Below are 57,671 nucleotides of genomic sequence, written 5' to 3' on the forward strand. Positions count from 1 at the left end.
CTCCATTAACAAAAGTAAAACTGGTCGGGATGTTTAAATTTTGGGCGAATATGGTAAACTTGTCCGCTTTTCCATCGCCATTGGTATCTTCACATATTTTTATCCTATCGTCCCCTGAGCCTTTATCGTCCCTTACCGTATTGGGATAGTCTACGGTCTCTATTACCCATAGCCTTCCACGTTCATCCCAATTCATAGCTATAGGGTTAATAATGTTGGGTTCCGAAGCAAACAGTTCCAACTTAAACCCTGAAGGCACCTGAATTAATTTTGCCGATTCTTCCGGAGTTAAGGGCAATTGATATTTTGGTGCCGGATCCCTTTTCTCGTAATTGGGAATATTGGCCATTTCCTTGTATTCCAAGGTTGGGATGTCTTTGGCAAATTCTTCCCAGTTCTTTTTTACCTGGTCGCCTATTGCCCAAAGAATACCTTCCTTGATCAGATTTTGAAATTCGGGCTTGTTCCAGGTCCTTTCATCATGGCCGTAGGCCGTGTAGAATACCTTGCCCTTACCAAATTGCTTTACCCATGTCCAGGGTTCATGATGCTCCCCTTCTACCCTTTCCATCAATACAGTTATATCATTGGCCAATTTATCATGGACATAGGTTTCGTCCCATGTGGAAAATTCCTCAAACTTTTGCATGATAGGGTGTGTCTTATCAATAATTTTAGCCGTGAAAGTATCCGTTCCATGGGTCTTAAACTGTCCCCCCACCATTTCAACATATTCTTCGGACTCATTAAAACAAAAACTGGCACAATGAATCGGCAAAAATGCATGGCCGGCCGCCACATATTCCATTAAGGCCTTTTCCTGTTCGGGATACCTGCTCTCGTGATTGGCATATAGTATTACTCCGTCATAAAGCGCAAGATTTTCTGGGTTAAGGTCTTCCACTTCCTCGGTATAGGTGATGTTTATACCACTTTGGGTCAGGGCAGAAGCCAAAATGGGCATATATGCCCGTGAATTATGGTGCTCCTGGGCATGGCCCAAAAACAACATCTCTATACGTCTGGGTTGATCGTCCTTCTTTTTCTTCCCGGAAGGATCGCAACCCAACAAGGTGGTAACTACAATAAGCAAACAAACAATATTAGTCTGTAGGGTTTTCATGATATAGTTGAATTTGTGTTTAACAATTATAGCTATTTATAAAGAATAAAGAATACTCAATGTTATCTACAGTTGACTGTATTATATCATTGATTATTATTTTTATATATATTTATGGATAAATAATGCCAATCCTGTAAATATAGACCCATGATCGGATACTATATTTCCAAAAAATAAAAACCATTACAATAAGTGAAATCCGCATTACAAAAATCGCCCATTCCCAACTCCCACGCCTTTGTTGCCAAATTATTGCGTCAGCCCAATTTTGACCCTATTTGGCATTTCCATCCGGAATACCAACTATTTATGGTGTTAAAAGGTAGTGGCACCCGATTTATAGGAGACCATGTAAAGCACTATAAGGAAGGGGACATCACCCTTACAGGACCCAATTTGCCCCATATGTGGAGGAGCGACACCGAAGGCTACGCTGTTGAGGAAATTTTATGGTCCGAGGGGATCGTAGTTTATTTTCATGACGATTTTATTGGTCAGAGCCTCTTACAAAAGGAAGAAATGATCAAACTAAGGCAATTGTTCCAAAAAAGTTTGAGGGGACTGGATGTTTCCGGAAAAACTGCGGATAGCATACGTACCATGATCCACAACCTCTTGCACCTTGAGGGGATGGAAAGTGTTCTGGAGCTGTTCAAAATTCTGAACTGCCTTGCCAATACCACGGAAAGCACAATACTAGCCAGTCCCGGCTATACCAATTCCTTAAAGGAAGGTGACACCGAAAGAATGAATATGGTACACGCCTATGTTATGAAGAATTTCAAGGACAAAATAGAATTGGGCACGGTAGCCTCCTTGGCCAATATGACCCCTACCTCCTTTAGCAGATACTTTAAGGTACATGCCAACAAAACATTTTCCGAATTTTTAAGTGAAATTAGAATTGGTTATGCCTGCAAACTACTGATCGAAAATAAAATGAATATTGGCCAGGCCTGCTACGAAAGCGGCTTTCACACCCTTTCCAATTTCAACAAACAGTTCAAGGCCATAACCAATAGAACCCCGCTTTCCTACAAAAAGGAATATAGCCCCTGAACAAACAGCAAGCATACTCCTGGCCCATATTTTTTGGATCGATAATTACTTTAATTAAATACGTAGTTTTGCACTTATGGTAAGAAACATTCAGCTCAGGACCACTTTATTGGAAGAATCGGCCGAAGATATCCTTAGAAAGAAGGCTTCGGAATATTTGGGTATCCCCATTGGGGAAATTTCCAAGGTAGACGTAGTCCGGAAATCCATAGATGCCCGTAAACCTACCATATATTTCAATTATAAGGTTTCGGTTTATTTCAATGAACCTCCTCCAAAGACCAAAGAATACGGTTTTGGTTATAAAGACGTATCCAAAGCTAAAAAAATACATATTATAGGATTTGGACCTGCAGGGATGTATGCTGCGCTGCGCTGTATTGAATTGGGATATAGGCCCATTGTCCTGGAAAGGGGTAAAAATGTTAAAGATCGTAGGCGCGACCTAAAGGCCATTAACAGGGACCATTTGGTAAACGAAGACTCCAATTATTGCTTTGGGGAAGGAGGTGCAGGTACTTATTCCGATGGCAAATTGTACACCCGAAGCTTAAAAAGAGGGGATGTAAGGCGAATCTTTGAAAATTTGGTATTCCACGGTGCTACCGAGCAAATACTCATAGATGCCCACCCGCACATAGGTACCAACAAATTACCCAAACTAGTACAGAACATTAGGGAAACTATTCTGAAATTTGGTGGTGAAGTACATTTTCGGACCAAGGTGGTGGATATTGCCATTATCAATAACGCCATTAAGGCCATTGTTCTGCAGGATGGTTCCGAAATGCAAGTGGAAAGGGTTATTTTGGCAACGGGCCACTCGGCCAGGGATATCTATTACCTCCTGAACAGCAAAAAAATTGCCTTACAGGCCAAATCATTTGCCATGGGGGTCCGGGTAGAACACCCCCAACATATTATAGATAGTATACAGTACCACTGCAAAGGGCAACGGAACCAATTACTCCCTGCAGCCTCCTATAGTCTGGTAGAGCAAGTGAAGGATAGGGGCGTATACTCCTTCTGTATGTGCCCGGGCGGCTTTATAGTTCCTGCGGCGACCGCCCCGGGAGAAGTAGTCGTCAACGGTATGTCTCCTTCCAAAAGAAACAATCTATTTGCCAATTCCGGCATGGTAGTTGAAATAAATGCAGATCTCGATCTTCAAAAATACGGACACCATGGGGCATTGAAGGGCTTGGAATATCAAAAAGATCTGGAGCGATTGGCCTTTACCTCAGGTGGGCGTACACAAACAGCACCCGCACAGCGACTTACCGACTTTGTGGAAGGAAAACTTTCCAACGACCTTAATTCCACTTCCTATCAGCCGGGATTGAAATCCGCTCCCTTGCATTCACTTTTGCCAAAATTGATCGGCAGCAGGTTACGTTTGGGCTTTGCGGCATTTGGAGAAAAAATGAAGGGCTACTACACTTCGGAAGCCAATGTGGTAGGAGTGGAATCAAGAACCTCCTCCCCCGTAAACATCCCCAGAAATGAAAATTTGGAACATCCGGAAATAAAGGGCCTGTTTCCCTGCGGGGAAGGTGGTGGTTATGCCGGTGGTATTGTATCGGCGGCCATGGACGGGGAACGGTGTGCGGAAGCCGCTGTTGTTGGATTATAAGCTCTATTTTTTGATTTAAACGGTTTATCCAAACTAATCCACTACCTTTGCCGCTTATTTTACACACTACATGACATTCAAAGAATTAGGTATTATAGAGCCTATCCTAAAGGCCCTGACGGCAGAAGGCTATACAAATCCAACCCCTATACAGGAAAAATCCATACCCATATTGCTAAAAGGAAAGGATTTATTGGGTTGCGCACAAACTGGAACCGGTAAAACAGCGGCATTTTCCATACCCATTATACAACAATTGGTGATGGACAGGGAGACTGATCAACAACAACGAAAAATTAGAACCTTGGTGATCACCCCTACAAGGGAGCTTGCCATACAGATTGGAGAAAATTTTACCTCGTATTCCCGATTTACAGGAATAAAAAACACCGTTATTTATGGTGGCATCAAACAGGGAAGGCAAACAGATGCCCTTAGAAAAGGGGTGGATGTACTAATTGCCACACCAGGAAGGTTATTGGACCTTATGAACCAGGGCTTTATCTCCTTAAGGGATATTAAATATGCCGTATTGGATGAGGCCGATCAAATGTTGGACATGGGCTTTATCCACGATATTAAAAAGATAATAGCCAAGCTACCGGAAAATAGACAATCCCTTTTCTTTTCCGCTACCATGCCACCGGCAATAGTAGAGCTTTCAAAGAAAATATTGGGAGATTTTGAACGCGTTACCATAAAACCCCAACAGGCCACTGCGGAAAAAGTTGAACAGGGCGTTTATTTTGTTACCAAAAAAAACAAGCCCAACCTCCTTATCCATCTACTGGAAAAGGATCCCAACGATTCCGCCCTTGTTTTTTCACGTACCAAGCACGGTGCCAATAAAATAGTAAAACAACTGGCCAAAGCAGATATTAAGGCCGATGCCATTCACGGCAATAAATCCCAGAATGCCCGCCAAAAAGCTCTCGGCGATTTTAAGGACGGGGAATTAAAGGTCCTTATCGCAACCGACATTGCTGCCAGGGGAATAGATGTTGAGGAACTTTCCTTGGTTATCAATTATGACCTGCCCAACGTTCCTGAAACTTATGTACATCGTATAGGTAGAACAGGCAGGGCAAGTGCAAGTGGGATCGCGCTATCCTTTTGTGATGCTGAGGAGCGACCCTACCTTAAGGATATCCAAAAATTAATAAATCAGCAGGTTCCGGTGATTACAGACCACCCTTATGTGGATGATGGATCGGAAGAGATACCCTTGGAAGAGAAGAAACATCACAATAACAGGCAAAAACAAAAATCTGGGCACTCCAATCCCAGGGGCGGCAGAACCAACAACCGCAGCAGAAATAATAGATCTAAAAGGGATTAGTAAGTATTTAAAAATTCAGATATTTATCCTTTAAAAGGAAATATACTTAAAGTGTAAATCACTTCATCAAATGAAACTTTCATGTGACCATAGAACAACATTAAATTTAAACAGATGAAAAATATACTTACCACCATTCTAATAGGCTTGGCCCTCTTTGTAAATCCGGACGCCTCATATACCCAATCTACCAATCTTATCAGTTTTAACATAAGATACGACAATACCTCCGATACGATCAATAATTGGAATAAGCGCAAGGCTTCCTTGGCTTCGCTAATTCAACACTATGATGCCGATATCATAGGTATTCAGGAAGGCCTCCACCATCAGGTGGATTATTTGAACAAAACCCTCAATGGCTATTCCTATGTGGGAGTGGGCCGGGACGATGGACAACAAAAAGGAGAGTACTCCGCCATTTTCTACAACAATGCCAATTTTAAGGTAGTAAAAACGAATACCTTCTGGTTATCCGAAACCCCGGAAACAGTATCGGTTGGCTGGGATGCCTCTATGGAGAGAATCTGCACCTATGCCCTGTTCGAAAATACGAAGACCAAAAAACAATTTTGGGTCTTTAACACCCATTTTGATCACAGGGGAATGCAGGCCAGGGTAAATTCTGCCGAACTCATTTATAAAAAAATTAAGGAAATAAACACCACCGACCTTCCGGTAATCCTAATGGGCGATTTTAATCTGACCCCTGACACCGCACCTATTCTATATTTAAAAAAGTACTTAACAGACGCCAAGGGAATTTCGAAAAAAAAGTTCTACGGACCCATAGGTACTTTTAACGGTTTTGAACAGGACAGAATTTTGGAAAATAGGATAGACTATATTTTTGTAAATAAAATAGAGGTTCTTTCCTATACCCACATTGACGACAGAATGCCCAATAACATGCATATCTCGGACCATTTGCCCGTTCTGATGATGATAAAGGATTAAGTTGGGTGAGCGTATTTGAGCACTGAACAGCGTATAAAACAAATACGCCTGCCCATTGTAGAAACAAAAATCTGGATGAAGTATTTAAAATTTTCATAGACAATTTATCAAAAAGATGAATCTGGATAAAGAAAAGCAACTTGCTGCCAAAGAGGCCGTAAAATATGTTAAAAGCGGAATGACCGTTGGTTTGGGCACAGGCTCCACGGCAGCCCACATGGTGAGGGAATTGGGCCTATTAGTAGAAAATGGATTAAAAATAGTTGGGGTACCTTCCTCCGAAAATACCAATAAATTGACAACGGAATTAGGGATACCCCTTACTACATTGGATAAAACCAATGGCATCGATATCTATATTGATGGTGCCGATGAGTTTGACCCCTATATGCAGCTTATAAAAGGCGGCGGCGGCGCCCTCTTGAGAGAAAAAATACTTACTTATAATTCAGATCTGGTCATTATCATTGCCGATTCCCAAAAAGAAGTAAAAAGGCTGGGCAATTTTAAACTACCCGTGGAAACCATTCCTTTGGCTACCATAAAAATTGCAAATAAGCTCCAAGAAATGGGGCTACTGCCAAAATTAAGGATAAAGGATGGTAAAAATTTTGTCACCGATGAGGGCAACTATATTTTAGATCTCGACATTAAACATATTTCCAACATCCCCTTACTGGAAAGCAGGCTTAAACAAATTCCGGGTATTGTGGAAACAGGGCTATTTTTAGATATGGCAGACATTATAATTATTGGAAAGGACGAGACTACAGTTACTTTAAAAAAATAGAAGGACCTGGGCAATAATATAGAACCCTATTCCGCACAGGCAGGATCGTATAGTAATGTAAATACCTGAAATATCTTCCGTATTATATGGTATGTAGGTGTAATCCAGTATTATCATTAATAAGAACCATAGGTCCCTGACCTGATCGTAAATGGTATTATTCCTGATTGCACAAGGTATCGAATCCAATAATAAACTACCTTTAAGAAAACCGACCAAAATTAAAATCAATGCCAGCCAAGATCACCCGAATAGAATCTATTGATATATTAAGAGGTTCGGTCATGGTTATCATGGCATTGGACCATGTTAGGGATTATTTTAACTACGGCTCTTTTTTTATTGACCCGACCGATCTGGAAACCACTACTCCAATTCTATTTTTTACACGCTTTATAACCCATTATTGTGCCCCAGTATTTGTGTTTCTTGCCGGGACTTCTGCTTTCCTTTACGGAAGAAACAAAACAAAATCCCAGCTCTCCAAATTTTTGCTTAGCAGAGGGATTTGGTTAATTTTTATGGAAGTGGTGGTCAACAACCTAATATGGACCTTTGACCTAACCTATAGTTTTCCCATACTGCAAGTTATCTGGGCCATTGGCTTTAGTATGATATGTTTATCATTTCTTATTTATTTACCAAAAAAAATAATTCTTGCTATTGGTTCGATTATTATTTTGGGACATAATCTTTTGGATAACATTGTAATGCAGGGGAACAGTTTCCACTCCATACTTTGGTATCTTTTGCACCAGAGTCAAGCATTGGTAGTAGCACCCGATAAAATGATATTGTTTCATTACCCTGTTATCCCCTGGATAGGCTTAATGGCACTGGGATATTGTTTGGGACAACTGTACCTACCTGATTTTGATGCAACCCTAAGACGAAAATGGTTATTGGGTATGGGTCTGGGAGCCGTGGGACTGTTCTTTCTCTTAAGATGGATAAATGTCTACGGGGATTTGGTGCCTTGGATGGTACAGGACACTAAGACCAAAACAATTTTATCCTTTCTAAATGTAACCAAGTACCCGCCTTCATTGGTATTCGTCCTTATCACCATAGGCCCGGCCCTCATTTTCCTATTTGCCATTGAAAACGTTAAAAATTCAATTTCCAATTTCTTTATGGTTTTTGGCAGGGTTCCCTTCTTCTACTACTTTATCCATGTATTGGTAATCCATGTCGCAGCTATTGCCGGAATTCTAATTTTTGGCGGCAATTGGAAAGACATGATATTGACCGCCGACATATTTATGAATGAAAAACTGGCTACTTATGGATATGCCCTATGGATCGTTTATTTGGTATGGATAGGAATAGTAATTGCCCTGTATCCTTTGTGCAAAAAATATATGATATATAAAGCCAATAATAGGGATAAATGGTGGCTCAGCTATTTATGAACTTGGCCTAACACCAACCCATTTAACCATTTGGCAATTGCCAACCGTTGTGGTAATGGGCATTTATCAAAGCATTTGAAGCCTCATCCGAAAATTTACCGGCAGCATTATCCCAATAGATTCTGTTGCCCGTTTTAAAGGCTATATTGCCCATATGGCAAACCAAAGCTGCATCATACCCCACTTTTAATGGTGCCTTTAATTTTGAACCATCCCTGGATTTAACCGCTTCTATGAAATTCACGGTATGGTTATCCAGTCCGTTACCTTGGTTTTTTTGTAACGGTATACTTTGCATCTTATCCTTTTCGGCTATAACCTCCCAACCATTCCGATCCAAAACAAGGGTTCCGTTATTACCGATAAACGAAATGCCATGATTACGTCCGTAATTACCATTATCTATGCCGGTAGCGTGCTCCCATAAAATGGAAAAACCATCATACTCATAAACGGTCTGCAAAGTATCCGGTGTTTCCGATGCGTCATTGGGATAGGCAAACTTACCTCCCAGGGCCATTACCGATTTTGGAGTGTTGGCCTTCATTCCATATAGCGCATAATCCATTAAGTGCACGCCCCAATCTGTCATTAATCCCCCGGCATAATCCCAATACCATCTAAAATTAAAATGAAACCTGTTGGCATTGAACGGTTTTTGGGGAGCGGGACCCAACCACATGCCATAATCCACTCCGGCAGGGGCAGCAGTATCGTCCAAAACAGGGATAGACCCCATCCAACCCTGATAGGCCCAGGCTTTCGCCAAGCGGATTTCCCCCAATTTTCCGGAATGGACAAATTCTATAGCATCCACAAAATGGGGCTGACTCCTTTGCCACTGCCCTATTTGTACCATACTATTACTTGCCTGAACGGAATTTAGCATAAGGTTGCATTCCTCAATGGAATTGGCCAAAGGTTTTTCACAATACACATCCTTGCCCGCTTTAACCGCATCGGAAAGTTGCAGACAATGCCAATGATCCGGAGTACCAATAATGACCACATCTACATCCCTATCTTCCAATAATTTTCTATAATCCTTGTATAACTTCGGCTTTTTTATTCCTGCCTTTTCCAAATCGGCCGTTCTCTTTTTTAAAACACTATCATCCACATCGCACAGGGCCACAATTTGGGTTTCGCTCATTTTAAGCATGGAAGTCAAATCGCTAAAGCCCATACCGTTACAACCTATTAGCCCTATACCAATTTTATCGTTTGGACTTATATATCCGCGCATAGCGGCCAATAGCTCCATTGGAAATAAAAATGCCGCTCCGGTTCCCATGGCCAACTGGGAACTCTTTTTTATAAATTTTCTTCTGTTCTGAAACATAGGATTATAGATTAAATAAGTCCTTAATGTACAAAATTATTATAATTAACTCATTTTGACTTTTTCAAATTGGCTAAAAATAGCTAATTTTCACTTCAATAAAAAAAGTCAAGATAAGTTCAATAAAAAAGCACCAACTTGGGGTTGGTGCTTTTTTATTAGGTCAGGGAAAAATTATTTTTTTTCAGGTGCATTTACTTTTTTACTCATCTCCATCGATATGGCAGTACGGTCAAACTTTATTTTCCCGGCCATGGTTTCTATCACACAAGAAAAATCATTATCGTTTAAATCGACTATTTTTCCGTGCATCCCGCTCTTGGTAACCACTTTATCTCCCCTTTTTAATTCTTCGGTAAATTTCTTCTCTTGTTTTTGACGTTTTCTTTGTGGTGCGATCATAAAAAAATAGACCACTACAAACATTAATATCAGTGGAAGATATGGATATTGTTCTAACATAATTTCATGTACTTATTTTACAGGACCTACGGGGCCCGCTCCTTTTGGTGTTACAAATGCCTTTATTCTAAGTGTTTCGGTTCCTTTACTGGTATTGGCGGTAACAGTTATGTTCTTAGTGACCTGATTTTGTCCCGAACCGTTAAATTTTACCAACAGTTCCCCTTTTTCACCAGGTGCTATCGGAGTGTTTTTTGGATATTCCGGGATGGTACAACCACAGCTGCTCTTGGCATCGGTAATGATCAATGGGGCATCACCTGTATTGGTAAATGTAAAAATAGTTTCCTGGGGGGTATTTTGATCTATCGATCCAAAATCGTGCTCTGTTTTATCGAATTCCATAACGGGAAGACTTTTTGCGGCGGCATCCCTCTCGGCTGCAACTTCTACATTGGAGGCTTCAATTTTACTGGAGGCCTTTTCCTTACAGGAAGAGAAGGCAAGAACAGCAATGAAGCTTAAGGTCAAAAATACTCTTTTCATAGATTTATTATTTTTAATTAAGGAGTCGGATACAATTCGCCATTTCTCATTTTGGTAGACTCAAAGAATTACTATGGCCCATTGAATCCTATTTAATTATAGTTTGCGTAAAATTAAGGAATATTTGTTTATAACAAACCCCTACCTACTTTTTTTAGCTTGCCTTCCTCCTTATATTCCCTCACCAGCTTGTCCAATATCCCATTTATAAAGATGCTGCTCTTGGGGGTGGAGTATTCCTTGGCAATTTCCAAAAACTCGTTTATAGTGACCCTTTCCGGTATGGATGGGAAATTGAGTAGTTCGCAAATGGCCATTTTTAAGAGGATGGCATCGATATCAGCAATTCGATCCTTATCCCAATTGGGCGTTTTGCCTTCAATTTCCATTTCCAATTTGGAATTGTTCAACAAAGTTTTTGTAAGAAGTCTATTGGCATATACCATATCGTCATCATCTTTAAAAAGAGGCGGTAAAAAGTAAGATGGGACAGTATTTTCCTTAACTTTTTTAAACTGCTTTAAAAGAAAGGTATTTACAATGGGTATATCATCTACCCAAGTTAATTTGTCATCCTCAAAATAATCGTAAATCTTTTCGTTGGGCGCAATTATATCCCTGAACAAATCGATGACAAGCCTTTTGTCCTCCTCATAGTTGGTCTCGGCATTGGACATATATTTGGCATATATATCGCTTTCCATAACCTCCTTGTAAATTATCTTGATGTACTCCTCGTTCAAATACCAGTTGTTCAGTTTTCTTTTGGACAATTCATCCTTTAACAACTTGTTTCCGGCAATTTGTTGCAAAAGCTTATTGCCTAGAAATTTTTCCTTATTGGGATAGGAATCCGTGTTGTTCTTTAGATATTTTTTAGAGGATAGGCTTATCTGATTCTCCGCCCTTTCATGTAACTCAATGAAAAGACTCAGCATTAACAGGTAAAGTGTGTACATGTTCTCTATGCTTACTTTTAAAAATTTCTCCTGTTTTTCAAGGGAATCATCCTTCGATTGCGTCAATGCATAAATACATTGCATAACTTTAACCCTAATGTGCCTTCTTGTAAGCATTTTTAAAGAACTTTAGTAAAATAAATAAATTCGGGTACAAAAATAGGATTATATTTTATAATCCTAACTACCTTAAAGGGTATTATCTTATGTGTTTTATAACATTTGGTTTAGATCCAAAAAACTATCTTTGCCAAATTGTAATCCAAATTCCTGCAATTTCTGTTTCATATCCAATGAAAGAACTTCAACATCTAAATAAATATTTTAGGAAATACCGATTTAAGCTCCTTGTTGGCATATTGATTACCATGATAGCCCGTATCTTTCAATTGGTCATGCCTTCTTATGTAAAAAAATCCATTGAAGTGGTTGAAGGCTTTATCGGTAACGATATTCTAAAGGCCGAAGCTAAAGAAATGCTATTTGAGTATATTTTGATAATAGTTGGAGCAGCACTGTTGTCCGGGTTTTTTACATTTCTGATGAGGCAGACGATTATTAATGTTTCCCGGTACATTGAGTATGATTTAAAGAATGAGGTATTTGATCATTATCAACTATTGAGCCTTAATTTTTACAAAAAAAATAGGACAGGAGATTTAATGAACAGGATAAGCGAAGATGTAAATCAGGTAAGGTTATATGGTGGACCTGCCATTATGTACGGCATTCAAACCCTCACCCTTTTTGTTTGCCTGGTCCCGTTAATGTTTATAAAAGCCCCTGTCCTGGCACTCTATGCATTATTGCCATTACCTATTCTTTCTGTATTGATCTATCAGATCAGTAAAATAATCCACACCCGCAGTACCATCGTACAGGAATTTTTGTCCACCCTATCCACCTTTACCCAAGAGTCCTTTTCAGGAATTTCGGTCATAAAGGCATATGCCCTGGAACCCAAGGTAAATACCGAACTACAAAACCTGGCATTGGAAGGAAAAAATAAAAGTATGGATCTGGCCAAGGTAAATGCCTGGTTCTTCCCACTGATGATCCTATTGATCGGAATCAGCAATATTTTCGTCATCTACGTTGGCGGCAAGCAATATATAGATGGGGAAATAGCGTCGATCGGGATTATTGCCGAGTTTATCCTATATGTAAACATGCTTACCTGGCCGGTAGCCGTTGTAGGTTGGGTTACCTCCATAGTACAGCGGGCGGAGGCCTCCCAAAAGAGGATAAATGAATTTTTAAAGGAAGAACCCAATATAACAAGTACGATTAAGGATAAAACCCCTATAAATGGAAAAATCGAATTTAGGAATGTAACCTTCACCTACGAGGATACCAACATTACCGCCCTGAACAAGATATCCTTCACCATAAACAAGGGGGAAACGGTTGCCATATTGGGAAAAACAGGGTCTGGAAAATCGACTATATTGGATCTAATCGCCCGTCTGTACGATATAGACTCCGGAGAAATTTTGATAGATGATATTCCCATTAAGCAACTAAACCTGCAAAGCCTAAGACAATCCATAGGGGCGGTACCCCAGGATGCTTTCCTTTTTTCCGATACCATTAAGAACAATATCAAGTTTGGAAAGGAAAACTCAACGGATGAGGAAATTATTGCCGTAGCCAAGAAAGCAGTAGTGCATGAAAATATTATGGGCTTTAACAAGCAGTATGAGACTATTTTAGGAGAAAGGGGTATCACCCTGAGTGGGGGACAAAAACAACGGGTTTCCATTGCACGCGCCCTCCTTAAGGACCCTCAGATCTACCTTTTCGACGATTGTCTCTCTGCTGTTGATACCGAAACGGAAGAAGAGATTTTGAACCAACTGAAAAAAGAATCCAAAAACAAGACTACCCTCATCGTAAGCCACAGGGTTTCATCAGCAAAAAATGCGGACAAAATTTTAGTTTTGGAAGATGGGAAATTAATACAGCAAGGCACACATGAAGAATTAAATACTGTAACAGGATACTACAAGGAGCTTTATATGAACCAACTTTCTGAGAAAGAAAAATAGAAAAATGTTGTTATATTAGGTTTTTTTTTCCACTTTTGACAGATAAATACCATGAAATGAGCCATGACATAAATGTTGATACATTCCGATAATTATCGGGACGAAATGTCTAAGGGCGAAACCGAAGGTTCACGAACTCAGTAATGATAGAAAAGATGTGAGTAATTACACCCGCCTGTCCGCCCGTTCCGGTAAGGACGGGAATGAAGAAGTCGGGCAGGTCTGACCGATAAAAAGCAATAAATATAAACAGATGAAAAATTAACTATACACAAGACGAAATGAGCGATAAAGATTTAATGGACCAAGAAGAAATTTATTCAAAAGTTTTAAGAGCAGGAAGAAGAACTTATTTTTTCGATGTTAGAAGCACAAAGGCAGGAGATTATTACCTGACGGTTACCGAAAGCAAGAAGTTTACCCATGATGATGGTTCCTTTCATTATAAAAAACATAAAATATATTTATACAAAGAAGACTTTACCGCCTTTAAGGAGAATTTGGACGAGATGATGGATTATATTATCGATGAAAAAGGTTCAGAAGTTATTTCCGAACGTCACCAAAAAGATTTTAAAAAGGAAGATGCTGAGGAAAATGGATCCATCAGTTCCACAGATAGTTTTACAGACCTAAGTTTTGACGATATTTGATCTTCTTCCCTTCTTAAAAACACAACGGTCCCTTACCATAGGGGCCGTTTTTATTTTACCCACATTAAACTCTTGGGCGATCGTTCAATAAGGGGTATATGAATTGTTCCATAGGGAGTAATTATGAAATTTTAAGTCCGTTGTCCACTTCGTCTTCAGGGCGCAACAATATTACATCGGAACCGTCAACAGCTCCTAAAATTAGACATTCGCTCATAAAGTTTGCAATTTGCTTTTTTGGAAAGTTGACCACTGCAATTACCTGCTTCCCCAAGAGTTCATCTTTGGAATACCTTTGTGTAATTTGGGCCGATGTTTTCCTGACCCCTATCTTCTTTCCAAAATCGACATGTAACTGATAGGCAGGTTTCCTGGCTTCGGGGAAATCCTTAATTTCAATAATGGTGCCTACCCGCATATCTATTTTGGAAAAATCGGTCCAACTAATATTTTCGTTCATCCAACAATTCTATATTTATCAACTATATGGCCTTCTTTAAAATTTCAGGTGCATTAACCTTTTTCAACAATTTTCGTTTTAATGCTACTTAACTAATTCCCGATTCGCTTACAAGTATCTACCCTTTCCTATAACTTTGTACAATATTTATTTTTTAAACCTTACAATCATGGCCAATACACCCAGTAACATGCTTCCCTTGCGAACAATAGCTCCTCCCTTTGAACTGTTGGACACCACTTCGGACCAGCAAAAAAGCTTACAGATCTTAAAAGGGGACAAAGGTACCGTAATAATGTTCATTTGCAACCACTGCCCTTTTGTTAGGCATTTGAATGCTGAAATCGTTAAAACTGCAAAGGAATATCAACCTAAAGATATTTCATTTGTAGCCATTTCCAGCAACGATGTAGAAAACTATCCCCAGGATGCACCGCATTTAATGAAACTGATAAGTAGGGAACAAAAGTATTCCTTTCCTTATCTGTACGATGAAAGCCAAGAGGTGGCCAAATCATATGATGCTGCCTGTACCCCCGACTTCTACTTATTCGATGCCGATTTAAAGCTGGTATATAGAGGGCAGTTTGACAACTCCCGTCCAGGAAACGGCATCCCCGTTACCGGGGAAGACCTAAAAACGGCCATGGATGCCCTTCTTTCCGGAAACGGAATAATAGAAATACAAAAACCGAGTATGGGTTGCAATATTAAGTGGAAAAAATAATTTATAGAAGCAAAAAATAAATTCAAAAGTCGCTTTGAGTTTGTAGTGTTAACAAGCCCTAAAGGAAACCCATTGCCCATCCTATAAATCGTTCCTAAACAGTTATGGGCAATTCCAACCATTACGGTCCAAAACTCCTTTAATATGGGCCAAATGATGATTGCCGTGCCAAGCGTATTTTCCAATATTTTCCATAAGGCTTACCGCTACATCGCCATCGGGATGGATATATACCCTCTCCAAATCTTCCTTGGACAATCCTTTTAAAAGATATACCAATTTTGCGTGTAATGCCTTTATGTAGTGTAAGGAAAGGGTTATCGGCGAATTATTGGCATCAAGTAGGTTGCTCCATTCCTTCTCATCATACGCTTTTATCATAGGCCTATCCTCTGTCAAAGCCCATTTAAACCTGGTATAACTATGATGGTGGCTATCTGCAATATGATGCACTACCTGCCTAACGGTCCAACCCCCAGGTCGATAGGGTGTATTTAGCTGTTCGTCGCCCAGATGAACAACCAAGGCCTCCAAACGGGTAGGCAATGCCTCCAATTCGGAAATCCAATCGGACAGGGTCAGATCACTGACCGTTTTGGTATATACGAAATGGCCAATAGGATATTTTAATTCTTCCAAGGTTCTTTCTTCCATTTTATTATATTTTCCCGAGCATAAAATTAAAGAAGAATTGGGTAATGGGCAATGTGCAGTCATGAAATTCACATTTTAACTTTAAACTTTGAAACCTTGAACTTTAAAGTTGGAGGATAAGTTGGCCGTAAGCGATAAGCCCTAAGCAACAGGCATAAGGCAATGAAATCTATTTTTAACTTGAAACTTTAAACCTAATTAAACTTTGAATTTTTGTTAAATTTTAATACATTTTTAACCTTTTAAAAAAGTGGGTTCCAATATAATCTACTAATTTTATAGGATAAACATTGTTTAATTTAAACACTCAAATATGGCAACAATACGATTGGGCGACATAGCCCCTGATTTTACAGCAGATAGTTCAATGGGAATGATCAATTTATATGATTATTTAGGTGATGGTTGGGGAATTTTATTTTCACATCCGGCAGATTTCACCCCGGTTTGTACAACCGAGTTGGGAACTGCTGCAAAATTTAAAGGTGAGTTCGACAAGAGAAACGTAAAAATGCTGGCACTAAGCGTTGATGGAGTGGCATCCCATGGGGAATGGATCAAAGATATCAACGAGACACAGCATACCACTGTTAATTTTCCCATTATTGCCGACGACGACAAAAAAGTTTCTACCCTGTACGATATGATACACCCAAATGCGAACGACAGTTTGACCGTGCGATCGGTCTATATCATAGCTCCGGACAAAACGGTAAAACTCATAATCACTTATCCTGCATCTACCGGCCGTAATTTTCACGAATTGCTTAGGGTAATAGATTCCTTACAGCTAACCGCTTACCACAAAGTAGCCACGCCCGCAAACTGGGAAAATGGTGATAGGGTCGTTATTAGTCCGGCCATAAACACTGAGGATGCCAAAAAAATATTCACCAAAGGTGTAGAGGAAATCAAGCCATATTTAAGAATGACCCCGCAGCCCAACCTTTAATTTTTTGTTACAGCCAATTGGCCATTATCGTATTATGACTAAAACAGGGGAACTTCAAAAAAATGCACCCGCTTGGAGTTTTTGAAGAAAGAAAATGCATAAAAATTTATCCCAAGAGCATTAAGACACAGTATATTAGGCATTAAACTCCTTTTCCAATATTGAACAGATATCCCAAAAAAATATAACTATCAAAAAATCATGCAGTTAAATTATAAAGCCTTATCTTGTCGGCTAATTTAATTTTTTTAATTTTTTATAATGAATAAAGGAACAGTAAAATTCTTCAATGATTCCAAAGGTTTCGGATTTATCACTGAAGATGGCTCAAGCGAAGATCACTTTGTACACATTTCCGGTTTAATCGATGAGATTCGTGAAGGTGATGTTGTAGAATTTGAATTACAACAAGGTAAAAAAGGATTGAACGCAGTAAATGTAAAAGTGATTTAATAGTTACGGTACAATTTTTTTTAGAAGATAGAGCCCATCCTAACGGATGGGTTTTTTTATTGGACTATGGCTGACGAAAATAATCCCGATAGCTATCGGGAGCAATGAACTTGGCAGGGTTTTTGGAACGGAATGGGATTCCTTGTCAAGGAGTGGATGGTATGTATGCTATAAGCAACACAATGACAAAAATTTGCCTACTGAACTGTTTACTGAACGCTGCCCACTGCCTTTTGCCAACTGTGGATACCCAAAGATTACCGGATAAGCATCGGTAGCAATGAAATTAAAGACCTGGCTGGCAAAGAAGGGCTTTAACCTTTAACCGGATATTTATAACCTGCCGCCTTATATTTTCAACTACTTCCTTTCAATTTCCATATTATAAGAATTTTCCCTTAAAAAGATAATATTTATCTTTTTAACGCAACCTTTCCCTTTTTTTCCATCTTCTATTCAAAACACGGAATATACACCATTATAAACATCTTTAGCATGATTACTTTTTTCACCATACTTCTGTCTTTATTGGTAATAAACATTGCCCTTTTAGTGTTAAGTCTAAACAGGACCAAAAGGTAAAATGCAGTTTTGAATTTACCGTTTCCGGCTTAACTTTATTATGAGCTCATTTAAACTTATTGTAAAAAAGCCCTAAGAAATTAGGGCTTTTTTTATGAAAATTGGGGTGTTATCCTATCCCCATTAACTCAACGTCGAATATTAGGGTGGCATTTGGTGGAATAACCCCTCCTGCACCTGCACTTCCATAGGCCAAATTGGAAGGAATTACAAACCTGGCCTTGTCTCCAACCTTCAATAGCCCTATGCCTTCGTCCCAACCCGGAATTACCTGGCCAACACCCAATTGAAAACTAATTGGTTCCTTCCTTTTATAGGAAGAATCGAAAACCTGACCGTTCAATAATGATCCTTCATAATGAACCGATACATTCTTTCCGCTTACAGATTTGGCTCCCTTTCCCTCTTGAACAATTTTATATCTAAGTCCGCTTTCCGTTTCGTTAAAACCTGCGGCCACCTTATCCAGTTCAGCGGCCATTTTTTTCTTCTCCTCGGCAAGTCTTTTTTCCCTTGACCCCTCAAAAGTCCTAAAGGCTTCTACTGCATTCCATTTATCGGCTTCCGCACCCACTCTTTCTATAGTTAAACTTTCTATTTTATCGCCCTGTTTAATGGCATCCACAACATCCTGGCCTTCCACTACGTGTCCAAAAACGGTATGTTTGTTGTCCAGCCAAGGAGTAGCTACATGGGTAATAAAGAATTGGGTTCCGTTTGTTCCAGGGCCTGCATTGGCCATTGAAAGCACGCCGGGTGCATCATGGGTGAGATCTGGATGAAATTCATCATCAAATTTATACCCCCCGTCTCCAGTACCGGTTCCCAAGGGACAGCCGCCTTGAATCATAAAATCAGGAATGACCCTATGGAATTTTAATCCATCGTAATAGGGTTTTCCTTGGGCTTTGATACTATTTTCCAGATTACCTTCCGCCAAGGCCACAAAGTTGCCCACGGTCCCAGGGGTTTTGTCATGGGTAAGCTTAACCAGTATTTCTCCTTTTGAAGTATTGAATTTTGCGTAAATTCCGTCTTGCATATCGCTGTTTTTTAATTAGTCCGCAAAGGTAAGGATAAGTTTTCTGTTTATAAAAGGCCTTGTAGATTGGAAAACATATTCAACCTTTTATTGGGCACTATTGACAACCAACTTTCTTTCTCCAAGTTTTATTACCGTAGTCGGAGGCCGCAACTATTTAATGCCATATTGGTCAAAGAGGTAGATTAAACTGGCCATAGAGGCAGCTCCCAGTTCCAATTCGCGTTTGTTTACATGGGTAAAGATATCGTTTGCAGAATGGTGATGGTCAAAATATCTCTGACTATCAGGTCTTAATCCGGCCAATACAATATTATCATTTTTTAAGGGTCCAATATCCGCTCCGCTCCCACCTTTTACAAACAGATGTACCAAATAGGGTTCAAACAAACGTTTCCAATCCTCTACTTGTGCAAAATTGGCCTGATTGCAATCAAAAGAAAAACCACGGGGCGTAAACCCCCCTGAATCACTTTCAAGGGCAAAAATATGCTTTTCATTATTTTTGGAGGCTTGTTCCGCATAAGTGGTTCCTCCGCGAAGTCCGTTTTCCTCATTCATAAAGAGCACTACCCGTATGGTACGTTTAGGGCTATATCCGGTAGCCTTTAGTAACCTTAGCACCTCCATGCTCTGTACACATCCGGCACCATCATCATGCGACCCATCACCCAAATCCCAAGAATCCAAATGGCCCCCAACTACCAAAATTTCATTTGGAAAGGTACTTCCCTTTATTTCCCCAATTACATTATAGGAGTCTACATCTGGTAAAATTTTACAATTTTGTCTAAAGAAAAAATTTATATTCGGATTAAGCTTCAAAGTGGCACTTAACAGTTCGGCACCCTTTGTACTTATGGCCGCAGCCGGAATCCTGCTTTCTATTGGGGTGTCCCCATAACTCATGGCTCCGGTATGGGGGAAATCGTCCAATCTAAGGTTCAACGATCTAACAATAACCCCTATCGCCCCATATTTTACCGCCTCTGCCGCACCTGAATACCGTTGGTCCCCACAACCACTATAAGACATAAAGGGGTTAATATTAGTGGGATCCATGGCTTTATTAAAAAATACGATCTTCCCTTGAATTTTTTGTTTACCCAACACTTTTAAACCCTCGATCCCCGCTACCTCTACAACCCCGGCCTTTATACCTCCAAAAGGAGTAGCTACAGACCCTCCCAAAGCACATATGGGAACATTGTTCGTTAACCCGGGATCACTCTCTATATATGCAAATTCCGGTGCGCCCCTTACCCACTTTGGAACTTTGACCGGCTGGAGCCAAACGCTGTCCAGCCCCATGGAATCCAAAACTTTTTTTGTATAATCTACGGCTTGCTGTGCCTGCAAGGAACCTGAAAGTCTACCTCCGATCTGGTTGGACAAATAATTCAGCCAAGCATAGCCACGTCCACTACTAAGGGCGGTATTGTATATTTCATTAATTTGTTTTTGATCATTGTCCTGTGCCTCAATCTTGCTTGCAATTAATAAAAATATCAACAATAAATACCTCATTCGTTTTCCAATTGTTTTTTATATGCTTCTAAATTAGCTTTTATTTTATCATCCAGTTCCGGTTCCCTGATATCTTTGTATTTTTTTAACTCTTCATTTAAAATACTGGCAACAATTAAGCGGGCAGCCTTTTTATTGTCCGAAGGAATAACATACCATGGGGCATGTAATTTTGAGGTTTTGTTAAGTGCATCTTCATAACATTTTTGATACTGGTCCCAAATAAGTCTTTCCTTCAGGTCGCCAGGGGAAAACTTCCAGTTTTTCTTCTTCAGTTCCAACCTGCGCAATAATCTTTGGCGCTGTTCTTCTTTGGACAAATGCAGAAAAAATTTAAATATGATGGTGCCATTTTCCGCAATATGGCGTTCAAAATTATTTATTTGTTCAAACCGATTGTCCCAAAAACTTTGATCTATGTCCCCAACACTATGGATTCCGGGAATATGTTCGTTCATGATGTATTCCGGATGTACCCGGGTCACCAAAACATTCTCATAATGTGTGCGGTTAAAGACCCCGAATTTTCCCTTTGCGGGCAGGGAAATATAATGTCGCCAGATATAGTCGTGCTTTAACTCCAGTTCCGTTGGCACCTTAAAACTATGGACCACCACCCCTCTGACATTAAAATCTTTAAACACTTCCCGGATCAAGCTATCTTTCCCAGCGGTATCCATTCCCTGTAAGCATATGAGAACGCTATATTTGGCATGGGCATACATGGTATCCTGAAACTCCCCCAACTCTATCCGAACGCTTTCCAATGCCTTTCTTAATTTTTTATCCGAGGACCCCAAATCTTCCCTTGTATTTACAACTGATAAATTAATTTCACTATCAACCCTATAAGTAGCCACTTCAATATTCTTCATGATTTAGTTTTGATGCTCCCTTGTTGAGCAATTAAAAACAAAAAATATGTGAAATTTTTCAGATTACCTAAAAGATATGACTATAATCCCCCAAGTAGTATAGTTTGTCCACTAAGAATGAAACTTTAATATATCCGTAAGTCCATTGACCCCTTATAGGCCAATAAGGAATTTATTAAAACAGACTATCCCCAAGGTGGGGGCTTATCGATAATTGGCAAGTAAACCCAGTAAAAACCATCCATATATCCATAAAAAGTATTAGTTGGTCTAAAAATTGGTCCAGATCTGTACTTCATCGAAAAAATTATTGAAAACCTAAGCGGTGAACTTACCTTTACAAGGTTATATTTCCCGGTATAACAACAAACTAAAACCTACTTTATGCGACTTTCCGTTATAACCGTCTATTTTGTGGCAGGGTTTGTCCTTACATCTTTTAAGGGTAACCAGGCATGTGAATATGCAGGTTCCAATATTGGTTATATCCAATCACAAACTGAAAAGGCATTGGCCACGGAGGACATTAACATGTCCAAATATTTTGCCTACAAAGCATTGAACGCCATAGTAAAATCCAAGTCCCAATTGGAGGATTGCGGCTGCGAGCATGCCATTGGGCTAATTCACGAAAGTGCCATTAACTTGACCAACGCTACCGGTGCCACCTCAATGCCAAGTGTCAAAATATTACTTAAAAAGGCTTTGGATAATACTTTGGGTGGTTTGGAAGCCTTGAACGATCACGACTCCCATAACAGTAGGTACAATAATGATGTTCTGGCCATGAATACCAAGACCTCAATGGCCGAAAAGGAATTACACGATCCGCTGGATAAAAACAGCCTTGAAACCAAAGTGGATATAGCTTTGGAAAAGTTCAGGAAATCGTTGGATAAGGTGGTAGAAACTGTAGACTGCAAGGAGGCTAAGTCATTTACGCAAAACGTGTACCGAAATTGTGAAAAGGAGCTTATGAAACCAGATCTTTCCGAAGGCAAAAAATATTACAATTTAAAAACTAAGGAAATAGCTGCAAATGCCCTTAAAAAGCTGGGTAATTGTCAGGATTAGGGTCCTGGGCGCCAGTGCTACAAAAACCATATTTCAACCGGATATTTTTCATCCCCTTAATTTATAAATATCCTTAGATTTCAAGATAAGCCTTCCCTATTATGGCAAAGGCCAGCTAATGTGGGTTCGACTTGGAACGAAGTTCAAATAATTGATTATCCATTAAAAAAATTAGAACCCCTCCCAACTATTTACTGGCAAAGGATTTTACATCTTCCTCGGTCACCTCATTGCCCCCAAGAATAATAAGTCGCTCTACCACATTTCTCAACTCCCTAATATTTCCGGTCCAATCATAACCCTTTAACAAGGTAACGGCCTTTGCCGAAAATGTTTTGGGCGCAGTTCCCTGTTCGGAAGCTATTTTTTCGGAGAAATGCTTAATGAGCAAAGGAATATCATCCCTTCTATCGTTTAGTGCAGGGACCTTGATAAGGATTACGGCCAACCTATGGTAAAGATCCTCGCGGAACCTACCGCTTTCTATTTCTTTTTTTAGGTCCTTATTGGTCGCGGCCACTACCCTGACATCTACTTTGATATCCTTATCCGATCCAACCCGGCTTACCTTGTTCTCCTGAAGAGCCCTTAGCACCTTTGCCTGTGCAGAGAGGCTCATATCCCCAATTTCGTCCAGAAATATGGTACCATTATTGGCGGCCTCAAATTTACCGGCCCGGTCCTTTACAGCTGAGGTAAAGGCTCCCTTAACGTGTCCAAAAAGTTCGCTTTCAATTAGTTCTGAAGGAATTGCAGCACAGTTGACCTCTATCAAAGGATGGGCATTTCGTTCGCTTTTTTCATGGATCCAATGGGCCACAAGTTCTTTTCCGGTACCATTGGAACCCGTAATAAGGACTCTGGCATCGGTAGGGGCCACTTTCTCAATTATTTCCTTAATTCCGGAAATTTCCTTGCTATCCCCGATCATTTCATAGTTTTTGCCCACCTTTTTCTTTAGTATCTTATTTTCCAATACCAAATCCTTTCTATCCAAGGCATTGCGTACCGTAGTCAATAACCTGTTCAGGTCTGGCGGTTTGGAAATATAATCGAAGGCCCCGAGTCTCATGGTATTCACCGCTGTATCCAGGTCTCCATGGCCGGAAATCATGATAAAGGGAATTTCGGGCTTTATTTTCCTTGCAGCCTCCAAAACTTCGACCCCATCCATTTTGGGCATCTTTATATCACAGAGCACAAGGTCAAAATCGTCTTTTTTTAGTATTTCCATTCCCATCAATCCATCTTCGGCCTCCGCTACCTTATAATTTTCATTTTCTTCCGAAAGGATTTTCACTAAAACCCTTCGAATGGCCGATTCATCCTCTATAACCAATATTCTAGACATAATTAAGTATATTAAATTCCAATTCTAAAACCCGTTCTAAAATAAAAACTAGGTTCATCGTTCAATGTAAATATATCTTCCCGTTCCTTATTTCTCAACACTCCGGCCTGAAAAAGTGTATGGCCCGCATAACCGTAAAAGAATATATTTTTTGCAACCGCATACTGATATCCCAAAGTAAATAGCGCTACTGAAGTGGAAATGGAGGAGGCAACACCCGAATCCGAGCTAATCACCGAATTCTGGAGATTAACGTAATATCCATCCAATATAAACTCCGTTTGCAGCATATGTTTATCGTTAAAAAAATATTTCATACCACTTTTGGGAGCACCCACTACATAGGCCCAATTGGGATGGAACCTCTTTTCAAAATAGACCAAGGGCAAGGGGACCCTAATGGCCACGGTTGAGTTGTAGGCTATTCCCAAGACCAATCGAGTTGGTTTCTCAATTTTTGGTCTATCCCTTAAAGCTCCAATGGTCATATTCACGGAAACATCCCCTTTACCAATATCATTGGTCAAAGTAGAGGACAACCGAGGGGTTACCACCCCAACAAAGCGCCAGTCCTCATTGTACTGCAATATATAGGCCATATTTAAATCGGCCACATGGAAAGTTTCTGTGATTATATCGTCATAAGGGGTCCTACGGTTTAGATCGTAAGCAATGCGATTGTATTCGCCCCCTACAATAATATTATCGTCCTTCCCCACTTTAATTGGCATGTTGGCCACCAATTTAATTCTGGATAATTTTGCTTCGGCCGTATTTCGTGGCATTAGCATATACTCCAACCTAAAAATATCCGGTGTTTGGGCCAGACAGAAATTGAAGGTTAAAAAAAATCCCAAAACTATTTTCCATGCCTTTGTTCTAATTCCCATTTCCAAAATCCTTTTTTTCTATCTGCATTGTTTGAATTGGACGGGATTGAAATACATGGACATCCCTTTGAGGAAATGGAATACTTATATTGTGTTCCCTAAATTTTGCTTCCATTACATACCGCATAGCACTTTTTATTTTTGGATCCCCATAACTGTCATTGATAAAAAAATTGACGGAAAACAATAGGGCCGAATCCCCAAAATCTTCAAAAAGCACAAATGGCTTTGGGTTTTTCATGACCCCAATCTGTTCCTTAGCGATATTTTCCACCTTATCACCAGACCAAATTTTATGGCCGAGAAATTCCCCTAAGGCTTTAAAAACATTCCCAATTTCTTCCATATTAATATTTAAGCCATTTAAATAGATCCCTGTAGGAAGGTTTTTTTCCGTACATCAATATACCTACCCTGTATATTTTGGCCGCCAACCAAACAATCCCGACAAAAGTGACCATTAAAAGAAGAATTGAAACTACAATCTCCCAAATTGGCACCCCTCCTTCTCCAATGCCCCCTGGTAGGCGCATCAGCATTACAATAGGGGATGTTAAGGGGAATAATGAGAATCCTACGGCAATTGGGCCATGAGGGTTATTAAAGACAGAAAAGAAACCTACATAAATGGCCAACATTAAAGGTAATATAATAGGAAATATAAACTGTTGCGTATCTGTCTCGTTGTCCACCGCAGCCCCTATTGCTGCATATATTGAGCTATATATTAGGTAGCCCAAAACAAAATAGACCATAAAAAAACAAACAAGCATTACCCAAGGAATCTTAAAAAGTTCGTTCGCATATAATTGCATGGCAGAATCGGAGGCTGCCACATAGGCGGCCCCCCCTATCATGCCAGGTGCATTACTTGCCCCGGTATTAAGGGAGGCAGGATCAATATCGAAGACCAGAATCAACACCCCGACCATTAATAGAACCGAAATGATCCAGATGGCGAACTGGGTAACTCCTGCCAAGGAAGTCCCAATAATTTTCCCCAGCATTAGCTGAAAAGGTTTCACTGAAGAAATAATTACTTCAATTATCCTGGTCGTTTTTTCCTCTATCACACTGCGCATAACGAATCCTCCATAAATAATGATGAACATCATAATCAGGTATCCGAAAGCTCCTCCTATAAACGCCTTAATTTCGGTTATTCCCTTCAGGTTCTGTTCGCCGCTAAAGCTAGCGGTCTTAATTTCATAATCATTGTCCACACTCTCAAAATCGGATACCGACACCCCCAATTCCTGTAATCGCTGCATTCGTAATCTGTCCTTGAACACATTTCCCAAATTATCCAGTATAAAAGAGCCGGGAGCTTCCTTACTGTAAAAGAAAGACCTGCTTGCCACTTGTTCCAGGTCCTGTTCATTGGGGATGTAAAGCAGGCCATAAAATCCCATTTTTTGAATGGAGTCCTTCGCTGCCTCCAAGCCAATATCCTTAAGCTTTACAAAAGACGTGTTCTCGGTTCCCTGAAAATCCGTAGAAAAATAATGGCTTTCATTTAATACTCCTATAGTCCTTATTTCGTTGTCATTGATCTTGGTAAGGTAAACAACAAGAACCAGCATTCCTACCATTAGGATAGGACTCAGGAAGGTCATGACCACAAATGACTTATTTCGAACTTTTGCTAAATATTCACGTTTTATGATGAGCGATAACTTCCCCATAAATATTATTTGGATTGAACGGTTCTAATAAATATGTCGTTGGCCGAAGGAATGGTCTCCATGAAATTGTTGACATTGGCCTTTCCCGATAAATGGGACAGAAAGGGGCCGGTATCCTCAGAGGGCAATTGCACTGTAAAATTTAGTTGTAATCCATTATCAACATATTCCGAGGATAGAATCTCAAATTTATCCTTTAGATCCTCCAAGAGTCCGTTGGCGCTTTGCACACCAAGCCCTACCTTATAGATATTATTTTTATAGGCTTTTTTAATATCGCTAAGCTTGCCATCCAATATTTTCTGGGACTTGTGAACCAAGGCAATATATTCGCATAGTTCCTCTACGGATTCCATGCGGTGCGTTGAGAAAATTATGGTGGTGCCCTTATCCCTTAATTGAATGATCTCATCTTTAATAAGGTTGGCATTTATGGGGTCAAAACCGCTAAAGGGCTCATCAAAGATCAAGAGCTTTGGTTCGTGCAGAACAGTAACAATAAACTGGATCTTTTGGGCCATGCCCTTGGAGAGTTCCTGTATTTTCTTGTCCCACCAATCCCCGATCTCCAATCTATCGAACCAATATTTTAACCTGTTTTTGGCATCGTATTTGGACAGTCCTTTTAACTGGGCCAGATATAGGGCCTGCTCCCCGACCTTCATGCTTTTATATAGTCCCCTTTCCTCGGGCAAATACCCTATCATAGAAATATGTTGGGCCTGCAACGGTTTACCATCAAAGAAAATTGTCCCTTGATCCGGATAGATTATTTGATTAATTATCCGAATCAATGTGGTTTTCCCAGCTCCGTTGGGTCCCAGCAGGCCGTAGATACTATTTTTGGGAATTTCCAATGAAACTTTGTTGAGGGCAATATGGCTCCCAAACTGCTTGGAAACCTCATTAGCGACCAATATATTATTCATGCATGCAATTTCCCCAAAGATATATAATTGCCCATTAAGAGATAGGCCGGAAAATTATAAATTATACTTTTTCATATAATTTGCTTTCGATAATTATCGAAGGCATGGTCCAATATAAAATTCCGAAAATAGTTATTGCCATAAAAAAGTAACAATAACACCTAGTGCATACCATAAGCTCTACTTTTCCTTGTGCTTCTTTAGAGCTTGGGAAACCATTTCACAAAATGGAAAGATCCCGCCAAGGGACGGGATTATTTCAACCAACTATCTTTAATGCACTCCTTTGGAACTTTTAAAGAAAGGGTTTCAGAAGCAATACCTTTCATTGAACTTCCTTAAAGCTTGGCAAGCCATTTCACAATATGGAGAGATCCCGTCAAGGGGCGGGATTATTTCAACCAGGTATCTTTAATGCGCTCCCCAGGAGCTTTTAAAGAAAGGGTTTCAATAACAAAACCCACCCCCGACGAATCGAGGATGGGAAAAAAATTGCTATGAAAAAGAAAAATAATATTGGTTTCCCAACATTATATCCCAAATATACGTTTTTTATTTAAAACGTTAAACTCCCTTTTAGGAGAACATATCCTTGACTTTTTCAAAGAAAGACTTATCCGATTTCTCAGGTCTAGGCTCAAAATTTTCGTTGTTCTGCATACGTTCAAAAAAATCCTTTTGCTCCTTATTCAATTCTTTGGGCGTCCATACATTAACGTGCACCAATAGATCCCCACTGCCATATCCGTTAAGACTCGTAATGCCTTTACCCCTTAATCTTAGTATCTTACCGGACTGTATCCCAGCTTCCAATTTGATCCTTACCTTGCCCCCTACGGCATCGATCTCTTTTGAGGTACCTAAAACTGCTTCAGAAATACTGATATAAAGGTCATAATGAAGATTATCCCCTTCCCGCTTCAGGGTGTCGTGTTCTTCTGTCTCTATTGCCACCAGTAAATCTCCGGGAACCCCATTTCCTGGAGCATCGTTTCCTTTGTTGGGCACTTTTAACTGCATCCCATCCTCTACCCCGGCAGGAATATTTATACTAACGGTCTCCTCCGAAACCTTGAGTCCATTGGCATCGGCATCACCCGGCTTTTTATCTATAATTTGCCCACTACCCCCACAGGCACTGCAGGTGGCTGCGGTCTGCATTCTACCAAGAATGGTATTGGTTATTTTGGTTACCTGTCCACGGCCCCCACAGGTTCCGCATGTTTGGTAGGTGACCCCTTCTGCCTGAACTTTCCTCCTTACTTTTATTTTCTTTTCTACCCCGTTGGCTATTTCCTCCAAGGTCAACTTGACCCTGATTCTTAAATTGCTTCCCTTAACGCGTCGCTGTCCGCCACCGCCTCCAAATCCAGAGAAGCCACTAAAGCTCCCGCCTCCAAAGGCACCACCGAAAATATCACCGAACTGACTAAATATATCATCCATATTCATGCCACCTCCGCCAAATCCGCCGCCCTCAAAGGCAGCATGGCCGTATTGGTCATAACGGGACTTCTTATTGGGGTCGCTCAATACTTCATAAGCCTCGGCCGCCTTTTTAAACATTTCCTCGGCCTTGGCATCCCCTGGGTTTTTGTCAGGATGGTATTCGATCGCCTTCTTGCGATAAGCCTTTTTTACTTCCGCCGCAGTAGCATTTTTACCAATGCCCAAGATATCATAATAATCCTCCTTCATATCAAATTTTTAATTTCCAACAACCACTTTTGGGTGGCGAATAATTTTGTCGCCCAATTTAAAACCCTTTTCGACCACATCCACTATTTTGCCCTTCAACTTCTTGCTCGGTGCCGGGATTTGCGTAATGGCATCATGAATTTCCGCATCAAAGGCATCCCCTTGTTTAACTTCAACTTCTAGAAGCCCCTTGTTTTTTAAGGTTTCCTTAAACTTATTGCTTATTAATTCCACCCCCTTGAACAATTCCTGATCCTCGGCCTTGGAGATTTCCTTCAATGCCCTATCAAAATCATCTATCACCGGCAACAATGACACAATTACTTCTTGGCCCGCCGTTTTAAACAAATCCATTCTCTCCTTGGAAGTACGTCTTTTATAATTCTCGAATTCTGCAAAAAGACGTAAAAATTTATCCTTTTCCTTAGCAAGGTCTTCCTTCAATTGTTCTTCAGGACTAAGTTCTTCACTTTTTTCAAGGTCCACTCCTTTTTCATTATCCACACTATCGGTAGATGTGCCCTCCTGTTCCTCTATATTGTTCAGAACATCATCTTCCATCTTTTCTGTGTTATTTTCGTTGCTCATTTAGATTGCATTTATATACTTCCGATTTCAAATGGCAAAAGTACTGCCAATTCTTTAAAAATGTCATAATGTCATTAAACTTTATAAAAAGAAGCCGTCCCAACACGAATTGAAACGGCTTCTTTTATGTTTTTTTTCGGACAGCTATCTAAGAATGTTCCTTAAATACCCAATTCCCGGATAGGATACAATACTGATCGGGGCGCATTCCATACACCCAATAAAATATTATGGTCCTTAGCGCTAAGAAATAAACTCATTCCTGTAAAGCGTCTCCATAGCCGACCGGTCCCCTTTGTCCAAATAAATATTTTCCAATGCCCTGCAGATATTGGGATATATAAAATCAAACCCGGAATCTTCAATTTTTTTACTACTAACACGCTGGCTGGAAAATAACAAATAGGACATTTCGCCCAAAACCAAACGCATCACTGATCTTGGAATATTGGGCAAAAACAAAGGTCTGTCCAAAACTCTTGCAATTTCTTTGGTAAGCTTCAAATTGGTCACAGGATTAGGGGCTACCGCATTAAAGACTCCCGTTAGATCCTTTGAAATCACGTGTAAAAATAATCGGCCCAGATCCCGCAGATGAATCCAGGATTGCCATTGGTTGCCGCACCCCATGACGGCCCCCAAATAATACTTTACGGGTTTGGCCATTTCGGGTAATGCCCCTCCTTTATCGGACATTACCAACCCTATCCTTATCTTGGCAATTTTAATATTCAATTTTTCAAAGACATCCACTTCCTTCTCCCAAATAGATACCACCCTCCCTAAAAAGCTATCATCTACTTCCCCTACATCTTCCCCGTAATATTTGGAAAGGGAATTGGGGTAAATCCCAATGGCCGAAGCGGACACTATTGTTTTAATATGATGTTCTTTGGGAATAGCTTCCGATAAAGTTCGGAGGGCTTTCACCCTACTCTCAAGAATCTTTTTCTTATTGTTTCGTGTCCATCTCCTGGAAATAGAGGCACCTGCAAGATTGATTATTACAGTTGCCCCATTGAAGCAAGCCTTATCTATTTCATTCTTTTCCGGATTCCAGTAAAAGCCATTAAAATCCCTTTGGGATACAATTTTATTCTTATTGGTGGTCAAGTAATTTATCGAAATATTGTTATGCTTGCACAATTCCACAATTTCACTCCCCACCAAACCTGTTGCACCTGTTATCAAAACCTTCATACCCTATCTTTCTATCAACTTTGATATAAATATACCGATTTTTAAAATTGAAGTAGCTGAATTTAGTTTAGGTTTAACAGTCCTAACCTTCTGAATGTTAAGTAATCTATAATAACCGCTAAATAATCTAGGAAACCTTTAAGCCTCGCAGCATTTCTCTCTTTCCTGGAGGCCCTGGCAGTCTTTCCACCACAAATCCCACGGCCTGCATAGCTCTCCGCACACTTCCTTTTGCCGAATAGGTGACCAACACCCCATTTTCTTTCATGGAAGCGAACATTATGGCAAAAATTTCCTCGGTCCAGAGTTCTGGTTGCACCCTGGCCCCAAAGGCGTCAAAATAAATAAGATCGAACAGATCGATATCTGAAATTTCCCTAAAATCGATCTGTTGCTTTAGCAGTGAAAAATTGGCCGATATTGGATGCGATTGCCCCCAGGAAGTTTGGTGCATATGCCAGAAATACGGTTCCGATCCCTCCGCATCCAAGGCAGACCTATAATCCAATTGCTCCAGTTCCTCCAGGGCAACTGGAAAGGCTTCAACGCCTTTATAAGTTATATCCAAGCCTCGCTTTCCTGATTCCAATAAAGTTATGAGTGCGTTCAAACCTGTTCCAAAGCCTATTTCCAATACGGATAATTGTCTGTTTTGGAACAAGGACAAACCGTTCCTTATAAAAACATGATAGGCTTCCTGTACTGCCCCGTGAACAGAATGGTACTGTTCGTTCCAATCTTCGATCTGAATGGTTTTGGAACCGTCTGCCGTCGTTATGATCTTCCTTTTCAAATTTTTTGTTTATAATTGCTTCATCCCCACCAAAGGTATCACTTTTCCCCTGGGCACATAGTTTCGGAACCTTCAATCCGGTGTCCAAAGATTCAAAACTTTCCATAGCTTCGGATTCCATGAAAGGTTTCCTTAGATCAATTTTGTGGCATAGAAGTAGAAAACACCATAAATATCACGATTTAAATGTTAAAACACTTTATTGTAATCAGAATTCATATCACTTCACAGAACAGGGTAATTTTAGACAAAAAAAAAGAAGTACAACTAATGATATTTGCTTAATTTTATTGCTTTAAATTAAAACTTTATGCAAACTGTTTCAAATTCAATAATAGTAGAGAAAGTCAAAACCTCGAAAATTGATAAGGTAGATTTTAATAATTTATCGTTTGGAAAATATTTTACGGATCATATGATGGTCTGTGATTATAAAAATGGCGCTTGGGAAGTACCAAAAGTAGTTCCCTATCAACCGATTACCTTGGACCCATCCGCTAAAATTTTTCACTACGGACAATCCGTTTTTGAAGGAATGAAGGCCTATAAGGACAAGGATCAAAATGTGTGGCTCTTTCGTCCTTTGGAAAACCAAAAACGGATCAACATCTCGTCCAAAAGATTGGCTATGCCCGAATTTCCCGAAGAATACTTTATGGACGGCTTGGAGGCACTTTTGAAATTGGACCATAAATGGATTCCTACTGCCGAAGGAAGCTCCCTTTATATTAGGCCCTTTATATTTGCATCCGGGTGCGGATTCCATGCTTCCCCGTCCGAGGAATACAAATTTATTATTGCCTGTTCCCCATCGGCCTCCTATTTTGCTGGGAAGGTAAAAGTTTTGATAGAAGAGAAATATTCGCGATCCGCCAACGGTGGCGTAGGTTTTGCCAAGGCGGGCGGTAATTACGCCGGACAATTTTACCCTACTCAACTGGCGGTTGAAAAAGGTTACAATCAAGTAATCTGGACAGATGACAACCAGCATGAATATATAGAAGAGGCCGGGGCCATGAACATATTTGTCAGGATAAACGACACATTGATTACCAGTCCTACCAGTGATAGAATATTGGACGGTATCACGAGAAAGAGCATTATAGACATTGCAAAAGACGAAAATATAGTAATGGAAGTCAGAAAAATTACAGTAAAGGAAGTGGTCGAAGCCTCAAAAAATGGTAGTCTCAAGGAAATGTTCGGAGCGGGTACCGCCGCAGTGATTTCGCCGATTGCCACTTTTGGTTACCAAGGAAAGGACTATGACCTACCGGAAATAAAAGATGGTTACGCCTCTATCTTAAAGAAGCGCATTACAGATATACAATACAACAAGGCCAAGGATAAATTTGGCTGGAGACATAAGGTAGACATTCAATAAAAACTTTTTGTTTTATTAAAAAATCCCCTCTTCTGCAAGCAATGAGGGGATTTTTAGTTCCTAACCAAGGGTTTCCCATAACACCTTCCTATCTTTTATTAAGGATATCCACAATATTGGGCTTAAAATAATTGGGCCCCTTGAGCACTTTTCCATCATTCCTATAAATTGGCTTACCATCCTCCCCCAATTTGCTCATATTACTTCGCTGAATTTCCTCAAATACTTCCTCTATTTTATACTGCATGCCATGCTCCAATATGGTACCGCACAATATATACAGCATATCGCCAAGTGCATCCGCCACCTCTACCAAATCATTATTGTTGGCGGCCTCCAGATATTCCCTATTCTCTTCATCCATCAAATTAAAGCGAAGTAAATTCTTGGCTTCGCCCAAATTGGCCTTGATTTCTTTGGAAACGCCCAAACCAAAAGATTTATGGAACAATTCTACTGCCTTGAGTTTACTTTTCATAATTGGAATTATTTAAGTTAGATTTGCGTAAAAATATAAATATGTTCAGTAAGGGACAATTAATTTTTGCCGGGCTCTTTTTCGCTACATTTGTAGTAATTACTATATTTTCCTATCGAAAAGACAAAAAAACTCATAAAAAAAACTATAAAGGCGTTAAATGGGTAGGAGTTTTCTTCATAATTTTTATAATAATCCTGTTTCTAATTAAGTTTTCCCTTAAAAATTAACAATATTTTTCCTTAAGCCGTAAAAAGTAACGCTCCGTGCAATATTCCTATTTATTACAAGGTATAATATACTAAAAGACGTAATTTTGCGTTCAATAACTAAATAATTTAGTTGTATGGTAACTTTTTTCAGTATTTTACTAGTTCTTATTGGAATAAACGCATTGCTTTTTTTAGTCAGTTTTAACAGTAGTCCCAAAAAGAAAGAAAAGTCCGCTAAAAATATTTCAGAATCTACCACAGTAATCTTCCCCCTAGATTTAATCAACTCGAAATATAAAAAGGCAGTTTAATCCTTGTCCAAAAAGAAATAGATGCATTTTTTGTCCACATACCATTTTACGGTAGTATAACGCTGTACATATTATTAAGACCCTTATATATGATAAGTTTTATTTACCTTGAACCGGGAATAAAATTATAAATGTAATGAAACAATTTCTACTTGTCTTTCTGGGAGGTGGCCTGGGCAGTGGCTTACGGTTTTTAATAGGCAAAGTATTCAACAACACTTTTCAGAATTTTTTTCTCGGCACTTTTATAGTGAACATCTTAGGTTGTCTTCTAATTGGATTTATCCTTGGACTTACGCTTAAAAACAATTTGCTAACGGCCAATCATACATTACTTTTAACCACAGGCTTCTGCGGTGGCTTCACTACTTTTTCAACTTTTGCACTAGAGCAACACTCCTTTTTAAGATCCGGGGATTTTATTAACCTCGCGGCCTATACCCTTTCCAGTATTATACTCGGAATCCTTGCCGTAGCTATCGGATTTTGGTTTTCTAAATTATAACGGATCAGGAACAATTGTTGTGTTTATGCAAAGATTGTGATCGGTCTATAAAGGAAGAATGCTACATTTTTCAATCCCTTCCGTATTCTCCTCCTTTGGTCGGAGAATCCACCTTCCCTTGACCAAGGGAAGGAGCTTTTACTTATCGTATTACGTGATGGCCCGGACATTGGATGCTGGATACCGGACCGGACCGGCCTTGAACTTTGAAGTAAAAATGCCGTCCAGTTTCTAGATTCTACATTGTTTCATTATAACATTGAATCATTGGTATATTTTCAAATTGACCCATTTTCATATCGTCAAATCGTCAGATCATCCCATTGCCAAATCGGTACATTGGACAATTGGTATATTGTTACATTAAATCATTGCTACATTGAACGCACGTACCATCTTCATTATAACCCCCTTCAAATTATTCCAACCCATATATTGCCATTTCTATTTATTATGGTGGAATTGGCCATTTTTCTGCATTATCAATAGTAAAACACTTAAAAAGGCGCGTTTTTTTCAGCTTTTGGCTCAACCAAGTGTTAAAAGTTTTAACAAATAAACATATTATTCATTTTGAATAACAATACCCCTAAAATAGATGGGTCATTTTTATATAAAATGTAATTATGACATATATACCCCTAAAAAAATAGGGGGGTATTAATTTAATATATATTTTTGTTTCATAAATAATAAATCAATTATGAAAAAAATCGAGGCAATTATTAGAAAGTCAAAATTTGATGACGTAAAAAAAGCGTTGCATCAAATTGAAGTAAACTTTTTTAGTTACTGGGACGTAACGGGGGTCGGAAATGAAAAAGAAGGCCATGTCTATAGGGGCATTTCCTATAGTACATCCGACATTCAACGCAGGTATCTTTCCATTGTAGTTTCGGATGAGTTCTTGGAACGAACCGTTAACACAATTCTGGAAACCGCATACTCCGGTAATGTAGGTGATGGCAAAATTTTCGTTTCAGACATTTTGGAAGCATATCGCATCAGAACAAAGGAAAGCGGAAAAGCAGGAATCAACTAAAAAAATTAATAACCAACAAACAAACAACAACATGGACGTAGGATTATTTACAGCAAATAACGTTTGGATGATGATATGTACGGCTCTCGTATTCTTCATGCATTTAGGATTTTCACTTTTAGAAATCGGACTTACCAGACAAAAAAACACGATCAATATTTTATTCAAGAACGTATTTATTATATGTATCGGACTCCTCATATATTATGTAGGAGGCTTTAACCTTATGTACCCAGGGGATTTCAACGGGTATCTTGGTTTTGCAGGATTCGGAATTGAAGCTCCGATACTACCGGATGGCAGCTTGGACCTAAGCTACAATGAGGGATACACCTATTGGACGGATTTTCTGTTTCAAGGCATGTTTGCAGCAACAGCGGCAACCATAGTTTCCGGAGCAGTAGCAGAACGTATTAAACTAGGTGGATTTATGATATTTACCATAATCTATGTGGGATTGGTTTATCCTATAGTAGGGTCTTGGCAATGGGGCGGTGGATTCCTATCTTCACTTGGCGGTGAAGAAGGTGGTTTCCATGATTTTGCAGGTTCTACCCTGGTGCATTCCGTAGGGGGATGGGCAGCCTTGATCGCAATCTTTATATTAGGACCAAGAATTGGCAAATTTGACGAAGACGGAAAGCCAAACGCCATTCCCGGACATAACATTCCATTGGCAGCCGCAGGGGTTCTTATTCTTTGGTTGGGATGGTTTGGATTTAACGGGGGATCCGTACTATCGGCAGATCCGGCAGGTACTTCCATAGTATTGGTTACTACATGCCTGGCAGCAGCTGCAGGTGGTATGGGAGCCTTTATTTTCTCTACAATACTTTACAAAAACTATGACCTTACCATGATGCTGAACGGTATCTTAGGTGGTCTTGTCGGAATTACGGCAGGAGCGGATTTAATGTCGCCCTTTGAATCTATTATCATTGGGCTCTTGGCCGGGGTTATTATTGTCCTTGGCGTTGCGCTGGTAGACAAATTAAAACTGGATGATCCCGTGGGAGCAGTTGCAGTGCATCTTATTTGTGGTATCTGGGGTACCTTGGCAGTAGGTATATTCGGAGTTAAAGCGGGAGTGACACAGTTTTTATATCAATTAACAGGGGTTGCTGCCACCGGGGTATTCTGCGCCCTAACAGCATTCATTATTCTATCCGTGATCAAGAAAACTTCCGGAATACGAGTTTCCAAGGAAGAAGAGTTGGAAGGTTTGGACTTACATGAGCACGGAATGGATGCTTATGCCGACTTCAGGTTGAACCAACACTAATAATAAATTCATAAGAAAACGGAGCGTTTTGCAGAACGCTCCGTTTATAACCCTTTTTCAATACAACAACTCAATAATTAGATAACATCCTTACTAAGGACATAAACAATTGAATTATGAAAACGATTATTTATACAAAATACGTAAAAAATTTACTATTATTTGCATGCGCCCTTGCCTCAATGGCAACTTTCGGCCAAGAAGACGAGGAAGAAGCCAAAAAATTTAGTCTCAGCGGAAGTGTGGATGCTTACTACAGGACCAACTTTAATGGTGATAACGGTTTTGACGACACCTCTGGGCTACCCAATGCAGCACCTGGCTCTTCATTTGCCAATTTACCAGGTTTTGCTTTAGGTATGGCCAATGTGATAGCCGCTTACGATGGGGAAGATGTTGGATTTGTAGCCGATCTTGTTTTTGGCCCTAGGGGAACGGATGCTATTTTTGCCTCCCCCCTATATTCCGCTACCGGAAATATTGTAAACCAATTATACGTATATTGGAATGTAAGCGAATCCGTTAAATTAACATTTGGTAACTTTAATACCTTTTTAGGTTACGAAGTAATATCCCCTGTTGCAAATTTTAACTACAGTACATCCTATCTGTTTTCCTATGGCCCTTTCTCCCATACCGGTTTAAGAGCAGACTTTGCCCTGTCCGATGACTTTAGCTTAATGTTGGCCGTCATGAACCCAACAGATCAAACGGAATTGAATCCTACCGATAAATACGCTTTCGGGGCCCAATTGGGATATAGTGGTCAGTTCCTAAATTTCCTAGCGGATGACGGAGCGTTTGAAATTGACTTTACAGGTGGTTTTGATTTGTCCGACGAGTTCTTCTTGGGAATCAACGCAGCCCTTTACGATAATGACGATATTGGTTTTGCCGGGGTAGCACTATATCCGCAATACGCCACTTCCGAAAACTTCACCTTGGGATTAAGAGGTGAATATTTTACAGAAACAGGAGACTATGGTGCTATAGGAACGGGAGTTGAGGATTCCAGTGTTTTTGCCGTAACCCTTACAGGTAGTGCTACTATAGGCAACTTAATGATCAAGCCAGAACTGCGCTTGGATAGTGCATCGGATGATTCCTTTAATTTTCTGGACAAGGATTTAGCCGCACAAAAGAGTTTATCCTCATTTGTACTAGCGGCCGTGTATTCTTTCTAAAAAATTGAGTTTATTATTTATAGCCCCGCTCCAAGCGGGGCTTCTTTATTTTTACTCGATAATCGAGATTTAAACCTGCCTGCCGCAGGAAGGTGTTCCAAAGCTTGCCTGCCCGTTTCCGTTAAGGCGGGCATCGAAATCAAACTTGAATTTCCTTTCAATGCCTCCTGGGCTTGCCCCGGGGTAGTTTACTCCTTCTTAAACGCCTTCACCCCTGCCATAATGGGAATATCCAGCCTATTCTGCTGGGGTACCAACGGACACGAATATTTTGGATTATATGCACAATAGGGATTATAGGCCTTGTTAAAATCCAAAAGAATCGTATTGCCTTTGGGAATGGTCAAATCCAAATATCTTCCCCCGCCATATGTCTCCTCCCCATTAGTTAGATCGGCAAAAGGCAAAAACAAGTATTCCCTGTATTTTTCCTGATGCATCAATTCCTGATTTTGATAAACCTCCAATTTATGGGACCGGCCTTTTAGATGGAAGGTTATTACCCCAAAAACGACCTCCTCCGTTTCCCGTTCCGTAGTGGTAGGCATCATAAAAGGCAAGGCCTCCGGTGTTCTGGTAAACTTTGCAACAATCCTATATGTGGTATCGGGTTCAAAAAAATCCAAAGTGGTAAAATCCTTTCTATACCTATCCGCCAAGGGCGAGGTTTCGGGATCCTTGAATTCCTCATTCATCTTTTTCTGAAATTGTACGATACCCTCTATGGCGCCGGACTCCGGTTCCACTAGATTACTTTGCTCTTGATCGTGGTATTTTTTTTCCTTACAGCCCAATGAAAATAACAATATGACCAATAACAACTGCTTCATTTTCTTTCTTTTGCCGTAAAAATACAATATCCCTCTTATTGAATAAAAAAAATGACGACCAATCCCACCCAAGTCCGGTGTGCATAAAGGCTTAGTGTTGCTTAGTAGACATTAAATGCTAGATGTTAGATGCTAGAAACTAGAAAAACAAACCTTGAACTTTGAGTCCACTCCGATTTCGACTCCGCTCAATCTCCATCAATACACACCCCTAACCCCTCTCAAGAGGGGAATTTTTCAAACATTGAAGCTTATATTAATGTACCAATGTACTAATTTGTTAATTTATCAATATATAGAGGATCGCTTTGAATCTTGAACTTTGTAAATCCGGACAAAGTCAAACTTTGAACATTGAACTTTTTTCCTGCCTACTGCTACTGCCAACTGTAAACTGTTACTACCTGCTCCATTTAACCATATACATTCAACTTATTCTTCAATGGTCTCATAACGGGCGTCCTTTAAGTATTTGGCCACAATCTCATTGAACTCGGGGGTTATACGCAGCAAAGCCGTATTTTCCAAACGGTACAGTTCGGCTTTGTCCATATATCCTTTCTTTAATAATTCCTCCAAATAAAATAGGGAAGTGCCATAATCCCCCATCTCTGCACTATTCGATATTATTTTAAGATAATAGCTATGGTCCATTGGATCTGTTATTGTCTTCATCATCCACAGAAGGCTTAAAGCTTCTTGGTCTACCGGGGTTCCTGAATTTACTATATCTATATTATCCTCGATCAATGCATTAACATAACCCAAAAGGCGTTTCCCCATTTCCCTTTCCGCCTCTATTTTGCTGCTATCATACTTCTTTAACTCCCCCATTTGGTATATCCACCAACCCAAATTATTATAATTATAAGTAGCCAGATCCTCTTCCAAATAATACACATAATCCTCCTTGATAAAGGACTCCTTCAAAAAGGAGTTGTTCTCATTACGTACCCTAGTTTTAAAAAGCTTATTTTTATTAAGATCACGCTTTATTTTCTTAAGGGAATCAATATCTTTCAGGACCCTATATACGGAGATGACCTCATCCAATAAATTATCGGCCTGAATTAATCTATTGGAGCCGATCAAAAGATTAATTTCCTCCAAATTTTGTGCATAAGTATCATTAACATAGCCTTCATCTTTCTCCGATAAACCTTTGCCAATGGCCGATAAGGTGAAGATTTCCATGGCCTTTCCGAGGTATTGGTTATTGGGCCACACATGGCCCCCGTTAAAAACCAGTAACTGATTGGGAAATTTTAAGCGTCCCATGAGCGACTTCCCTGCCAACATTTCCGGATAGGCATAATCTTCCTTTCCTACGATTCCTATAAAATGAAATAAATTCTTGGTATCCAATATTTCCATATTGGGATATACGGCACCACAGGAAATTACCCCAGCTATCCCCTTAACAAATATGGGAAGTACAGAGGCAAATCTGGCACCGCTATCAAATCCGGCACTATAGATCCTATTCTTTTGTACGGGCAATAGGCCAATAATATTATTGAACATCCTTCCGGTTATCAGAATATTCTGGGAAGTACTCAGGGAGTCGTTTACATTGTTCGATGCCGCCAATATATATCCCTGCTTTTCCGCCGCCCCGGTAAACATACGTATTGCCTGCTTCCCCTTTCCTTCCATATCAAAAACAAAAAGTATGGGCCAATTCCTATCCATTTCAAAGCTGGTGGGAATATACAGCGAATAGCTCTCCGGTATGGAATCCTTTATGGCAATGGAATCTATTACGACGCCTTTTTTCAAAGTCATCTGCTGTGAATTGCACAATAAACCGGCACCAAGAAACAGAAATAGTATAATTTTTTTCATCTATTTAAAAAATTTATTCGATCAAAAAACAGGGGCATAAAAATTTTCTACATAAATCAACCCTCGCTCTCCCGGCTGCCATCAATTTTTTTAACGATTAACGGTCAGGTTCGCTTTAAACTGCCGGCAGGCAGGGAATTTATTTATTTTGTGCCGATAACTATCGGGAGGTATGCAAAAAAAATAATTTTGTTTATACCCGTTTCATAGAATTCTTGTCATCAAATATCTAGCCAAAATAAAATAGCAACCCAGACACTCCGAAACATCCTAGTCAAAGCTAAGGATTGTCATAGTACAAATTACTGTCAGCTCTTTTTAACTTGGCGTTACAACAAAGTAAAGTAAATAATTAAAATATAACCCCAAAGCCGCCAACCACTTTTAATTTCAACCATCCCCTTTAACCACCATTATTACACCTCTCTTTTTTTAATGGGCGCATTAGACACTACATCGGACAGAATAATATGGGTCCGCGTCTCCCCATATTGTATAAGCTTGTCTATAAATTTTTCCAAATGAAATTGATCCTTTAATACCACTAACATGATAATATTTTCATTGCCCGTAATCCGATAACAATTAACAACTTCTTCATAGGTATTTACAATTTCCAAAAAAGGCCGTAACTTCCCCATAAAAGCCCTCAGCGTAATAATAGCTTTTAGTTGATAGCCGGTATGTGAATGGGACACCACTGCTTTGTAACCTGAAATAATCCCAGTATCTTCCATTTTCTTTACCCTTTCCGCAACCGCAGGGGGCGTTAGGCCCACTTTCCGGCCTATATTGGCAAAAGATTCCCTGGCATTTTCCTGAAGTAATTTTAAAATCTTCCAATTAAGGACATCTATCTTTGTATTCAAAATAAAATGAATTAAAAATATTAATATTCAATAGCTAAAATACAATTTTACTTTGTTATATAAACTTAACTTTGCTAATTTCAACGTAATTTTATATATCAGAATTTTTCAATAAAAATGCCTTACAAAAACTTAAGTACGATTCCCATTTACAGGAAATCCTTGGATCTTTTACGGATGAGCAGGGAAATAGCCTCGTACCTATCCTACAACAAGGATTTGCTTAAGTTGTACCAATCCAATAGCCATAGGGATATCATGGTAGATTCCCTTTTGACCGATTCCATTTTAATACCGCAGCAAATTGAAGTGGCCGAGCGCGCCGATTGCTATGCTGCCCGAATGCGAAGTGCTTCCTTTATCAATGTTATCATAAGAAATATAAATTCCTATTGTACCGGTCTGGAAAAGGACGGGGTCAAGGAAAAGGAATACTTAAATCTTCTAAGGAGCGAAATTAAAAGTTTCAGAAGATTGTATAAAGTATGGAGACGATCCATCAGAAGCTAAGTGTTCCTATTTTTATGTATCCCATTTTACTTCACACACCTTTTAACACCCACTAGCCCGATAGATCTTTTTCAATATCTTCATGCCTGTTTTGGGCCAAGGCAATAACTCGCGCTATGGTAATCACCTTCAACCCTCTAAGTGAATATTGGAGAAATGGGATTGGTGGGTCACTCACCTTTTATAGATAAAAAAAGGACCATTATCGGGACACGATTTAATAAAAATGTAAAAATTACATCAATATTGTTGTAATTATATAAAAATACCCTACAACCGGAGTACTTCCTACCTAAAATCCTAATTTTGCCCCCTAAACCATTGCACTTTGAAGACAACTATCCTCATTAATTGCCCCGACCAATCCGGAATTATAAGTTCGGTAACCGGATTTATACATAGAAAAGGGGGCAATATTATTTATATTGACCAGCACGTAGATAAGGAAGCAGGGGTGTTTTTTATGAGACTGGAAAGCGATTTTGAAAAGAACATTCCGGTCATCAAAAATTTGAAGCAAGAATTTGAAAAGGAACTGGCCCTGCCCCACCAAATGGAGTGGAGTTTGTATTTGGGATCCGTACAACCCAAAATGGCACTTTTTGTTTCCAAATACAATCATTGCCTATACGATTTGTTAAGCAGGTACAATTCGGGCGAACTGGAGGTTGAAATACCATTCATCCTCAGCAACCACAGTGATTTGGAGTATGTGGCCAAACAATTTGATATTCCTTTTTTTCATGTGCCGGTAACAAATGGCACAAAAAGTGAAGCCGAAAATCGCCAGTTGGCACTTTTAAAAGAATATCAAATAGATTTTATAGTACTGGCAAGATATATGCAAATTGTAAGCAGTAAGGTGATCGACAATTACCCCAATAAGATCATTAACATTCACCATTCCTTTCTACCTGCCTTTGCCGGTGCAAAACCATACCATGCCGCCTTTGAGAGGGGGGTTAAAATTATAGGTGCCACCAGCCATTACGTTACCGAGGAACTGGATGCCGGCCCCATTATAGAGCAGGATGTTACCACTGTAACCCATGCGCACAGCATCAAGGACTTTATAACCAAGGGACGGGATTTGGAAAAAATTGTACTCTCCAGAGCCGTAAAGCTGCACATTAGAAGAAAAACAATGGTATACAATAATAAGACCGTAATTTTCTCATAATTATATGTACTAAATCCCAATAGCATAAGTTATAGATATAACCCTAAAATATTACAATGAAAAAAATCTTTTTAGCCATCATCCTGTTTCAATGTATTGGGTGTTCGGAATTACAACAAGTGGTAAATCAATTGCCCCAAGGAGGTACCCTTGGCAACGCCGAAATTGCAAACGGATTAAAGGAGGCCTTAAATATGGGTATCGACAAACAAGTAGGCAAACTTACCCAAACGGATGGTTTTTATAGAAATGAGCTGGTTAAAATTATGCTCCCGGAGGAGTTGCAGAAAGTAGACAAGACCCTAAGGGATATTGGACTTTCCAGTCTGGCAGATGAAGGCCTAAAAATTCTTAACAGGGCCGCAGAGGATGCGGTCGGCGAAGCCACGCCCATATTTGTCAATGCCGTTAAGGGGATGAGCTTTAACGACGCCAAAAGTATTCTTTTGGGATCGGACAACGCTGCAACCATATACCTTACCAACACTACGCAGACCGAACTCTACAATAAGTTTAACCCTGTAATTAAAAATTCTTTTGAAAAAGTGGGGGCCGACAAGATCTGGAACAATCTTATTACCAGATACAACAACATTCCCCTTACGAACAATGTAAATCCGGACCTCACGGATTATGTTACACAAGAGGCTTTAAATGGGGTATTTACTATGATTGCCATTGAGGAAAAGGAAATAAGGAACAAGGTTTCTTCCAGAACCACCGAAGTATTGAAAAAAGTTTTTGCCCTACAGGATTAAATGGGAACAATTAATGGATAGTTTACACAATAAACCCAATTAATTAGCGTTACATATTAACAAGGACGTCTTACAATCCTTTGTTTTCCTAAAATAGCGATACAGTTGTACGCCGTATAAAAAAGTTGAGTTAGTATTTTTGAGTTAGTTAGTTTAAAACCGGTGGGAGCACCGGTTTTTTTTATCTGCGCCCCAGAAAAGCCTACATGGATGGGGTCATGACTAATTGTGAACCCGGCTAACATCCGGTCTAAGCATGAATGTGGAATCCAGTTGCAGTCTTTGGCCTTGGAAAAACCTTCCGATTATTTTACCAAAAGATATTTTATGACGGTATCGTTAAAGAACCTAGGCTGTTCTACATTTACCACATGCCCACAGTTCTTCACCACAACCAGCTCGGCACTTTTATGAGCCAAAACCATTTGCTTGATAGTGGGCAAAAATAAATAATCTTCCGCCCCCATCACATAGAGTGTAGGAATTTTGATATCTACCGTTCTAAAAAAGTGAAGCAATGGGTTAATCTCCGATGTTAATTTAAACCATCTAATGAACTCCTTTTGACACAATTTTTTTGCCTCTCGAACAAAGAGTAACCGCGATTCCTTATGGTTCTTATTGGGCATAATTACAAAGGCAAAAAACTTGTACAGCCATAAATAAGGGACAACGGATTTTAGAACAACACCAAGCCTCATCAATATTTGTGACCTTAAATTCAATTTCATAATGGCCCCTCCCATAATCATACTTTCTACCCTATGGGGATGCTTCTCCGCCAAATTTCGAATTAAAATGGTACCTAAGGAAATTCCAATAAAATGGGATTTTTCTATCTTCTCAAAATTGATCACCTCCAATATATCCCCGGTTATATTGTCAAAAGTATACTTTTCCTTAAAGGCATCATTCAGATATACCTTAGAGTTCCCATGTCCCCTTAGATCCAACAAAAGTACATTAAAATGCTTTTTAAATTCCCTAAGTTGCTTGTACCAAATAGTGGAGCTACCTCCCGCACCATGTACAAAAGTCACCCATTGGGTAGAGGTATTATGCCTATGTATATTATAACTGATCAAGATTCAATTTTTATAAATGTAGTGTTAAAACCAATACACTCTATTGGGGAACAAATAAATCAAAATATAACACTAACATGCCCTCAAGGCTAAAAATAGACAAATTACCTGATTATTGGATGACTGCACTTTTGGATAGCTCTCCCAAACCTCCGCTTTCAATTATATTTGTAAGAAAAAAATTATATGGAAAATCAATATTGTAAAGTTGGTGCGATATCCTCCATAACCAAAGGATCCAAAGAATTACGCTATTTGGAATACCAATACCAAAATTTCATGGACAAAGCCATCAGCAAAAAATATTCCGATTCTAAACTTGCCGAATTCTTTGAATTGAAAGCCATCAGAATCCAAAAAATCATCCAGACCTTGACCCATTAAGGCGTTCATAGTTTTTTAAGTTCCAAGCTCATTTCCCGTTGCAGTTCCTTTGCCTTTTCCACAGAAACTTGAGCAAAATTTTCTTGGTCCGAGGCATATATAATTCCCCGGGAAGAGTTTACCAAGAGACCTACATTTTTGGTCATTCCATATTGGCACACTTCCTTTAAGCTGCCACCTTGCGCCCCTACCCCTGGTACAAGAAGAAAACTATGTGGAACAATATTTCGTATTTCCCTCAAAAAAATCGCCTTGGTCGCACCCACAACGTACATCAGGTTTTCCGAATTTTGGTAGGTTTTTGAAACCTCCAGCACCTGCTTGTACAGCTCCTTTCCGTCTACCATTTTTGTCTGAAAATCGAACGCCCCCATATTGGAAGTTAGTGCCAATAATATGGTATGCCTATCCTTAAAGGCCAAAAATGGTTCCACGGAATCCCGTCCCATATAGGGGGCTACGGTAACCGAATCGAATCCCAAATCCTCAAAAAAGGCTGTGGCATAACGGGAAGAAGTATTACCAATATCTCCACGTTTGGCATCTGCGATGGTAAATAATTCCGGATAATTGATATTCAGGTAATTTATGGTCTTTTCCAAAGCCTGCCATCCCTTTATTCCATAGGCCTCATAAAATGCAGTGTTGGGCTTATAGGCCACACATAAATGGTGTGTAGCGTCGATTATGGCTTTGTTAAATGCAAAAATAGGATCATCCTCCCGCAAGAGGTGTTTGGGAATTTTGTCCAAGTCCGTATCCAACCCTATACAAAGAAAGGATTCCTTTTTTCGGATCTGTCCTACTAAAAAATCAGTGGTCATGAAAATTAAAATATCTCAGAGGCTTCCTTTAATTTCTCCGTATTGTCCACCAAACTTAATTCGTCTATAATACGCTGAATATCGCCGTTAATAATGTTCTGTAAGTCGTAAAGCGTTAATCCGATCCTATGGTCCGTTACCCTGCCCTGAGGATAATTATAAGTTCTAATTTTAGCCGAACGATCCCCGCTGCTAACCTGTGAATTTCTCTTGGCGGCATCCTCTTCCTGTTTTTTGGCCAATTCCATATCATACAAACGGGAGCGTAACACCCTAAATGCCTTTTCCTTATTTTTATGCTGCGATTTCTGATCTTGGCACTGTGCCACCAAACCAGTAGGAAGGTGGGTTAGACGCACAGCAGAATAGGTGGTATTCACAGATTGCCCACCTGGTCCGGAGGAACAGAAAAAATCTATCCGTACCTCCTTGGGGTCTATCTGAACATCAAAATCCTCGGCCTCGGGAAGTACCATTACCGTAGCGGCACTGGTATGTACCCTGCCCTGGGTTTCGGTCTGTGGAACGCGTTGTACCCGGTGTACCCCTGCTTCAAATTTAAGGGTACCGTACACATCCTCGCCGGTAACTTCGAACTGTATCTCCTTATACCCGCCACTAGTACCTTCGCTAAGATCGATTACATTCGTTTTCCATCCTTTGGATTCACAATATTTGGTGTACATTCTGAAAAGATCGCCCGCAAAAATACTGGCTTCATCCCCTCCGGTACCTGCCCTTACCTCCACCACTACATTTTTGGAATCTTCCGGATCCTTAGGAATCAGCATAAATTTAATCTCCTCTTCTAATTTGGGCAATTTTTCCTTGGCTTCCTCCAATTGCATTTTGGCCATATCCACCATTTCGGGATCGCTGCCATCGGACAGAATCTCCTCTGCCTCGGATATGTTATTGGTATATTCCAAATATAGATCCCTCTTGTCCACAAGTTTTTTTAAGTCCTTATATTCTTTGTTCAGCGCCACATAACGCTTCTGGTCCGCAATAATTCCAGGCTGGATTATCAGGTCCGAAACCTCATCAAAACGTTGCTTTACTATGTTTAATTTATCTATCATATACTATCTACACTTGGACTGCGAATTTACGATAATTTTGTACATTTAAGCATATCCCGTTCAATAGATGAATTCTATTTTCAATTTTAGAAACTATCAATTAATTTTCCTCTTTGCCAGGCCTTATCTTTGGATATCCTTTATAATTACGGTTTTTATGTTATTTACCGGGGGTATTGTTTTTAAGATATCCAATTTAAATGCCATGATCCTAAGTTCCAAGATATTGTTTTATCTAGGGATCTTTTTGTCTTATTTTGATATTGCCCTACGAATGCGCTTGACGTTTTATCACAATTTTGGTATGTCCAAAACAGTACTTATCCTAATTTCATTTCTATTGGACATCTTCATAACCCTATTATTCATTAACATCTTCCGTTTATTTTGACCTTGGAAATAGATAGCGTTGAACTGGAATATAACGGTAAAAAGATCCTGTACGGAATTTACATTAAATTGGAACGTGGTAAAATTACGGGAATCCTTGGAAGGAACGGTAGTGGAAAAACCTCCGTGTTGAGAATTTTATTTGGGGACCTACAACCAAAATACAAGAACATCCGCTGCAATGGAAAACACCTTCCAGGACCATTATACACTACAGGAAAAATAGGTTACTTGCCGCAATACCCCCTTGTGCCCAAGGAGTTGAGCATGAAGCGCACCTTTGGTCTTTTCAATGTTCCATGGGGACAATTTATTAACATTTTCGAAAATTTTCAAGAATACGGCGAGACTAGGGTAAAAGATTTGTCCAGCGGGGAAATTAGGGTTATGGAAACATACTTAGTACTCATGTCCAACAAGGAAATTATACTTCTGGACGAACCTTTTTCTTTTATAGCACCCATATATATCGAGAAATTCAAGGTCCTTATCCAACAAGTCAAGAAAAAGAGTATTATAGTCCTTACGGATCATTTTTACAATGATATCCTGGCGATCAGCGATACGGTCTATCTTTTAAAAAATGGATGTTCCAAAAAAATAGGGGACATGAAAGAACTTAAGGGTCTGGGATATATTAATTAGGACTCAATTCATTAAGACACCACTACTTTTGTGCATTATATTATTATCGTCCACAATAATGGCCTCTGTTCCCTTCAATTGATTGATCAGCGCCATACCCGAATCCACTCCAAGTACAAAAATAGCGGTAGCCAGAGCATCCGACAATTCAGCGGTCTTTGAAAAGACCGAGACACTATTAATGCCGGAAATGGGTTTTCCCGTTCTGGGATCCAGAATGTGCGAATATTTCCTTCCATCAAAAGTGATATATTTATCATAGCTCTCAGAAGTAGCTACAGAAGATTCCAGAACTGGCAGCCACGAAAATATTTTGTCCTTGCTCAGTGGATTTGCAATTCCTATCAACCACTTTTCCCCTGTAGCCTTTGTACCCCAGGTAGTTAGGTCACCGGAAGCATTGATGACCCCGGCGCGAACCTGTTTCTCCACTAACAACTCTTTGGCCATATCGGCAGCGTAGCCTTTAGCTATCCCCCCTAGACCTATCTTCATCCCTTTCAATTGTAGGAAGACCGTTCTATCTTCCTCATTCATAATAATTTTTCTATACCCTACCTTGCTTACGGACTGTATTATATCGTCCTTGGTAGGTCTGAACTTCATGGAACCATCAAACTTCCAGATCTCTTCCAAGCCCGCAAATGTAATATCGAATGCCCCATTGGTTATTTCAGAAATCTGATTCGCCCTTTCAATTAGCTTAAATAGTTCCACACTTACCTTCACCGGTTTTATCCCGGCATTTTTATTGATCTCCGAGGTTTCCGATTCCTCGTCCCAGGAAGATACCAGTTTTTCTATCCTTTTAATTTCAGAAACTGCCTCTTCAATATTTATATAGCCTATTTCTTCATTATCGGCCACTACGGTAATATCAAATTTACCGCCCATTAAGTTTACGGATCGATGTACGGTAACATACTTGGGTTGTTGCGAATGGCCCATAATTACCGAACAAAATATTAAAAAGGAAAATAATGCCCTCACCCTTGAAGAATATTAAACATGGAACCTTTCCGTGTATTGCCCGGGGTAAGTGTATTGCCTTTACAGATCGCGGATCCGCTCCCTGAAGACCAAAGCCCATAAACCATTGCCTTATTACTTAGGTCGGGGAATGTAAATGACTTCGCAATACGAAAATAAGACATAGGAAAGGACCCATATACACAAAATAAGAGTCCGAAGAATGATATTAAGGAAAATCCCATGTAGGTCTGTAGGTTAAAATTTGGATTTGATCGGATTATTCAAAAACGCGAAGAATCTGCCCTTCCAACTCCGTTTTAAATATTTTAAGGGGTTTGGCCGGACTGCTATCTATCTGATTTAAAGGTGAGCCGTCAAGATCAAACCGGGATCCATGCACATCGCAATGAAAAATACCTCCATTATTGGTCGTAAAACGAACTTGATCATATGATTCATGGCTACAGACCTGACTGGCCGCTACAAAGTTACCATTCAAATCCTTGACCACCACGACCAAGTTTTTTAATATAAAACTTCCATTGTCCGCCAACTTGGATCCCTCGGAGGAATTCAAATCAATAGTGAAATCTACACCTTCCGGGATTTCAACAATATCGCCATTGTCATTATCTTTGGAACAACCGTGTAAGCAGGGAAAAGCAAGGGCAAATGCCGCTCCGGTACCTAAGGTCCTTAAGAATTGCTTTCTTTCCATAACGTAATTTCTTTATAAAATAACGTCGGAAAAAGTGTATTCGTATGCCTTAATACTCAAAGGTGCCATACTCACTTTTAATTGTGAGTTTTTTAACAGAATTCCCTTCCACCCTGCCCACAATCTGGGCCAAGACCCCATAACTTTCCGATATACCGATAAGATCTTCGGCAATTGAGGGATTTACATACAATTCCAACCTATGTCCACAATTAAAAACTTGGTACATCTCCTTCCAGTCGGTCCCCGATTGTTCCTGTATTAATTGGAACAAAGGAGGAACGGGAAACAGGTTATCCTTTACAATATGAAGGTTATCAACAAAATGAAGAATTTTGGTCTGCGCGCCTCCGCTACAATGCACCATTCCATGAATATCGTTCGCCCTATATTTACTGAGAATTTTTTTTACAATTGGTGCATAGGTTCGGGTTGGGGACAACACCAATTTCCCTGCATCCACGGGAGTATTGGGGACCTCATCGGTCAACCTAACATTTCCGGAATACACCAAATCTTCCGGCACTGCCACATCATAGCTTTCCGGGTATTTTTCCGCCAAGTATTTGGCAAAAACATCATGCCTTGCAGAGGTAAGCCCATTACTCCCCATACCACCATTGTACTCCTTTTCATAGCTGGCCTGTCCTGAGGAAGATAGACCCACAATAACATCGCCCGCCTTAATGTTGGCATTATTGATGACCTCACTCCTTTTCAACCTTGCCGTTACTGTGGAATCTACGATAATGGTACGCACCAAATCCCCTACATCTGCCGTTTCCCCTCCTGTAGATCTTATCGTAATCCCATGCTTTTCCAAGTCCTCTATCAACTCTTCCGTTCCATTGATTATGGCAGATATGACCTCTCCGGGAATTAAGTTTTTGTTTCTCCCAATGGTTGAGGACAACATAATATTATCCGTCGCCCCAACACAAATAAGATCATCGAGATTCATGATCAGGGCATCTTGCGCTATTCCTTTCCATACGGAAATGTCTCCTGTCTCTTTCCAATACATATAGGCCAAGGAGGATTTGGTACCTGCACCATCGGCATGCATCACTAAACAATACTCCCTATCATTCGTGAGGTAATCGGGCACAATTTTACAGAAAGCTTGGGGAAAGAGACCTTTATCAATATTTTTTATGGCATTGTGGACATCCTCCTTGGAAGCGGAAACCCCTCTTTGATCGTATCTTTTGCTAGTTGATGAGCTCATGAATAAATGTTTGCGACAAAAATAGGGGAATCCATAAAAAAAAGCCCACTAATTGCGGGCTTTTAATTCAATATTTATAAAGGTCCAGATTATTTAATGAACAATAGTTCCCGATATTTGGTCAATGGCCAAAATTCATCACCAACCAGTTGTTCCAGTTTATCACAATGGTAACGAATCTCGTCAAAATACGGCCTTACATTATCGCAATAGGCAAAAGCTTTTTTATTTATATCGGACATATTGTTGGCCTTCTTTCTCTCATCTACCATGGCATCGGTCTTGATCTTAATAGCACGGATATGCTCGGAAATCCGCTCGACAATATCCAACTGACTTTCCGACATTTTCTTGTGGGCGGCACCGTAAATTTCCTTTAGGCCTACCACATTTTTTATCAATTTATTCTGATACTCCACTGCGGCAGGGATGATATAGCCATAAGCCAGCTCATTAAATACCCTGCCTTCAATCTGAATATGAAGAATGTACTCCTCCAACTCTACCTCCTGCCGAACCCTCACCTCAATTTCGCTCATAACGTTCATGGACTTGAACAGTGCCAAACTTTCTTTGGAGGTCAGTACTTGCAATGCCTGTGGGGTATTCTTATTATTGCTCAAGCCTCTGGATTTGGCCTCATTCTCCCATGCCTCGCTGTAGCCATCCCCCTCGAACCTAATTCTTTTGGAGGTCTTGATATATTCCCTTAGGACATTAAAAATAGCCTCATCCTTTTTAAGCCCTTTCTTATCCACCAATTGATCTACCTCTTTTTTGAACGCCATAAGCTGCTTGGCCACAATGGTGTTCAGTACCGTCATTGGTTTAGCGCAATTGGACTTGGAACCAACGCCGCGCATTTCAAACTTATTGCCTGTAAAGGCAAAGGGTGAAGTACGGTTACGATCGGTATTGTCCAGAAGGATTTCCGGAATTTTACCTACCACGTTCAATTTTAATTCCGTCTTTTCCTCGGGCGATAATTTCCCTTTGGTAACCCCTTCCAACTCATTTAAGACCTCGTTCAACTGTTCGCCAATAAAAATGGAGAGGATAGCCGGAGGTGCCTCATTGGCCCCCAACCTATGGTCGTTGCTTGCCGAAGCTATGGAAGAACGCAATAATTCCTCATAATTGTCCACCGCTTTAATCGTATTCACGAAAAAAGTCAAGAACTGGAGGTTTTTCATGGGGGTAGACCCTGGACTAAGCAAATTGACCCCGGTATCGGTAGATAAGGACCAATTATTGTGCTTTCCGGACCCGTTTATATCCTTAAAGGGCTTTTCATGAAACAACACTTTAAAGAAATGCCTATCCGCAATCTTTTCCATGACATCCATTAACAATAGATTGTGGTCTACGGCCAGATTGGTCTCTTCAAAGATGGGGGCCAACTCAAATTGATTGGGAGCTACTTCGTTATGTCTGGTTTTTACAGGTATCCCCAATTTGGTACATTCCTTCTCCAAATCTTTCATGAAATTCAATACGCGGTTTGGAATGACACCAAAATAATGGTCGTCCAATTGCTGCCCCTTTGCAGCGGATTGGCCAATTAGGGTACGGCCGGCCAAACTTATATCCGGTCTGGAAAAGGCCAAGGATTTGTCTATCAAAAAATATTCCTGCTCCCACCCCAAGGTGGCATAGACCTTGGACACATTTTTATCAAAGAATTTGGCTACCGCTGTCGCCGCCTCATCCATGGCGTTCAAGGCCCTTAAAAGCGGGGCCTTATTATCTAGGGCCTCCCCTGTATAGGCCACAAAAACAGTGGGTATACAAAGGGTAGTTCCGTATAAAAATGCCGGTGAGGTAGGGTCCCATGCCGTATAGCCCCGGGCTTCAAAAGTATTACGGATGCCCCCATTTGGAAAACTGGAAGCATCGGATTCCTGCTGTACCAACTGGCCCCCGCCGAACTTTTCCATAACCCTTCCTTCAGGCGAAAAATCGAAAAAAGCATCGTGTTTCTCCGCTGTGGTTCCCGTAAGCGGTTGAAACCAATGCGTGTAATGGGTAGCCCCCATGGATATTGCCCAGGTCTTCATCCCTTCTGCTACCTGATCGGCAACTTTTCGGTCTATTTTAACCCCGGATACCACGGCTGCCTTTACCCTGTCATAGGCATCCTTGGTCAAATACTGTAACATACGTTCCTCATTGAACACATTTACCCCAAAGTATTCCGAACGTCTGCCGGTTTCCTCTACATTCATAACAGGCCTGGAATGACTGCTTGCTATAGCCTTAAATCTTTGATTTGACATAAATTCATTTTTTAACAAAAATAGCAATTCATAAAAATAATCCGCACAAAATACATATTTAATAATTTACCCCTAAAAAAATAGGGGTCTCAAAAAAAATTTAATCATTATTATCATTTAACCCACTAAAAAATGGCATATATGGTGGAAATTATTATTTTTGTCTGCGTTAATAATAAAAATCAACAATACATATTATGAGCAAGTCTAAATTAGAATACATTTGGTTGGATGGGTATGAGCCCACTCAAAACATGAGGAGCAAAACAAAGGTCGAGGACAATTTCAGCGGTAAACTGGAAGATTGCCCAATCTGGTCTTTTGACGGCAGTTCAACCCGCCAAGCTGAAGGAGGATCTTCGGATTGCGTACTTAAACCTGTGGCGATTTATCCGGATCCACATCGTGTTAATGGCTATTTGGTAATGACCGAGGTGATGAATCCTGATGGTACCCCCCACGTATCCAATGGTAGGGCTACTATTGAAGATGAGGATAATGATTTCTGGTTTGGATTTGAGCAAGAATATTTTATAATGGACACCAAAACAGAACTTCCTTTAGGATTTCCTAGGGGTGGATATCCCAAACCTCAGGGGATGTACTACTGTTCCGTTGGAGGTCTAAATACCCACGGCCGTGATTTGGTCGAGGAACATGCCGATGCCTGTATAGCAGCAGGGCTGAACTTTGAAGGAATTAACCAGGAAGTTGCCTGTGGACAATGGGAATTCCAGTTATTTGCCAAAGGTGCAAAAAAAGCAGGTGATGAAATTTGGGTAGCAAGATATCTTTTGGATAGATTGACCGAAAAACATGGTTATTATATTGAATACCACCCTAAACCACTTGGTGATACTGATTGGAACGGTTCCGGTATGCACGCCAACTTCTCCAATTCTACCTTGAGAACTTGTGGCTCCAGGGAAGTTTATGAAAAAATATGCGAGGCCTTCCGTCCCGTTGTAAAAGAACACATAGCCGTTTATGGCGAGTTTAACGAACAACGACTTACAGGTAAACACGAAACAGCCTCCATCAATGACTTTAGCTATGGAATTTCCGATAGGGGTGCCTCTATTAGAATACCGATCATTACAGTACAAAAAGGCTGGAAAGGTTGGTTGGAAGATAGAAGACCGGCTTCCAATGGAGATCCATACAAAATTGCAGGAAGAATAGTCAAAACGGTGAAGTCCGTTAAAATATAAAGAGTAAAAAAATAATTGTTGATTATTTTTACCGACCGTTCCTTTTGAGAAAGAGGGGCGGTTTTTTTTGCACTTTATTTTATGATAGTGGCCTTGTTGCTATCTAGCACGAGCGCGACACTCTCGCTAGTAAAACTTACATTTTCCAATGTAATTCGCTCTCCTATGTTATAGTGAAATATACAAATAGAGCGTACACCACCAAAAGAATTACTCCCTCCCTCCATCCCAGCTTGAGCATCTTGGGCAAGAACACTAAGGGAAGGATTAAAAAGGATGTGCCCAACATCCAAAAAATATCGTTGGTCAACAAACCTTGATCCAACACTTTAATAGGGGTAATCAATGATGTTATGCCCAAAACAGCCAACAGGTTAAAAATATTGGACCCGATTAAGTTTCCCAAAGATATTGCCTTTTCCTTCTTGAGCACCGCAATTACGGAGGCAGCCAATTCCGGAATACTAGTCCCGACAGATACTACGGTAACCGCAATTATCCGCTCACTAACCCCATAAAAAGTAGCTAGCCCAATGGCCCCCTTGATCAACATTTCAGAACCTCCCCATAGGGCAAGTCCACCAATACCTAAAAAAAGCACTGTTTTATATAACGGCAGCGGCACATCATCCTCGGGAAATTCATCTACAACCGCAGTTTTCTGAAAGCGCAAGAGATAAATCAGGAAAATAAAAAGCACAACCAACATGACCAGACCCTCATACCTTTGTAATTGTCCATCAAAATAAATAAAACCGAAAAACAAGAGGGATGCCAGCATCATTACAGGCCAATCCGTAGTGTAAAAACTATTTTTAACTTCAATACTGCCGAGGATAATGGTTATTGCCAGTACCAAACCTAGGTTGGCAATATTGGAGCCCACCACATTTCCCAGCGCCAAATCCGGAAAGCCCTCCAAAGCGGCATTTACACTAACTATTAGCTCTGGGGCAGAAGTAGCAAAGGAAACCACCGTCATACCTATGACTATCTTCGGTATATTGAGCTTTAGCGATAGGGCAACCGCCGCTTTTAGAAGCCAATTTCCTCCTGCAATCAACAATACCAATCCCAAAACAATAAAAAGTATATCGAACATGAAAAAGTTTTCCGGCAAATATAACCAAGAATCCGACTTTTACCTTCAACCCCTCCCTTGAGGAAATCTTCTAAGTACATGACAAAAACCGTCTTCACAAGGTTTCGCGGAAAATCCGTTTTACCACAAACCCTAAAGCCGGCCTGTACGGTAGGCAGGGGAGCCTAATTTTCTTTGATTTCTCCCCTGCCCGACTACTTCGTTCCCTTCAGTACCGGAACGGGCGGCCAGGCGGGCTTTAGGGTCAGGGTCAAAAATTAAGGAAAATCTTGCGAAATAGAATTTTGTCATCTACAATAGGAAAACTTTGAAAATTTAATAAAAGCCTTCTTAAGTTTACTTCGATCAGAATAAAAACAACAAAAAAGGCCTCTTTAACTATCACCCCCCCCTTGCAAACCGAAAAACAATTATAAATACGCATTATTTTATTACATATTAACAGGCTTAATCCCTTTTGCTATTTCATAATTAAACACTATACAAGAGATAGTTGACAAAATTATAATATAATCCATTATTTTCATTATAAAATTGTATTTAATTGTATCGATTCCATCGGTAGGTTTTGGTTATCTGCCCAGGTATTGCATATCTTAACTGGATAATCGAGTATTACACTATTCATCAATCATTAAAAACGCTATTATGATTACACTGACAAAAATTTTATTGTTCCTTATAATTTCAATATTTTTCAAGAAATAAACCAAGATTATTTCGGCCTATTTATAAAAGTAACGCCACCCAGGCCAAATCGGGGGCGTTATCAACTCTTGGAAAAACTTGCTTAAATGGGTTAAATTATTCCTGTAGCTGGCGGTGTTTTTCCTTTTACCAAAAGCATCCCTTTCGAGTATTGAAGGTTCCCCTATACCCAGTATTAAAAATAGATTCCTGGAACAATGCCATATATTATTAAATTGTATCTTTGCGCCCATGAATTTAGAGATTGCAAAAGCTATTGCGGGGATACTGGAGAAACCCCAGAAAATTGTAATTATCCCGCACAAAAATCCGGACGGGGATGCTATTGGTTCTACTTTGGGGCTTTGGCACTACCTAAAGGGCAAAGGTCAAGATGCTACCATCATTGTTCCCAATGATTTTCCCAAATTCTTAAAATGGATGCCGGGACAGGAACAAATAGTCAACTTTGAAAGAGACTCCCCAACCGCCACTTCCCTCATTAAAAATGCCACAGTAATATTCACTTTAGATTTTAATCATTTGGGAAGAATTGGGCAATTACAATCTTTATTGGAAGGTACATCGGCCACATTTGTAATGATAGATCATCATCAGGAACCGGATAGTTATGCCAAAATTATGTATTCGGATGTTAGCATGAGTTCCACATGTGAAATGGTTTTCAATGTAATTGAAGGTCTAAACGATGTTGAGAGCATAACCCCAGATCTTGCCATTTCATTGTATACCGGTATCATGACGGATACAGGGTCCTTTAAATACTCTTCCACCACCGGCCGGACACATATGGTCGTTGCCAAATTAATAGAACAAGGTGCCAAAAATACGGAAGCGCACAACAAGGTATACGACACCAACACCCCAAGTAGATTGCATCTTTTAGGTTGTGCCTTAAAGAACATGGTCA

At 40.0% G+C, this 57,671-nt stretch carries 55 protein-coding genes (2 of these 55 cut by a window edge); 24 read left to right on the forward strand and 31 right to left on the reverse strand.

Annotated elements, in window-relative coordinates:
- A protein-coding gene (locus D0S24_RS19160) for a PVC-type heme-binding CxxCH protein (protein WP_117021446.1) crosses the window boundary here: on the reverse strand, positions 1 to 1,123 show its 5' portion. It extends 2,384 nt beyond the left edge of the window; 1,123 of the gene's 3,507 nt are visible here — the first part of the coding sequence; it begins with the start codon at positions 1,121 to 1,123; its stop codon lies beyond the left edge, outside the window.
- Positions 1,124 to 1,318: 195 nt separating this feature from the next.
- Between D0S24_RS19160 and D0S24_RS19165 the strand changes: the two genes are divergently transcribed.
- From D0S24_RS19165 to D0S24_RS19195, 6 genes are all read left to right on the forward strand, one after another.
- Complete coding sequence (locus tag D0S24_RS19165; protein WP_117021447.1) at positions 1,319 to 2,185, forward strand: AraC family transcriptional regulator; 867 nt, start codon at positions 1,319 to 1,321, stop codon at positions 2,183 to 2,185.
- 76 nt (positions 2,186 to 2,261) lie between these two features.
- Positions 2,262 to 3,818, forward strand: coding sequence for an NAD(P)/FAD-dependent oxidoreductase (locus D0S24_RS19170; protein WP_117021448.1), 1,557 nt, complete (start codon positions 2,262 to 2,264; stop codon positions 3,816 to 3,818).
- 70 nt (positions 3,819 to 3,888) lie between these two features.
- Positions 3,889 to 5,157 (forward strand): DEAD/DEAH box helicase, encoded by a 1,269-nt coding sequence (locus D0S24_RS19175; RefSeq protein ID WP_117021449.1) that lies wholly within the window; start codon positions 3,889 to 3,891, stop codon positions 5,155 to 5,157.
- Positions 5,158 to 5,271: 114 nt separating this feature from the next.
- Entirely contained in the window at positions 5,272 to 6,114 is an 843-nt protein-coding gene (locus tag D0S24_RS19180; RefSeq protein WP_117021450.1) for an endonuclease/exonuclease/phosphatase family protein, read from the forward strand.
- A gap of 115 nt (positions 6,115 to 6,229) precedes the next feature.
- Positions 6,230 to 6,904 carry a ribose-5-phosphate isomerase RpiA gene (gene rpiA / locus D0S24_RS19185; protein ID WP_117021451.1) on the forward strand — a complete coding sequence of 225 codons (675 nt, stop codon included), beginning with the start codon at positions 6,230 to 6,232 and terminating at the stop codon, positions 6,902 to 6,904.
- Between the two features lie 230 nt (positions 6,905 to 7,134).
- The gene (locus tag D0S24_RS19195) at positions 7,135 to 8,316 is read left to right on the forward strand and encodes a DUF1624 domain-containing protein (RefSeq protein ID WP_117021453.1); all 1,182 of its coding nucleotides are present in this window, start codon (positions 7,135 to 7,137) and stop codon (positions 8,314 to 8,316) included.
- Between the two features lie 22 nt (positions 8,317 to 8,338).
- On the opposite strand, the gene D0S24_RS19200 is transcribed toward D0S24_RS19195, so the two are convergent.
- The 4 genes from D0S24_RS19200 to nusB form a co-directional block, all read right to left on the reverse strand.
- Complete coding sequence (locus tag D0S24_RS19200) at positions 8,339 to 9,658, reverse strand: Gfo/Idh/MocA family protein (RefSeq protein ID WP_117021454.1); 1,320 nt, start codon at positions 9,656 to 9,658, stop codon at positions 8,339 to 8,341.
- A gap of 174 nt (positions 9,659 to 9,832) precedes the next feature.
- Positions 9,833 to 10,120: a preprotein translocase subunit YajC gene (yajC, locus tag D0S24_RS19205; protein ID WP_117021455.1), complete on the reverse strand. Its 288-nt coding sequence runs from the start codon at positions 10,118 to 10,120 to the stop codon at positions 9,833 to 9,835.
- A gap of 12 nt (positions 10,121 to 10,132) precedes the next feature.
- Positions 10,133 to 10,606 carry a DUF1573 domain-containing protein gene (locus tag D0S24_RS19210; protein ID WP_117021456.1) on the reverse strand — a complete coding sequence of 158 codons (474 nt, stop codon included), beginning with the start codon at positions 10,604 to 10,606 and terminating at the stop codon, positions 10,133 to 10,135.
- Positions 10,607 to 10,734: 128 nt separating this feature from the next.
- Positions 10,735 to 11,682, reverse strand: a complete 948-nt coding sequence (gene nusB, locus D0S24_RS19215; RefSeq protein WP_117021457.1) for a transcription antitermination factor NusB — start codon at positions 11,680 to 11,682, stop codon at positions 10,735 to 10,737.
- Between the two features lie 176 nt (positions 11,683 to 11,858).
- Here nusB and D0S24_RS19220 point away from each other — a divergent pair, with 176 nt between their 5' ends.
- Both D0S24_RS19220 and D0S24_RS19225 read left to right on the forward strand, forming a co-directional pair.
- Positions 11,859 to 13,613 (forward strand): ABC transporter ATP-binding protein, encoded by a 1,755-nt coding sequence (locus D0S24_RS19220; protein WP_117021458.1) that lies wholly within the window; start codon positions 11,859 to 11,861, stop codon positions 13,611 to 13,613.
- A 281-nt stretch (positions 13,614 to 13,894) separates the two neighbouring features.
- Entirely contained in the window at positions 13,895 to 14,266 is a 372-nt protein-coding gene (locus D0S24_RS19225; protein WP_117021459.1) for a PUR family DNA/RNA-binding protein, read from the forward strand.
- 121 nt (positions 14,267 to 14,387) lie between these two features.
- On the opposite strand, the gene D0S24_RS19230 is transcribed toward D0S24_RS19225, so the two are convergent.
- A complete protein-coding gene (locus D0S24_RS19230) occupies positions 14,388 to 14,726 on the reverse strand; it encodes a tRNA-binding protein (RefSeq protein ID WP_117021460.1) in 339 nt (112 codons plus the stop codon).
- 169 nt (positions 14,727 to 14,895) lie between these two features.
- Between D0S24_RS19230 and D0S24_RS19235 the strand changes: the two genes are divergently transcribed.
- Positions 14,896 to 15,453: a thioredoxin family protein gene (locus tag D0S24_RS19235; RefSeq protein WP_117021461.1), complete on the forward strand. Its 558-nt coding sequence runs from the start codon at positions 14,896 to 14,898 to the stop codon at positions 15,451 to 15,453.
- A 102-nt stretch (positions 15,454 to 15,555) separates the two neighbouring features.
- Here the strand turns inward: D0S24_RS19235 and D0S24_RS19240 are convergent, their stop codons facing one another.
- Entirely contained in the window at positions 15,556 to 16,107 is a 552-nt protein-coding gene (locus D0S24_RS19240; protein ID WP_117021462.1) for a YfiT family bacillithiol transferase, read from the reverse strand.
- Positions 16,108 to 16,420: 313 nt separating this feature from the next.
- Here D0S24_RS19240 and D0S24_RS19245 point away from each other — a divergent pair, with 313 nt between their 5' ends.
- Together D0S24_RS19245 and D0S24_RS19250 are read left to right on the forward strand one after the other, a co-directional pair.
- Positions 16,421 to 17,059 (forward strand): peroxiredoxin, encoded by a 639-nt coding sequence (locus D0S24_RS19245; RefSeq protein WP_117021463.1) that lies wholly within the window; start codon positions 16,421 to 16,423, stop codon positions 17,057 to 17,059.
- 261 nt (positions 17,060 to 17,320) lie between these two features.
- Entirely contained in the window at positions 17,321 to 17,512 is a 192-nt protein-coding gene (locus tag D0S24_RS19250; protein WP_103442091.1) for a cold-shock protein, read from the forward strand.
- Between the two features lie 691 nt (positions 17,513 to 18,203).
- Here D0S24_RS19250 and D0S24_RS19260 read toward each other — a convergent pair.
- From D0S24_RS19260 to D0S24_RS19270, 3 genes are all read right to left on the reverse strand, one after another.
- Positions 18,204 to 19,136, reverse strand: a complete 933-nt coding sequence (locus D0S24_RS19260; RefSeq protein ID WP_117021465.1) for a peptidylprolyl isomerase — start codon at positions 19,134 to 19,136, stop codon at positions 18,204 to 18,206.
- A 153-nt stretch (positions 19,137 to 19,289) separates the two neighbouring features.
- Positions 19,290 to 20,663, reverse strand: a complete 1,374-nt coding sequence (locus D0S24_RS19265) for a M20/M25/M40 family metallo-hydrolase (protein ID WP_117021466.1) — start codon at positions 20,661 to 20,663, stop codon at positions 19,290 to 19,292.
- Positions 20,660 to 21,538, reverse strand: coding sequence for a PPK2 family polyphosphate kinase (locus D0S24_RS19270; protein WP_117021467.1), 879 nt, complete (start codon positions 21,536 to 21,538; stop codon positions 20,660 to 20,662). Before D0S24_RS19270 ends, D0S24_RS19265 begins: the two co-directional genes overlap by 4 nt.
- Positions 21,539 to 21,922: 384 nt before the next feature.
- Between D0S24_RS19270 and D0S24_RS19275 the strand changes: the two genes are divergently transcribed.
- Positions 21,923 to 22,612 (forward strand): hypothetical protein, encoded by a 690-nt coding sequence (locus D0S24_RS19275; RefSeq protein ID WP_117021468.1) that lies wholly within the window; start codon positions 21,923 to 21,925, stop codon positions 22,610 to 22,612.
- A 187-nt stretch (positions 22,613 to 22,799) separates the two neighbouring features.
- On the opposite strand, the gene D0S24_RS19280 is transcribed toward D0S24_RS19275, so the two are convergent.
- From D0S24_RS19280 to mnmD, 9 genes are all read right to left on the reverse strand, one after another.
- Positions 22,800 to 23,963 (reverse strand): sigma-54 dependent transcriptional regulator, encoded by a 1,164-nt coding sequence (locus tag D0S24_RS19280; RefSeq protein WP_117021469.1) that lies wholly within the window; start codon positions 23,961 to 23,963, stop codon positions 22,800 to 22,802.
- Positions 23,964 to 23,974: 11 nt separating this feature from the next.
- On the reverse strand, positions 23,975 to 24,853 hold the full coding sequence (locus D0S24_RS19285; protein ID WP_117021470.1) for a DUF6268 family outer membrane beta-barrel protein: 879 nt from the start codon (positions 24,851 to 24,853) through the stop codon (positions 23,975 to 23,977).
- Positions 24,843 to 25,199: a mechanosensitive ion channel gene (locus tag D0S24_RS19290; RefSeq protein ID WP_117021471.1), complete on the reverse strand. Its 357-nt coding sequence runs from the start codon at positions 25,197 to 25,199 to the stop codon at positions 24,843 to 24,845. The genes D0S24_RS19285 and D0S24_RS19290 overlap by 11 nt, the downstream gene beginning before the upstream one ends.
- Position 25,200: 1 nt before the next feature.
- Positions 25,201 to 26,538: an ABC transporter permease gene (locus tag D0S24_RS19295; protein WP_117021472.1), complete on the reverse strand. Its 1,338-nt coding sequence runs from the start codon at positions 26,536 to 26,538 to the stop codon at positions 25,201 to 25,203.
- A 5-nt stretch (positions 26,539 to 26,543) separates the two neighbouring features.
- Entirely contained in the window at positions 26,544 to 27,467 is a 924-nt protein-coding gene (locus D0S24_RS19300; RefSeq protein WP_117021473.1) for an ABC transporter ATP-binding protein, read from the reverse strand.
- A gap of 576 nt (positions 27,468 to 28,043) precedes the next feature.
- Entirely contained in the window at positions 28,044 to 29,165 is a 1,122-nt protein-coding gene (dnaJ, locus tag D0S24_RS19305; RefSeq protein WP_117021474.1) for a molecular chaperone DnaJ, read from the reverse strand.
- Positions 29,166 to 29,174: 9 nt separating this feature from the next.
- Positions 29,175 to 29,753: a nucleotide exchange factor GrpE gene (locus D0S24_RS19310; protein ID WP_117021475.1), complete on the reverse strand. Its 579-nt coding sequence runs from the start codon at positions 29,751 to 29,753 to the stop codon at positions 29,175 to 29,177.
- A gap of 243 nt (positions 29,754 to 29,996) precedes the next feature.
- Entirely contained in the window at positions 29,997 to 30,953 is a 957-nt protein-coding gene (locus D0S24_RS19315) for a TIGR01777 family oxidoreductase (RefSeq protein ID WP_117021476.1), read from the reverse strand.
- Positions 30,954 to 31,080: 127 nt separating this feature from the next.
- Complete coding sequence (gene mnmD / locus D0S24_RS19320) at positions 31,081 to 31,746, reverse strand: tRNA (5-methylaminomethyl-2-thiouridine)(34)-methyltransferase MnmD (protein ID WP_117021477.1); 666 nt, start codon at positions 31,744 to 31,746, stop codon at positions 31,081 to 31,083.
- A gap of 310 nt (positions 31,747 to 32,056) precedes the next feature.
- On the opposite strand from mnmD, the gene D0S24_RS19325 reads away from it, so the two are divergent.
- Entirely contained in the window at positions 32,057 to 33,130 is a 1,074-nt protein-coding gene (locus D0S24_RS19325) for a branched-chain amino acid aminotransferase (RefSeq protein ID WP_117021478.1), read from the forward strand.
- A gap of 88 nt (positions 33,131 to 33,218) precedes the next feature.
- Here D0S24_RS19325 and D0S24_RS19330 read toward each other — a convergent pair whose 3' ends face one another.
- Complete coding sequence (locus D0S24_RS19330) at positions 33,219 to 33,608, reverse strand: nucleoside triphosphate pyrophosphohydrolase family protein (RefSeq protein ID WP_117021479.1); 390 nt, start codon at positions 33,606 to 33,608, stop codon at positions 33,219 to 33,221.
- Positions 33,609 to 34,267: 659 nt separating this feature from the next.
- Here D0S24_RS19330 and crcB point away from each other — a divergent pair.
- The 4 genes from crcB (at position 34,268) to D0S24_RS19355 (ending at position 38,144) form a co-directional block, all read left to right on the forward strand.
- A complete protein-coding gene (gene crcB, locus D0S24_RS19340) occupies positions 34,268 to 34,636 on the forward strand; it encodes a fluoride efflux transporter CrcB (protein WP_117021480.1) in 369 nt (122 codons plus the stop codon).
- Positions 34,637 to 35,339: 703 nt separating this feature from the next.
- A complete protein-coding gene (locus D0S24_RS19345) occupies positions 35,340 to 35,678 on the forward strand; it encodes a P-II family nitrogen regulator (protein WP_117021481.1) in 339 nt (112 codons plus the stop codon).
- A gap of 31 nt (positions 35,679 to 35,709) precedes the next feature.
- Positions 35,710 to 36,960: an ammonium transporter gene (locus D0S24_RS19350; RefSeq protein WP_117021482.1), complete on the forward strand. Its 1,251-nt coding sequence runs from the start codon at positions 35,710 to 35,712 to the stop codon at positions 36,958 to 36,960.
- Between the two features lie 116 nt (positions 36,961 to 37,076).
- Positions 37,077 to 38,144 carry an outer membrane beta-barrel protein gene (locus D0S24_RS19355; RefSeq protein ID WP_117021483.1) on the forward strand — a complete coding sequence of 356 codons (1,068 nt, stop codon included), beginning with the start codon at positions 37,077 to 37,079 and terminating at the stop codon, positions 38,142 to 38,144.
- Positions 38,145 to 38,332: 188 nt separating this feature from the next.
- On the opposite strand, the gene D0S24_RS19360 is transcribed toward D0S24_RS19355, so the two are convergent.
- The 3 genes from D0S24_RS19360 to D0S24_RS19370 form a co-directional block, all read right to left on the reverse strand.
- Positions 38,333 to 38,974, reverse strand: a complete 642-nt coding sequence (locus D0S24_RS19360; protein ID WP_117021484.1) for a DUF1684 domain-containing protein — start codon at positions 38,972 to 38,974, stop codon at positions 38,333 to 38,335.
- Positions 38,975 to 39,406: 432 nt separating this feature from the next.
- On the reverse strand, positions 39,407 to 40,819 hold the full coding sequence (locus D0S24_RS19365; RefSeq protein ID WP_117021485.1) for an alpha/beta hydrolase: 1,413 nt from the start codon (positions 40,817 to 40,819) through the stop codon (positions 39,407 to 39,409).
- Positions 40,820 to 41,235: 416 nt separating this feature from the next.
- Entirely contained in the window at positions 41,236 to 41,688 is a 453-nt protein-coding gene (locus D0S24_RS19370; protein WP_117021486.1) for an Lrp/AsnC family transcriptional regulator, read from the reverse strand.
- Between the two features lie 117 nt (positions 41,689 to 41,805).
- Between D0S24_RS19370 and D0S24_RS19375 the strand changes: the two genes are divergently transcribed.
- The 3 genes from D0S24_RS19375 (at position 41,806) to D0S24_RS19385 (ending at position 44,136) form a co-directional block, all read left to right on the forward strand.
- Positions 41,806 to 42,198, forward strand: a complete 393-nt coding sequence (locus tag D0S24_RS19375; RefSeq protein ID WP_117021487.1) for a hypothetical protein — start codon at positions 41,806 to 41,808, stop codon at positions 42,196 to 42,198.
- A gap of 328 nt (positions 42,199 to 42,526) precedes the next feature.
- The gene (gene purU / locus D0S24_RS19380) at positions 42,527 to 43,378 is read left to right on the forward strand and encodes a formyltetrahydrofolate deformylase (protein ID WP_117021488.1); all 852 of its coding nucleotides are present in this window, start codon (positions 42,527 to 42,529) and stop codon (positions 43,376 to 43,378) included.
- 56 nt (positions 43,379 to 43,434) lie between these two features.
- Positions 43,435 to 44,136, forward strand: a complete 702-nt coding sequence (locus D0S24_RS19385; RefSeq protein WP_117021489.1) for a DUF4197 domain-containing protein — start codon at positions 43,435 to 43,437, stop codon at positions 44,134 to 44,136.
- A 305-nt stretch (positions 44,137 to 44,441) separates the two neighbouring features.
- On the opposite strand, the gene D0S24_RS19390 is transcribed toward D0S24_RS19385, so the two are convergent.
- On the reverse strand, positions 44,442 to 45,221 hold the full coding sequence (locus D0S24_RS19390; RefSeq protein ID WP_117021490.1) for an alpha/beta fold hydrolase: 780 nt from the start codon (positions 45,219 to 45,221) through the stop codon (positions 44,442 to 44,444).
- A 186-nt stretch (positions 45,222 to 45,407) separates the two neighbouring features.
- Here D0S24_RS19390 and D0S24_RS19395 point away from each other — a divergent pair, with 186 nt between their 5' ends.
- Entirely contained in the window at positions 45,408 to 45,605 is a 198-nt protein-coding gene (locus D0S24_RS19395) for a hypothetical protein (protein WP_117021491.1), read from the forward strand.
- A gap of 5 nt (positions 45,606 to 45,610) precedes the next feature.
- Here D0S24_RS19395 and pyrF read toward each other — a convergent pair whose 3' ends face one another.
- Both pyrF and prfA read right to left on the reverse strand, forming a co-directional pair.
- Positions 45,611 to 46,429 (reverse strand): orotidine-5'-phosphate decarboxylase, encoded by an 819-nt coding sequence (gene pyrF, locus D0S24_RS19400; RefSeq protein WP_117021492.1) that lies wholly within the window; start codon positions 46,427 to 46,429, stop codon positions 45,611 to 45,613.
- A gap of 5 nt (positions 46,430 to 46,434) precedes the next feature.
- Complete coding sequence (prfA, locus tag D0S24_RS19405) at positions 46,435 to 47,511, reverse strand: peptide chain release factor 1 (RefSeq protein WP_117021493.1); 1,077 nt, start codon at positions 47,509 to 47,511, stop codon at positions 46,435 to 46,437.
- A gap of 387 nt (positions 47,512 to 47,898) precedes the next feature.
- Here prfA and D0S24_RS19415 point away from each other — a divergent pair, with 387 nt between their 5' ends.
- Positions 47,899 to 48,546, forward strand: coding sequence for an ATP-binding cassette domain-containing protein (locus D0S24_RS19415; protein WP_117021495.1), 648 nt, complete (start codon positions 47,899 to 47,901; stop codon positions 48,544 to 48,546).
- A 3-nt stretch (positions 48,547 to 48,549) separates the two neighbouring features.
- Here D0S24_RS19415 and D0S24_RS19420 read toward each other — a convergent pair whose 3' ends face one another.
- From D0S24_RS19420 to D0S24_RS19435, 4 genes are all read right to left on the reverse strand, one after another.
- Positions 48,550 to 49,494: an FAD:protein FMN transferase gene (locus D0S24_RS19420; RefSeq protein ID WP_117021496.1), complete on the reverse strand. Its 945-nt coding sequence runs from the start codon at positions 49,492 to 49,494 to the stop codon at positions 48,550 to 48,552.
- A gap of 301 nt (positions 49,495 to 49,795) precedes the next feature.
- Positions 49,796 to 50,236, reverse strand: a complete 441-nt coding sequence (locus D0S24_RS19425) for a ubiquinol-cytochrome c reductase iron-sulfur subunit (RefSeq protein WP_117021497.1) — start codon at positions 50,234 to 50,236, stop codon at positions 49,796 to 49,798.
- Positions 50,237 to 50,285: 49 nt separating this feature from the next.
- Positions 50,286 to 51,464, reverse strand: a complete 1,179-nt coding sequence (locus tag D0S24_RS19430; protein WP_117021498.1) for an AIR synthase related protein — start codon at positions 51,462 to 51,464, stop codon at positions 50,286 to 50,288.
- 89 nt (positions 51,465 to 51,553) lie between these two features.
- Positions 51,554 to 53,740 carry a glutamine synthetase III gene (locus D0S24_RS19435; RefSeq protein ID WP_117021499.1) on the reverse strand — a complete coding sequence of 729 codons (2,187 nt, stop codon included), beginning with the start codon at positions 53,738 to 53,740 and terminating at the stop codon, positions 51,554 to 51,556.
- Positions 53,741 to 53,937: 197 nt separating this feature from the next.
- Between D0S24_RS19435 and D0S24_RS19440 the strand changes: the two genes are divergently transcribed.
- Positions 53,938 to 54,951, forward strand: a complete 1,014-nt coding sequence (locus tag D0S24_RS19440) for a glutamine synthetase beta-grasp domain-containing protein (RefSeq protein WP_117021500.1) — start codon at positions 53,938 to 53,940, stop codon at positions 54,949 to 54,951.
- 163 nt (positions 54,952 to 55,114) lie between these two features.
- On the opposite strand, the gene D0S24_RS19445 is transcribed toward D0S24_RS19440, so the two are convergent.
- Positions 55,115 to 56,053: a calcium/sodium antiporter gene (locus tag D0S24_RS19445; RefSeq protein ID WP_117021501.1), complete on the reverse strand. Its 939-nt coding sequence runs from the start codon at positions 56,051 to 56,053 to the stop codon at positions 55,115 to 55,117.
- A gap of 939 nt (positions 56,054 to 56,992) precedes the next feature.
- Here D0S24_RS19445 and D0S24_RS19455 point away from each other — a divergent pair.
- Positions 56,993 to 57,671 carry the 5' portion of a bifunctional oligoribonuclease/PAP phosphatase NrnA gene (locus D0S24_RS19455; protein ID WP_117021503.1) on the forward strand. Its footprint extends 338 nt past the window's final position, so only the first 679 of its 1,017 coding nucleotides appear in the window; it begins with the start codon at positions 56,993 to 56,995; its stop codon lies beyond the right edge, outside the window.

It is taken from the genome of Arenibacter sp. P308M17 (assembly GCF_003426735.1).
In the GTDB taxonomy this organism is placed as follows: domain Bacteria; phylum Bacteroidota; class Bacteroidia; order Flavobacteriales; family Flavobacteriaceae; genus Arenibacter.

Coding starts and splice junctions, on each gene's coding strand:
- pyrF (WP_117021492.1), bottom strand. CDS start 46,429: ATGACCACTGATTTTTTAGTAGGACAGATCCGAAAAAAGGAATCCTTT.
- D0S24_RS19435 (WP_117021499.1), bottom strand. CDS start 53,740: ATGTCAAATCAAAGATTTAAGGCTATAGCAAGCAGTCATTCCAGGCCT.
- D0S24_RS19225 (WP_117021459.1), top strand. CDS start 13,895: ATGAGCGATAAAGATTTAATGGACCAAGAAGAAATTTATTCAAAAGTT.
- D0S24_RS19385 (WP_117021489.1), top strand. CDS start 43,435: ATGAAAAAAATCTTTTTAGCCATCATCCTGTTTCAATGTATTGGGTGT.
- yajC (WP_117021455.1), bottom strand. CDS start 10,120: ATGTTAGAACAATATCCATATCTTCCACTGATATTAATGTTTGTAGTG.
- D0S24_RS19260 (WP_117021465.1), bottom strand. CDS start 19,136: ATGCAAGACGGAATTTACGCAAAATTCAATACTTCAAAAGGAGAAATA.
- D0S24_RS19315 (WP_117021476.1), bottom strand. CDS start 30,953: ATGAAGGTTTTGATAACAGGTGCAACAGGTTTGGTGGGGAGTGAAATT.
- D0S24_RS19375 (WP_117021487.1), top strand. CDS start 41,806: ATGCCTTACAAAAACTTAAGTACGATTCCCATTTACAGGAAATCCTTG.
- crcB (WP_117021480.1), top strand. CDS start 34,268: ATGAAACAATTTCTACTTGTCTTTCTGGGAGGTGGCCTGGGCAGTGGC.
- dnaJ (WP_117021474.1), bottom strand. CDS start 29,165: ATGAAGGAGGATTATTATGATATCTTGGGCATTGGTAAAAATGCTACT.
- D0S24_RS19200 (WP_117021454.1), bottom strand. CDS start 9,658: ATGTTTCAGAACAGAAGAAAATTTATAAAAAAGAGTTCCCAGTTGGCC.
- D0S24_RS19360 (WP_117021484.1), bottom strand. CDS start 38,974: ATGAAGCAGTTGTTATTGGTCATATTGTTATTTTCATTGGGCTGTAAG.
- D0S24_RS19280 (WP_117021469.1), bottom strand. CDS start 23,963: ATGTCTAGAATATTGGTTATAGAGGATGAATCGGCCATTCGAAGGGTT.
- D0S24_RS19265 (WP_117021466.1), bottom strand. CDS start 20,663: ATGAGGTATTTATTGTTGATATTTTTATTAATTGCAAGCAAGATTGAG.
- D0S24_RS19330 (WP_117021479.1), bottom strand. CDS start 33,608: ATGAAAAGTAAACTCAAGGCAGTAGAATTGTTCCATAAATCTTTTGGT.
- D0S24_RS19300 (WP_117021473.1), bottom strand. CDS start 27,467: ATGAATAATATATTGGTCGCTAATGAGGTTTCCAAGCAGTTTGGGAGC.
- D0S24_RS19175 (WP_117021449.1), top strand. CDS start 3,889: ATGACATTCAAAGAATTAGGTATTATAGAGCCTATCCTAAAGGCCCTG.
- D0S24_RS19355 (WP_117021483.1), top strand. CDS start 37,077: ATGAAAACGATTATTTATACAAAATACGTAAAAAATTTACTATTATTT.
- D0S24_RS19445 (WP_117021501.1), bottom strand. CDS start 56,053: ATGTTCGATATACTTTTTATTGTTTTGGGATTGGTATTGTTGATTGCA.
- D0S24_RS19310 (WP_117021475.1), bottom strand. CDS start 29,753: ATGAGCAACGAAAATAACACAGAAAAGATGGAAGATGATGTTCTGAAC.
- D0S24_RS19195 (WP_117021453.1), top strand. CDS start 7,135: ATGCCAGCCAAGATCACCCGAATAGAATCTATTGATATATTAAGAGGT.
- D0S24_RS19425 (WP_117021497.1), bottom strand. CDS start 50,236: ATGGAAAGAAAGCAATTCTTAAGGACCTTAGGTACCGGAGCGGCATTT.
- D0S24_RS19230 (WP_117021460.1), bottom strand. CDS start 14,726: ATGAACGAAAATATTAGTTGGACCGATTTTTCCAAAATAGATATGCGG.
- D0S24_RS19290 (WP_117021471.1), bottom strand. CDS start 25,199: ATGGAAGAAATTGGGAATGTTTTTAAAGCCTTAGGGGAATTTCTCGGC.
- D0S24_RS19270 (WP_117021467.1), bottom strand. CDS start 21,538: ATGAAGAATATTGAAGTGGCTACTTATAGGGTTGATAGTGAAATTAAT.
- D0S24_RS19295 (WP_117021472.1), bottom strand. CDS start 26,538: ATGGGGAAGTTATCGCTCATCATAAAACGTGAATATTTAGCAAAAGTT.
- D0S24_RS19250 (WP_103442091.1), top strand. CDS start 17,321: ATGAATAAAGGAACAGTAAAATTCTTCAATGATTCCAAAGGTTTCGGA.
- D0S24_RS19440 (WP_117021500.1), top strand. CDS start 53,938: ATGAGCAAGTCTAAATTAGAATACATTTGGTTGGATGGGTATGAGCCC.
- D0S24_RS19275 (WP_117021468.1), top strand. CDS start 21,923: ATGCGACTTTCCGTTATAACCGTCTATTTTGTGGCAGGGTTTGTCCTT.
- D0S24_RS19285 (WP_117021470.1), bottom strand. CDS start 24,853: ATGGGAATTAGAACAAAGGCATGGAAAATAGTTTTGGGATTTTTTTTA.
- D0S24_RS19395 (WP_117021491.1), top strand. CDS start 45,408: ATGGAAAATCAATATTGTAAAGTTGGTGCGATATCCTCCATAACCAAA.
- D0S24_RS19180 (WP_117021450.1), top strand. CDS start 5,272: ATGAAAAATATACTTACCACCATTCTAATAGGCTTGGCCCTCTTTGTA.
- D0S24_RS19240 (WP_117021462.1), bottom strand. CDS start 16,107: ATGGAAGAAAGAACCTTGGAAGAATTAAAATATCCTATTGGCCATTTC.
- prfA (WP_117021493.1), bottom strand. CDS start 47,511: ATGATAGATAAATTAAACATAGTAAAGCAACGTTTTGATGAGGTTTCG.
- D0S24_RS19245 (WP_117021463.1), top strand. CDS start 16,421: ATGGCAACAATACGATTGGGCGACATAGCCCCTGATTTTACAGCAGAT.
- nusB (WP_117021457.1), bottom strand. CDS start 11,682: ATGCTTACAAGAAGGCACATTAGGGTTAAAGTTATGCAATGTATTTAT.
- rpiA (WP_117021451.1), top strand. CDS start 6,230: ATGAATCTGGATAAAGAAAAGCAACTTGCTGCCAAAGAGGCCGTAAAA.
- D0S24_RS19350 (WP_117021482.1), top strand. CDS start 35,710: ATGGACGTAGGATTATTTACAGCAAATAACGTTTGGATGATGATATGT.
- D0S24_RS19220 (WP_117021458.1), top strand. CDS start 11,859: ATGAAAGAACTTCAACATCTAAATAAATATTTTAGGAAATACCGATTT.
- D0S24_RS19420 (WP_117021496.1), bottom strand. CDS start 49,494: ATGGGCCATTCGCAACAACCCAAGTATGTTACCGTACATCGATCCGTA.
- D0S24_RS19345 (WP_117021481.1), top strand. CDS start 35,340: ATGAAAAAAATCGAGGCAATTATTAGAAAGTCAAAATTTGATGACGTA.
- D0S24_RS19235 (WP_117021461.1), top strand. CDS start 14,896: ATGGCCAATACACCCAGTAACATGCTTCCCTTGCGAACAATAGCTCCT.
- D0S24_RS19365 (WP_117021485.1), bottom strand. CDS start 40,819: ATGAAAAAAATTATACTATTTCTGTTTCTTGGTGCCGGTTTATTGTGC.
- D0S24_RS19430 (WP_117021498.1), bottom strand. CDS start 51,464: ATGAGCTCATCAACTAGCAAAAGATACGATCAAAGAGGGGTTTCCGCT.
- D0S24_RS19325 (WP_117021478.1), top strand. CDS start 32,057: ATGCAAACTGTTTCAAATTCAATAATAGTAGAGAAAGTCAAAACCTCG.
- D0S24_RS19170 (WP_117021448.1), top strand. CDS start 2,262: ATGGTAAGAAACATTCAGCTCAGGACCACTTTATTGGAAGAATCGGCC.
- D0S24_RS19210 (WP_117021456.1), bottom strand. CDS start 10,606: ATGAAAAGAGTATTTTTGACCTTAAGCTTCATTGCTGTTCTTGCCTTC.